Genomic DNA, 50,943 nt, shown 5'->3' on the forward strand with positions numbered 1-50,943 from the left:
TGTGGTGGGTGGGCTGGCGGCGTTTCACATATAGGTGTGGCAGGGCTGGCGAGCACGGCCCGCCGCCTTCCCGCCAGCAGCCGCGACCGCTATTACTCCTGCGGCTCCAACGCAACCGGCGGCTGGATCCCGTTCTTCTTCCGGGCCTGGAGCGCGAACGAAACCACCTGCCACACCACAAAGATCCCGATCAGGCCCAGCAGCGTGCCGCTGATCGGCCGCGAGACGAAGGTGCCGAAGCTCCCGCGGCTCAGCAGCATCGCCCGGCGGAAGTTCTCCTCCAGCATCGGGCCGAGGATGAAGCCGAGCATGAGCGGTGCGGCATCCAGCTCCAGCCGCATGAACATGTAGCCCATGAAGCCGAAGGCCGCCGTGATGAAGACGTCTTCCAGGTTGTTGTTGACGCTGTAGGTGCCGATGCAGCAGAAGAACAGGATCGACGGGAACAGCACGGCGTACGGGATCTTGAACACCGACAGCCAGTAGCGCACCAGCGGCACGTTCAGCACCAGCAGGAACACGTTGCCGATCCACATGCTGGCCACCAGGCCCCAGAACAGCTCGGGATGGCTGCCGATCATGTTCGGGCCGGGCTGGATGCCCTTGATGATGAAGGCCGCCAGCATCAGCGCCATGACGGCGTTTTCCGGAATGCCGATGCTCATCAGCGGAATGAAGCTCGTGCGCGCCGCCGCTTCGTCGGCCGCGGCCTGGCCGGCCACGCCCTCGATGCAGCCGGTGCCGATCTCGTGCTTGTACTTGCTGACCTTCTTGTCGATCGCGTATGCCGCAAACTGGGCAATGGTCGGGCCGCCGCCGGGAAGGATGCCCAGGAAGGAGCCGACCACGCTGCCGCGCAGGGCGCTCGGAATGATCCGCTTGAACTCCGCCCAGGTCGGGATCAGGTTGATCTTGCCGTTGAAGGGCGAGCGCTCCTCGCGCGAGTCGAGGTTCTTGGTGATCTCGGCGATGCCGAAGCAGCCCAGAGCGATGCTCACGATGCCCACACCGTCCACGAGGAAGGGCAGGTCGAGCGTGAAGCGCTGCGCGCCGCTGTTCACGTCGGTGCCGATGGTGCCGAGCAGCACGCCGATCATGCACATGGCCAGCCCGTTGAGCAGGCTGCCGGTGGTCACGAAGCTCACGCACACGAAGCCCACCAGCATCATGGCCACGTAGTCCGCGGGGCCGAAGAGGAATGCCACCTCGCCGAGCACGGGCGCCAGGAACGACAGCACGAGGATCGCCACCGTGCCGCCGATGAAGCTCGAGAAGCCGGCCGTGAACAGCGCCAGCCCGGTCTGGCCCTTGAGCGTCATTGCATAGCCGTCGATGCAGGCCACGATGCTGCTCGCATGCGGGATCTTCATCGTGATGGCGCTGACGCTGTCGCCGTACTGCGCGCCGTAGTAGATGCCGGCCAGCATGATGAGCGCGCCGGTCGTCGGAATGGAGTAGGTCAGCGGCAGCAGCAGGCTGATGGTGGCCAGCGGGCCGAGGCCGGGCAGCAGCCCGACCAGCGTGCCCACGGTACAGCCGATGGCGCAGAACAGGAGGTTCTGCATGGTCAGGGCGTGCGAGAAGCCGAACGCCAGGTTGTTGAGGACTTCCATGGTCTTTTTCTTTTTCTCAATAGAGCGGCAGGTTCAGGCCGAGCAGTTTCTGCAGCGCCAGCGCCATGACGATCAGGCCGGCGGAGACCTTGGCGTTGCGTACCCACGAGTAGGACGAGGCGGCAAAGCCGGAGCAGAAGACCATGAAGATGATGCCCGCGATCATGTTCAGGTACATCGAGATCACCGCGAAGCCGCAGAGGCTGGCCAGGATCAGCCCGATGTTCCTGAAGTTGAACTCCAGCGGCACGCCCTCCACGAGGAACGACCGGACCACGGTCGCCACGCCGATCACCAGCAGCATGCCGCTGATCATGGCGGGGAACAGGCCAGGCCCGGCGCGGCTGAAGTCTCCGATGGGGTAGCGAAGCGCGGTCAGGCCGAAGGCCAGCGCGATTGCCATGAGGAAGAGTCCCCTGACAAGATTTCTATTTTTCATACGCTCACGATGTAGTGGGATTGAATGCGCCCGGCTCCGCTCGAACCGGCCCGGGCCTGTCTCCATCCGGATGTGATTCCGGACGCCCCCGATGCTCTGGGGCCTGGCTGATCGGAATCTGACGCGTGCGTGAGGGGAACTACGTATGAAGGGGCGCGGAGCAACGGTGGCGCGCGACGTTGCCGTCAGGATGGCCGGGACAGGCACCGCGAGAGCGGCGCGAGCGCAATCCCGCCGCTCGCCGCAAGGACCAGCCCGCGCAGCACGGCGTACTCGCGCAGCCGGGCGCCGCCGTGCGGGTCGCCGGGCAGGATGCCGGCGGACGGGTGGCACATGAGCACGTCGCCGGTGCGGCAGGCCGCCAACCATTCGGACAGGCGCTGTTCGTGGCGCTGCATGTCGCCCGAGAAATCGTAGACGCCGAGCAGGCGGCTGCTCATGGGAATGCCGCGTTGCGCGGCCAGCGCGGCCAACTGCGCGCCGCCCAGTGCGTGGATGACCCGGGCCTTCAACCGGTCGGGGCCATGCTGCGCGCCCGGCGCCGTGTTGCGGATCCAGGGCGGCGACGCCGCATAGCGCCGCGCGATCTCCTCCACCAGCAGTTCGCGCACTACCGGGAACTGGTGCACGTGCCGGTGCCCGTCGACGAAGGCGGGCGCGCGGCCCACGGCGTCCTCGAAGCGCGTCAGCTGTTCGCGGATGTCGGCCTGCAGCCCCGGCGCGAACACCGTGCGTGTGTACGTCCGGGCGAGCAGCCCAAGCAGGCCGGGCTCGGGGCCGCCGGCGAGCGCGGGCCGCGTGAGGTCGAGGTGCAGGCCGACGTCGAGCCGTGCCGGGTCGATGAGCTTCAGCACCTTCGCGCCTTCCTCCCAGGCGTCGCGATGCACCATGCCGCTGGTGGCGGTGATCTTTCCCTGTTCGGCCAGGTCGAACACGGCGGAGTTGATGCCTGCGCTCATGCCGAAATCGTCGGCGCAGATGCAGAGGCGGCGCGTTGCCTCAGTCATCGCCGTTCGTTCCGGAAGCCGGGGCGGGCGCAACGTCCAGGCAGTGCGGATCGTGCGTGGCGCTGCCCGCGAAGCGCCAGGCTGCGGCGCTCTCGTTCACCGCCACCAGCTGCGCGCGAAAGAGCCACGGATTGGCGAGCTGTGCCGTGTTCGAGCCGACGACCCAGGTGACGCGCGGCGCGCACAGCGTGGCCGCGAGCTGCGTGCGGTCGAGCAGCGTGGCCGCGGCGCGCGCGGGCTCGAAGCGGCCGGCGTCCGAGATCTCCTTGCGCCAGTTGTCGCGGGTGTCCCGGGCCGCGGCCTGCCAGTCGTCCGAAATCAGCACGGGCTCGCGCAGGTTCCAGTAGAAGGGAATCTCGTAGTAGTAGCTGTCGAGCATCAGCACCTGGTCGCCGGGCGCCACCGCCTGCCCGGCGGGCAGCCGCAGCCGCGCGCCCGGCGGTGACGCCAGGACCGTGACGGCGCCCACGCAGGCAATGCACACGGCGGCGGCGGCCAGCGTCATCGCGCGCACCTTCGGCAGCAGCGTTTCCGGCACACGGCCCGCGAGCACGCGCTGCGCGATCAGGAAGGCCAGCGGCGGCAGCGCCGGCAGCACGTAGCCGACGAGCTTGGAGCGCGGCAGCGAGAAGAACACCACGATGACCGCGAGCCAGATCCACATCAGCCAGTCGACATCCGAGCGTCCGGGCCGTGCGGCGTCGTCCTTGCCCCGCGGCACGAACACCCACGCGAACCACGGCAGCGTGAGCCCCGCCAGCACCGGCAGGTAGAACCAGAAGCCGTGCTCGTTGTTGAAGCCCGAGGACGCAAAGCGCCGGAAGTGCTGCGTGACAACGAAGTAGTCGAAGAACTCCGGGTACTTCATCTGCATTGCGACGAACCACGGGCCGGCCACGGCCAGCAGCACCGCCCAGCCGGGCAGCCACAGTGCGAGCCGCAGCGCCGCGAACCTGCGCGTCGCCGCGCACCAGATCGCGATCACCGCCACGGGCAGCACGAGGCCGATCAGCCCCTTGGCCAGCAGCCCGGCTGCCGCGAACAGGTAGGCGCCCGCGAGTAGCGCCCGCCAGGGTTCCTCGCGCTCCTTCGCCAATGCGGCGCCGGCCGCCAGCAGGATCGTGGCCGAGATGCAGCCGGCCACCAGCATGTCGAGGTTCGCGAACTGGGCGCCCAGGAAGAAGAAGGGCGTGGTCACCAGCACCACGGTCGACAGCAGCGCCAGCCGCACCGTCGACCACCGGCGCAGGAACAGGAACAGCGCCGCCGCCGCGGTGCCCGCGCCCAGCACGGAGGGCAGCCGCGCCGCCCATTCCACCGGCCCCGTCACCGCCATCGCGGCCGCGCCGATCCAGTAGAACAGCGGCGGCTTGTGGAAGAAGGGCAGGCCGTCGAGCCGCGGCACCAGCCAGTCGCCCGAGCGCAGCATCGCAAGCGCGACGCCGCCGTAGCGGCCCTCGTCGGGCGCCATCAGCGGGCGCACCCAGGCCGTGGCCAGCAGCCATGCGAAGAGGGCGGCAATGAGCCACAGTGGCTGCGGCGCAGTCCACCATGCCGGGGCAGGTCGCTTCATGGTTTTTCGGCCTCGAGCCCCGTGCCGCTCTCGCGGCGCACCACGTACAGCGGGCGACCCTTGACCTCCTCGTAGATGCGCGCGATGTACTCGCCCACGATGCCGGTGGAGATCATCTGGATGCCGATGAAGAACATCAGGCTCACGACGATGGTGGTCCAGCCCGAGACCGCGTTGCCGAACAGCAGGTAATCGATCGCCACGAAGGTGCCATAGGCAAAGGCCGGCAGCGCCAGCAGCAGCCCCGCCACGCTGACGATGCGCAGCGGCCAGGTGGTGAAGGCCGTCAGCCCGTCGATGGCCAGGCGTACCAGCCGCCGGGCGTTGAAGGAGCTGCTGCCCGCCGCGCGCGGCGCGGGCGTATAGGGCAGCGCCACGGCGCGAAAGCCCACCCAGGCGTACAGGCCCTTCATGAAGCGGCTGCGTTCCGGCAGGTTCATGAGGGCATCGACCACCTTGCGGTCCATCAGGCGGAAGTCGCCCGCGTCTCGGGGCACGTCGAAGCGGTCCGAGGAATTGACGAGGCTGTAGAAGAGCTTGCTGCCGATCTGCTTGAAGCGGCTTTCGTCGCTGCGTTGCTCGCGCACCGCGTACACCACTTCCGCGCCGGCCACCCATTGCGCGACCATCGTGTGGATGAGCTCGGGCGAGTGCTGCAGGTCGCCGTCGAGCAGCACCACCGCGTCGCCGGTGGCCGCGGCGAGGCCTGCGGTGAGCGCGGCCTCCTTGCCGAAATTGCGCGACAGCGAGATGCAGCGAAAGCCGGAGAGCTCGCACCACGCTTCAGCCACGGCGGCGGTGTCGTCGGTGCTGCCGTCGTCCACCACGATGATCTCCCAGCGCATGTGCGTGGCCCAGAGGATGTCTTCGAGCAGCGGCAGCAGGTGGCGCAGGTTGGCCGCTTCGTTGAAGCACGGGATCACGCAGGAAATGCTGCGCGCGCCGGCCTCTGGTGCGAGCGGCGTGGCCGTGTGCGGCGCGGGAGCCTCGGCCTGGGGGAGAGCGGCCGGTGCGCGTGAATGCCTGGCGGTGTGGGTCGAGGAGATCATGGATGCCTCCAGAAAGAAGCGGCCGTCGTCTTGTCGTCGCGCGTGCGGCCCCCGTGCGACGCCTGAAAAGAGAGGAAATGGCGCACGAACCATTGCGCGGCGGCGAGCACCCCCGCGATCGCGCACGCGAGCAGCAGGCCTGCGGCGATGTCGAGCGGGAAATGAACGCCCACGTACACGCGCGCCCACCCGGTGAGGGTCGCCAGCGCCAGCAGCGGTGCCCCAAGCCTGCGCAGGCTGGGACGCAGCAGGAAGGCCAGCGCCACCAGGAACATCACTGTTGCGTGCGTGCTGGGCAGAGACCCGCGGCTCGCATGCTCGATGTACGACGGCGCCACCCCCAGCACGAAGGGGCGCGGCATGTTGAGCGACAGCGAGATCGCGTGCGAGGCCATGGAGGCGAGGCCCGCGAGCGCCGCGACGATGCACAGGTAGGGCCGGTCGGCGCGATGCCGCCACAGTGCCACGGCGACCACACCGGCACTCAGCCAGCTGCCCCAGAGCGCGAGGGCCGAGGCCACGGACAGCACCCACGGCGTCGGCTGGCTGCCGGCTGCGAGCCATTGGAAGAGCGTGAGGTTGAGCGCGTTCATGGCGCCACCCTCGATGGACGGGAGAAAACAATGGGCGTGCAGCAGCAGCCGGTGAGGGGTGCGCAACAGCGAGAACCGGACATGGTCAAACCTTTCGACGGGACGAGAGAGCCCGCTGCGCGACGCAGCGGACGGTCCGACGCGCGAGGCGTCGCGTCTCAGATCCCGGAAGGTGGTGCGGCAGTGGGCGGCAGGCGCCGCCAGGGTTGCGCGGGGGGTGGCGCACCGCCGTGCGGCGGCACGTATTCGATCGCTTTGCGCACGATGGGCACTGCCAGCCGCGCGACTGCAATGGCAAGCGGCAGCAGCGCCAGCACCATCGCCATCAGCGTGTCCAGCGCGGAGCCGAAGGCGTCGGGGTGGTCGATGCTTGCTGGCGCCTGGGCGAACACGGTGGTCTCGCGGTCGGACGGATGGTCCGCGCGGTCGTCGGCTTCGAATTGGGTGGTGTCGCTGGCGCTGCGCACCCGCAGCATCGGCTCGTCTTCCAGGCCGTCGCAGCGGAAATGGACCGCGATGAAGGGCTGCAGGAAGATCAGCAGAACGCCTGCGACGCACCACGCCCTGTGGTGCGTTTCGGCGAAACGGCGGATGCGTGCGAACAGCATGCGCGAATGCTAGGCCGCTCTTGTGAACGGAACCTGAGCACGCGGGTCAGCATCCCGCAAGGTAGTGCATGACGCGCGTGTGAACGGACCCTAGGGTCTGTCATCAATCAAACGCCCTCGCGAACCCCTGCAGCAGGGGTTCCCTCCCGGCTGGCCCCGCCATACGGCGTCTGCTTTGTCGGCCGGCTTGCCCATGGGTGACCATGGGCAGCGCCGCCCTCCGCACATCCACCGCATGGCGGGGCCAGCGCGAGGGCGTTTGATCGATGACAGACCCTAGAGCACGAACGGAATGAAGCGCCGCGTGCCGCGCATGTAAGCGCGGTAGGCGTCGCCGAAATGCGCGATGCATTCCTTCTCGTCGCGCAGGGCAGTCAGGAACAGCAGCACCGTGGCCGCGAGCACCAGTGCCAGCGTGAGCCAGGTGAACTGCTTGAGGAAGGCGCCCCAGGCCAGCAGCATCAGTGCCGTGTACATCGGATGTCGTATGTACCGGAAGGCGCCGGTGGTGACGATGGACGAGGTTTTCTCGAAACCATACAGAGCGGGGTCGTCGCTGCGCGCCTCGGTCGGCTTGCCCTGCGCCTTCAGCAGCCGCACCGCGTGGATCGGCAGCCAGATCGACAGCACGAAGAAGAGCGAGGAGACGATCTGCCTCGCCGAAAACGGATCGTCATGCCACACGGGCAGGTTCACCACGACCAGCACCAGCATGCATTCCCACGCGAAGAAGCGGTAGAAGCCGTGCGAGCCGGGCCGGCTCAGCGGGCCGCGCGACACGTACAGCAGCGCCGCGGTGCCGGCGACGAATAGGAAGAGCTGGAGCCAGAAGAGCATGGCGGGCGAATTTACACGGCCTTGGGCGCTTTCCGGTGCGTCAGGAGGCCGCCGCTTCGGGTTTCTTGGAAACCAGCGTCAGGATGTCGTAGCTGGCGACCAGCTCGCCGTCCTGGTTGGTCACCTCCACGTCCCATGCGACCACGCCCTGGCCCTGGCCGCTCGCGTCCTTCCTGTTGCGGTCGATCTTGCGCTTGCAGGTCAGGCGCGCCTGGATGGTGTCGCCGATGCCCACGGGCTTGGTGAAGCGCAGCGTGTCCAGGCCGTAGTTGGCGAGCACCGGGCCCGGCGACGGCGACACGAACAGGCCTGCCGCGGCCGACAGCACGAAGTAGCCGTGCGCGATGCGCTTGCCGAAGGGCGATTCCTTGGCCGCCACCTCGTCGAAGTGCATGTAGAAGTAGTCGCCCGAGATGCCGCCGAAGGCGACGATATCGGCCTCGCCCACGGTGCGGCGGTGCGTGAGCAGCGAGTCGCCGATGCGCAGGTCCTCGAAGTAGCGGCGGAAGGGGTGCACCTCGCTCTCGCGCACGGCCGCGCCGCGCACGTGTTCGCCGGTGATGGCGGCGAGCATGGTGGGCGAGCCTTGCACCGCGGCGCGCTGCAGGTAGTGCTTCACCGCGCGCAGGCCGCCGAGCTCTTCGCCGCCGCCCGCGCGGCCCGGGCCGCCGTGTTTGAGCTGTGGCAGCGGCGAGCCGTGGCCGGTCGATTCGGCGGCGGCCTCGCGGTCGAGCACGAGCAGGCGGCCATGCCACGCGGCAGCCACCGGAATGGCCTTGGCCGCGATGGCGGGGTCGCGCGTGACCAGCGTGCCGACGAGGCTGCCGCGGCCGCGCGCAGCCAGCGCCAGTGCTTCGTCGATGCCCTCGTAGGGCATCAGCGTGCTGACGGGGCCGAAGGCCTCCACATCGTGTGCAGCGTCGTGCTCGAGCGGCTTGCGGCTCAGCAGCAGCGTAGGCGCGAAAAACGCGCCATCGGCCACGCCCTCGCCAATCGGCGAGAAGCCGTCGCGCTCGCCGTAGACCAGCTCGGCGCCTTGCAGCAGCGTGGCGACACGCGCGGCCACGTCGGCCTGCTGGTCGCGCGAGGCGAGCGCGCCCATGCGCACCTCTTCGCGCGAGGGATCGCCGACCACTGTCTTCGCGAGCCGCGCGCGCAGCCGCTCGGCCACCGCATCGAGGTGCCGGCGCGGCACGATCGCGCGGCGGATGGCCGTGCACTTCTGGCCGGCCTTGGTCGTCATCTCGCGCGCCACTTCCTTCACGAAGAGATCGAACTCCTCGTCGTCCGGCGTCACGTCGGGCGCGAGGATCGCGCAGTTGAGCGAGTCGGCCTCGGCATTGAACGGGATCGACTGGCGCACGATGTTCGGGTGCACGCGCAGCTTGGCCGCTGTGTCGGCCGAACCGGTGAAGGTGACCACGTCGGGCCCTTCGAGCCGGTCGAGCAGGTCGCCCGTGCCGCCGATGACGAGCTGCAGCGCGCCCGCCGGCAGGATGCCCGACTGCACGATGAGCCGCACCAGCGCCTCGGTGAGGTAGCTGGTGGCCGTGGCCGGCTTGCCGATGCAGGGCATGCCCGCGAGGAAGCTGGGCGCGAACTTCTCGAGCAGGCCCCACACCGGGAAATTGAACGCATCGATATGCACCGCCACGCCGCCGCGCGGCACCAGGATGTGCGTGCCCGCGAAGCCGCCCTTCTTGCCGAGCGGGAAGGCCGGGCCCTCGTGCACGAGGTTGCCGGAGGGCAGCTCGTTGGTGCCGATGCCGGCATAGGCGCTCAGCGTGCCGGCGCCGCCTTCGATGTCGATCCAGCTGTCGGCGCGCGTGGCGCCCGTGTGGGCCGAGATGGCGTAGAGCGTTTCCTTGTTCGCGGCGATGTACTTGGCCAGCGCCTTCAGGCGCTCGGCGCGCTGCTGGAAGTCGAGCGCCATCAGCGCGGGAATGCCGGTGCGGCGCGCGTACTGCAGCGCTTCGGCGAAGTCGATGGCCTCGGCGTGCGTGGCTGCCACGGGCTGGCCGTTGACGGCGCTGCGCAGTTGCTGGGCGGCCTGCTGGCCGATCCAGCGGCCGGCGATGTAGCTTTGGAGGGTGGTGGTCATGGGCAATGTCCTTTCCGTGTTGCTCCTTCCCCCTCTGGGGGAAGGCTGGGATGGGGGCCTGTCCCCCGATTCAGGCGGCGTGGAGGTGGAGGCCGCATGCCCCCACCCCGGCCCTCCCCCAGAGGGGGAGGGAGGAATTCAGGTCACTCTTTCTTGCCGATACCCAGGTAGGTATCGATGATCCGCTGGTCGTGCAGCAGGTCGCGCGCCTTGCCTTCGAGCGCCACGGCGCCCATCTCCAGCACGTAGGCGCGGTCGGCCACCTGCAGCGCGGCGCGGGCGTTCTGCTCGACCAGCAGCACCGACACGCCATGGCTGCGCAGCTGCGACACCACGCGCAGCACCTCGCGCACCACCAGCGGGGCGAGGCCCAGCGAGGGTTCGTCGAGCATCAGCAAACGCGGCCGCGCCATCAGCGCGCGGCCAATGGCCAGCATCTGGCGTTCGCCGCCCGAAAGCGTGGAAGCCAGCTGTGGGCGGCGCTCGCGCAGGCGCGGGAAGATCCCGAAGATCTCGTCCATGCGCGCGCGCTGGTCGCGCTTGCCTTTGCGCCACTGGTAGAAGCCGCCGAGCAGCAGGTTGTCTTCCACCGACATCTCGCCGAACAGCTCGCGCCGCTCGGGCACCAGTGCGACGCCGCGCGCCACCATGGTCTCGACGCTGGGGCGCGCGACGCGCTCGCCGTCCAGCATCAGCTGGCCGGTGGAAGGCAGCAGGCCCATGGCGGCGCACAGCAGCGTGGTCTTGCCGGCGCCATTGGGGCCGATCACGGTGACGATCTCGCCCTCGTTCACCTGCAGGCGCACGCTGTGCACCGCTTCCACGGTGCGGTAGGCGACGCAGAAGCCGTCGAGTTGAAGCAAAGGATGGCTCATCGGGCGTCTTCCAGCAGTTCGTCGTCCGCGCCGCCGAGGTAGGCTTCAAGCACGCGCGGGTTGGCCTGCACTTCGGCCGGCGTGCCGGTGGCGATGACGGTGCCGAATTCGAGCACCGTGATGCGGTCGGCGAGGTTCATTACGAACTCCATGTCGTGTTCCACCACGAGGATGCCGAGGCCCTCGGCGCGCAACTGGCTCAGCAGCACCGAGAGCGCGCGCTTTTCAAGATGGCGCAGGCCGGCCGCCGGTTCGTCGAGCAGCAGCACCGAGGGCTGGCCGGCGAGCGCGCGGGCGATTTCGACCACGCGCTGCTGGCCGAGCGAGAGCGATGCCGCGGGCGTGTCGGCATGCGCGCCGAGGCCGCAGCGTTCGATCTGCCTGCGGGCCTCGGCCATCAGCGCGGCTTCTTCGGCACGGTCCAGCCGCAGCATCGCGGCGAGCCAGCCACGCTTCGCACGCAGGTGCGCGCCGAGCGCGACGTTCTCGGCCACGCTGCGCTGTCCGAGCAGGCGCACGTGCTGGAAGGTGCGGCCCAGGCCCAGCGCGGCGAAGGCGCGCGAAGGCTTGGCCGCCATCGGCTGGCCGGCGAGCTTCACCTCGCCCGAGGTCGGATCGTCCACGCCCGAGATCATGTTGAAGAAGGTGCTCTTGCCGGCGCCGTTCGGGCCGATCAGCGCATGGATCTCGCCGGCCTTCAGCGTCATCGAAATCGCGTTGTTGGCCACGAGCCCGCCGAATCGCTTGCTCACGTCGCTGGCTTGCAGCAGCAGTTCGCCACTCGCGGGCAGCGTGCGCTGCGCGAGCTGCACGGTCGGCGCCTTCGATGCGAGAGCTGGCGCCTTGCGCGCCGCATCGTTGCGCACCCAGCGGCGCGTGATGCGCGCCAGCGTGGGCCACAGGCCGTCGGAAAAACGCTGCAGCACGAAGAGCATCAGCAGCCCGAACACGATCACCTCGAAGTTGCCGCTGCTGCCGAGCAGCGAGGGCAGCACGTCCTGCAGCTTTTCCTTCAGCAGCGTGATCAGCGCCGCACCCAGCACCGCACCCCACAGGTGGCCCGCGCCGCCGACCACTGCCATGAACAGCAGCTCGATGCCGATGTTCAGGTTGAAGGGCGTTGGGTTCACGAATCGCTGCAGGTGCGCATAGAGCCAGCCCGACACCGCCGCGAGCAGCGCGGCCAGCACGAACAGCTTGATGCGGTGGCGCGCCGTGTCGACGCCCATCGACTCGGCCATCAGCCGCCCGCCCTTGAGTGCGCGGATGGCGCGGCCTTCGCGGGAATCGAGCAGGTTGTGCAGCGCCCAGAGCGCCAGCAGCAGCACCGCCCAGATCACGACGCCGAGCGCGCGCGGCGTGGCCAGCGATAGCCCCGCCACCACCAGCGGCGGCACGCCCGTGATGCCGGTCTGCCCGCCGAGGAAGTCCATGTTGCCCAGCAGGTAGTACAGGCTCAGGCCCCAGGCGATGGTGCACAGCGGCAGGTAGTGGCCCGACAGCTTGAGCGTGACCGCGCCGAGCATCCAGGCCAGCGCGAAGGTGAACGCCAGGCCCAGCAGCAGGCCGGCCCACGGCAGCAGCGCAGGGCCGACCGCGCCACCCAGCCAGGCGGCAGCAGTGGGCGACGTGCAGATCCATGCGGTGGCGTAGGCGCCCATGCCGACGAACGCGGCCTGCCCGAAAGAGGTCATGCCACCCACACCGGTGAGCATGACCAGCCCGGCCGCGACCAGCGCATACAGGCCGATGTTGCTGAGCACCGAGACCGTGAATTCGGGCAGGAAGCCCCAGGCCAGCGCCAGCAGCACCACGCACGCCAGCGTGAGCTGGCGCGGCGTGACCAGCGGCTTGCCTTCGGGCGGGGTGTTCAGTGTCGCGGGATTCGAAGACGCGCTCATTCTTCGTCCTCCACGTGGCGGCTGTGGAGCGAACGCCACCACAGCACCGGAATGATCAGCGTGAAGACCAGCACCTCCTTGAACGGGCTGGCCCAGAACGAGGCGAATGCTTCGAGCTGTCCCACCAGCAGCGCGCCGGCCAGCGCCAGCGGATAGCTCGCGAGCCCGCCGACGATGGCGGCGACGAAGCCCTTCAGGCCGATGAGAAAGCCGGTGTCGTAATACACCGTGGTGATCGGTGCGATCAGCAGTCCCGAGACGGCGCCGATGAGCGCTGCGAGCGCGAAGCTCAGGTCGCCCGAGAGCTCGGTCGGAATGCCCGACAGCCGCGCGCCCACCCGGTTGATGGCGGTGGCACGCAGCGCCTTGCCGATCATCGAGCGGCCGAAGAACAGGAACATGGCAATCACCAGCAGCAGCGTGACGCCGACCACCACCAGCGACTGTCCGCCGACTGGAATGCCGCCGATGTCGAGGCGCGCTTCGGAGAACGCCGCGGTGCGCGAGCCTTCGGCGCCGAAGAACAGCAGGCCCAGCCCGACCAGCACACCGTGCAGCGCGACCGAGACGATCAGGAGCATCAGCACGTTGGCGTCCGCCAGCGGCCGGTAGGCCAGGCGGTAGAGCAGGGGGCCGAGCGGCATGATGAGAAGCAGCGTGGTGAGCGTTTGGCCCGTCATCGACGTGGGTTTGAGCAGCAGCACCAGCGCGGCGGCCGCCGCCGGCAACACCACGCACCATGCGAGCGCGGAGGCCCAGTCGACCACCGCGCCGCGCTTCCAGCGCCAGATTTCCACCAGCAGCACCGCGACTGCCAGCACCAGCAGCAGCCACAGCGTGGCCGGCACACGGCCAGCCTGCAGCATCGCCATAGAGAGCGCCCCGAAGGCGACGAACTCACCTTGGGGAATGAAGATGACGCGCGTGACTGAAAACACCAGCACCAGTGCGAGCGCCATCAAACCGTAGACGGCACCGTTGACGATGCCGTCCTGCCCCAAGAGCAGGGCGATCTGCAAATCCATAAAAGAAACCTTCGGGTTTGGCCCGTGTATCGAATCAGGGTCAGGCACAAGCGCCGTCAGTTGCGCTGCCTTGTGTTGCTCCATCCCCCTTTTGGGGGAGGGAGCGAAGACATCAGGGCTGGTATTTCCAGGCGCCGTTCTCGATCTTCACCATCACGCGGGCGCGTTGGTCGAGACCCAGGTGGTCCTTCTCGGTCATGCTGAACACGCCGTGCGCGCCCGACACTTCCTTGACCTGCTCCAGCGCATCGCGCAGCGCGGCGCGGAATTCCGGCGTGCCGGGCTGCGCCTTCTTCAGTGCGACGGGCACGGCCGAGGTCATCAGCAGGCCGGCGTCCCAGGCGTGTGCGCCGAAGGTCGACACGGTGCCCTTGCCGTAGGCGGCCTCGTAGGCGCCGACGTAAGCCAGCGCAGATTTCTTCACCGGGTTGCTGGCGGGCAGCTGCTCGGCCACCAGCACGGGGCCGGCGGGCAGGAAGGTGCCTTCCACGTCCTTGCCGCCCACGCGCAGGAAGTCGGCGTTCGCCACGCCGTGCGTCTGGTACATCTTGCCGGCGTAGCCGCGTTCCTTGAGCGTCTTCTGCGGCAGCGCGGCCGGTGTGCCCGAGCCCGCGACCAGCACCGCGTCGGCCTTGCTGGCCATGATCTTCAGCGCCTGGCCCGTCACCGAGGTGTCGGTGCGGGAGTAGCGCTCGTTGGCCACGATAGTGATCTTCTTCAGCGCAGCGGCCTTGGCGAATTCTTCCGACCAGCCTTCGCCGTATGCGTCGGAGAAGCCGATGAAGGCCACGGTCTTCACGCCGTTGGCGGCCATGTGCTCGGCGATGGCGAGCGACATCATGATGTCGTTCTGCGGCGTCTTGAACACCCACTTCTTCTTGGCGTCCATCGGTTCGATGATGCGGGCCGAAGCGGCGATGGAGATCATCGGCACCTTGGCTTCGCTCGCCACGTCGATCATGGCCAGCGAGTTGGGCGTGGTGGTGGAGCCCAGCACGACGTCGACCTTGTTCTCGGCGATGAGCTTGCGCGTGTTGGCCACGGCCGCGGTGGTGTCCGAAGCGTCGTCGAGCACGATGTAGTTGATCTTCTGGCCGCCGATGGTCTTGGGCATCAGCGCGATGGTGTTCTTCTCCGGAATGCCGAGCGAGGCGGCCGGGCCGGTGGCCGAGAGCGTCACGCCGACATTGACGTCGGCCCACGCCGCGGCGGCGGTGGCGCACAGCGCGGCGATCAGCAGGGGCTTGAAGAAGAGTTTCATTGGTCTTGTCTCCGGTTGAAAAATATTTGAAGTTCTAGCGCTCGTCGAATGAGAGCGTGACGCGTTCGGTCAGGGGGTGTGCCTGGCAGGTCAGCACGAAACCTGCTGCCACTTCATTCTTGTCGAGCGCAAAGTTTCTTTCCATGCGGACTTCCCCGTCCACGCATTTGGCGCGGCAGGTGCCGCACACGCCGGAGGTGCACGAGAACGGTACTTCGAGCCCAGCGGCCGAAGCCGCATCGAGGATGCTCGGCTGGCCTTCGGTGTAGGTGATCTCGCGCTGCAGCCCGTCGCGCACGATGACGATGCGCGCCTGCCTGGCGTCGCCGGGCTGCGCCTCGTGCACCACCGCGCCGACCTGCGTGGCCGAAGGCAGCGCCACGCCGAAGCGTTCGATGTGGATGCGTTCCTCGGGCACGCCGGCGGCCAGCAGCGCGGCCTCGGCTTCGTCGTTCATCTGGAACGGGCCGCAGACATAGACATGGTCGATCGTCTTCGCAGGCACCACCGACGCCAGGAACTCGCCGATCTTCTCGCGGTTCATCACGCCGAAGCCCAGCGGCGAATCGGTGTGCTCGTCGGAGAACACGTGCTGCAGCACAAGCCGCGTCATGTAGCGGTTCTTCAGGTCCTCGATTTCTTCCTTGAACATCGTGGACTGCAGCTGGCGGTTGCCGTAGATCAGCGTGAAGCGGCTTCGCGGCTCGCGCGCCAGCACCGTCTTCATGATCGACAGGATCGGCGTGATGCCGCTGCCGCCCGCGATGCCGACGTGGTGGCGTGCCGAAGCCGGCTCGATGGGCACGAAGAAGCGGCCCTGCGGCGCCATCACCTGCAGGGTGTCGCCCGGCTGCAGATGGGCGTTGATCCAGTTGGAGAACACGCCGCCGCGCACCTTGCGCACGCCGACGCGCAGCTCGCCATCGTCGAGGCCGGCGCAGATCGAATAGGAGCGGCGCAGGTCCTGGCCGTCGATGTCGTGGCGCAGCGTGAGGTACTGGCCCTGCGTGAAGCCGAAGACCTGCTGCAGGTCGATGGGCACTTCGAACGAGACGACGACGGCCTCGGCCGTGTCGGGCTCGATGGCCTTCACGCGCAGGGGATGGAAGAGGGTGCTCATCGCGGGGGAGTCTCAGAAGGGTTTGAAGTGTTCGAAAGGCTCCTTGCACGCCATGCAGCGGTACAGGGCCTTGCAGGCGGTGGAGCCGAATGCGGAAAGCCGCTCGGTGCGCTCGCTCGCGCAGCGCGGGCAGGCGATGCGCTCGCCGGCGATGCGGCCGAAGAGCTTGATGGGCATGGCGGTGCTGGCGGCCTGCTCGGCGTTCAGGTGCGCGGGCGGCGCGATGCCGTAGGCCTTGAGCTTGGCGCGGCCCTCGTCGCTGATCCAGTCGCTGGTCCAGGCGGGCGCACGGCGCAGGGTTGCGCGCGCACGGCCCAGGCCGGCCTGCTCGATGGCGGCCAGCACGTCGTGCTCGATGGCCTCGGTGGCGGGGCAGCCGGAGTAGGTCGGCGTGAGCACGATCTCCAACCCGTCGTCATGCTCGATCACGTCGCGCACGATGCCGAGGTCGCACACCGACACGGCCGGCACCTCGGGGTCGGGCACCGTGTGCAGCACGGCCCATGCCGCGTCGACGCGGGAGGCGAGGGCGTTCACCACACCCCCCCGGGAAAGCTGCGTTGCAGGTGCTGCATCTCCGCGAGGATGTAGCCCATGTGCTCGCTGTGCACGCCGTGCTTGCCGGTGCTGCGGAAGGCGGCTTCCTTCGGCATGGCGAGGCCGGCGGCGTCGAGCACCTGTTGCATTTCGGCGAGCCAGGGGTCGCGCAGTTCGCTCCACGCCGGACCGAGGCCGCTGGCGCCGGCTTCGGCATCGACCGCGTCGCTGAAGAAGAGCTCGGGCATGTAGAGCCATAGCTGCTTGAGCGCCTTTTCGGTGCGGCGGCGCGATTCGTCGGTGCCGTCGCCCAGCCGCACCACCCAGTCGCCCGAATGCTGCTGGTGGTAGCGCGCTTCCTTCACGGCCTTGCCGGCGATGGCAGCCACTTCGGGGTCGTTCGATGCGGCCAGGCGCTGCCACAGCAGCTTGAGCAGTGTCGACACCATGGTGTTGCGCACCACGGCGAAGGCGAAGTCGCCGCGCGGCAGTTCGGCGATGGTGAGGTTGAAGTAGTCGCGCTCGTCGCGCAGGTAGGCGAGTTGGTCTTCGTCGTGCTCGCGGCCTTCGATGCGGCCTGCGTGTGTCAGCAGCGCGCGCGCCTGGCCGACGAGGTCGAGCGCAATGTTGGCCATCGCGATGTCTTCCTCCAGCACGGGCGCATGGCCGCACCATTCGCCCAGGCGCTGCGCGAGCACGAGGCAGGTGTCGCCGATGCGCAGCAGGTATTGCACGGCGGGCGTGCGGTTCAGTTCGATCGATGCTTGCATGGTCCTGGCCTTGCTCACATGTGGTCGACCGACTTGGGCAGCGCGTAGAAGGTCGGGTGGCGATACACCTTGTCTTCCGCCGGGTCGAAGAACATGTCCTTGTCGCCCGGGTCGCTCGCCACGATCTGGTCGGAGCGCACCACCCAGATGCTGCTGCCTTCCTGGCGGCGCGTGTACACGTCGCGCGCCATCTGGATCGCCATCTTCGGATCGGCCGCGTGCAGGCTGCCGCAGTGCTTGTGATCGAGCCCGGCCTTGCTGCGCACGAACACTTCCCACAGGGGCCACTCTTGCTTGCTGGTATCGGTGCTCATGCTGCTTCCTTCATCGGTTGCTTGTTGGCGTGGGCCATGGCGGCTTCACGCACCCACGCGCCTTCTTCCCAGGCGTCGACACGGGCCTGAAGGCGCTCGCGGTTGCAGGGGCCGTCGCCGCCGATCACGCGCCAGAACTCGCTCCAGTCGATCGCGCCGAAGTCGTGCGCCTGGCGCTCTTCGTTCCACTTCAGGTCGGGGTCGGGCAGGGTCACGCCGAGGATGCGCGCCTGCTCCACGGTGGCGTCGACGAACTTCTGACGCAGCTCGTCGTTGCTGAAGCGCTTGATGCCCCAGCGCATCGACTGCGCGCTGTTGGGCGACTGGTCGTCGGGCGGGCCGAACATCATGATCGACGGCCACCACCAGCGGTTGACCGCGTCCTGCACCATCGCCTTCTGCGCCTCGGTGCCGTGGGTCATCATGGTCAGCAGGGCTTCGTAGCCCTGGCGCTGGTGGAAGCTCTCCTCGCGGCAGATGCGGATCATGGCGCGCGCATACGGCGCGTACGAGCAGCGGCAGATCGGCACCTGGTTCATGATGGCCGCGCCGTCCACCAGCCAGCCGATGGTGCCCATGTCGGCCCAGGTCAGCGTGGGGTAGTTGAAGATCGAGCTGTACTTGGCCTTGCCGCTGTGCAGCGCCTCGAACATCTGGTCGCGCGAGGTGCCCAGCGTTTCGGCCGCGGCATACAGGTAGAGGCCGTGGCCGCCCTCGTCCTGCACCTTGGCCAGCAGGATGGCCTTGCGCTTGAGCGTGGGCGCGCGGCTGATCCAGTTGCCTTCGGGCAGCATGCCGACGATTTCCGAGTGCGCGTGCTGGCTGATCTGCCGCACCAGCGTCTTGCGGTAGTGCTCGGGCATCCAGTCCTTCGCCTCGATGAAGTCGCCGGCGTCGATGTGCGCGTCGAAGCGTTCCTCGAGCCGCATTTCCTCGGCGGAGCGCACGGCCTTCTGTTTGCCGTCGCCTGCGTCCTTGCCCATGGTGTCCATGGCTTGTGTGTACATCGCGGTTCTCCTTGAGGGTGAGTGGGATGGTGCGCCGGATTGGCGCTCAATAGCTCAACTGTTTCGTCGACTCGGCCCGACGGTCCACCTCGGTCGGCGTCAATGCCTCGGCCTTGCATCCGAAGTCCTTGAACAGCACCATCTGGTCTGCGTAGTGCGCCGACTTGCGGCCATCGGGCGCAACGAAGCCGCTCTGGCCGGGCGGCGCTGCGGTGCACAGCGTGACGCCTTTGGCGCCCAGCACCACCTTGTCGTTCTGGGAGCCACGGTTCATGAAGCTCGGCAGCGTGAGCAGCTCGTCGGCGCCGGCCTGGGGCGCGCCGATGAAATTGCTGGTGAGAAAGGCATGCTTGACCACCGGCGTGCGCCATTTCGAGGTGTCGCTGCCAAGGCGCTGCTGCAGCTCGGCCATGGCCTGGGCCAGCGTGGCGCGCAGCACCGCGTTCTTGTCTTCGCCGTTGAAGAAGTCGAAGGTCTGCGGCACGCCGGCCCTGGGGCCGAGCAGGGCGTTGTAGACCAGCTTCAGGCCGTTGCCCGGGCGGATGCTCGCAACCTGGGTTTCGCCGGCATAGCCGTTGCCCGCGTAGGCAGCGAAGACTGCGGGCGGCAGGTCGTCGGCCAGCACCTTCTTGTAGAGGATGGGCAGCCAATGCATCATCAGCGTGGTGGCCGGGCTGTCGTATACGCCGCGCTCGGCGGGGTCTTCGTTGAGCATGTTCCAGCCGGCCAGCATCTGCGCTGCGCGCCGTGCCGGATCGTTGGCCGGCAGGTTGCGGGTTGCCTCGACGGCGAAGGGCACGATGTAGCGCGCGTTGGTGTCGGAGTAGGCGGTGGCGCGGTTCAGGGCCCACAGTTCGTCGGCCGTGAACTTCGGCTTGGCCTCGAGCCGCGCGGTGAATTCGCGCACGCGGTCGACCACCGAGTAGTTGCCGCCGTCGCTCACCGCGCCGGGTGCCGACTGGTTGTTCCAGTTGGCGACATAGCCCTGAGCCGGGTTGAAGACCTTCGGGTCTTCGCTGAAGGGCCGGATGCCGAGCCATTCCATCGAGCCGTCGCCGACTGCGGGCAGGCGGATGTCCTGCGTGGCCGGCCGGATCGGCAGGCGGCCGGGCGAGACATAGCCGATGTTGCCGCTGGTATCGGCGTAGTACCAGTTGATGGTGATGGCCACGCGCGAGGCTTGCGCAAGCCATTGATCCCAGTTCGTCGCCTGCATCGAGTGGATCCAGCCGAGCAGGGATTCGAGCTCGTAGCCATCCCAGCTGCGCTTCATCGAATAGGCGGTGCCGTTGGGAATGTCGAAGTTGGTGACGACGCCATGCACCGTCGAGTAGATGTCCAGGCTCTGGTCGGGCTGGCCCTTGACCTTGATGACCTCGGTGCGCTTCGTCATCGGGCGCATTGCGCCGTTGAAGCGGTACTCGTACGGGTTGGCCGGGTTGAGCTTCTCCTGGTACATGTCGTTCACGTCCAGCGGCCCGGCGGTTGCGCCCCAGGCGATCTTGCCGTTGGTGCCGAAGAGCACGACCGGATGCGCGAACGGCGTGTTGCCGGTCACGTCGAAGCCCGCGCCATGCAGGCCGATGCCGAACACGTACGAGGGGTTGAACCAGTTGAACTGCGGGCCGTTGATGAGGACGGCGCTGCCGTCGGTGGTCTTCGACGGGCCGGCGATCCAGAGATTGCTGGCGATCGGGCGTGTCCAGGGTTCGGCGACGCCTCGACGGGCAGCATCGATCTCGCTGCTCGCAACCAGCAGTTCGGGCGAGACGGGTGAGAGGCGCGCAACGGCGTCATCGCCGGCCGGCTGCGTCAGGGTCTGGCCGCGCGCTCCGGTGCGTGGCACGGTCGTCGGCGCCAGCGGGTCCTCGACCCAGCGGATCTGGTCGAACAACTGGCGGCCGGCGACATCGCCGCGTGCCTTGCGCAGTTGCTCCAGCAGCCGCAGGTTGGCGACTTCGCTGCTCACGTTGGAATAGCGGTTGGCCATGGTGCCGACCCAGATCATGGCCACGTCGTAACCCGTCCAGTCGGCCTTGGGCTTGAAGCCAGCGTCGTTGAACTGCTTGGGCAGCAGGGTCGCCTGCGCCGCCAGCACCTCGTTGACGCGGGCGTTGAAGCCGGCGGCATAGCCGTCGAAGATTGCCTTGTCGTCGCTCGACAGTTTGTCCATCTGCGCGCGGATCGAGGCCGGGGTGAAGCCCGCGCGGCTGCCCTTGTCGAGCGCCACGTAGGCCGGGCCCATCACTTCCGACACGGTGCCGAGCACCGCGCGGCGCGCCATTTCCATCTGGTACAGCCGGTCTTCGGCCACGGCATAGCCGAAGCCGTGGAACAGGCCGCGCACGTCGTTGGCGTACACGTGCGGAACGCCGTAGCTGTCGCGCTTGATAGTGACCTTGCCGGTGGGCGCAGGCGTCGTGGCGGCGCAGCCGGCCAGCGCCAGGGCGATGCAGGCGAGGGCGATCGGTCGGAAATTCAATGTCATCTGTGGTGTTCTTGCAGGGAAGCGATGCGTTCAGCGCGGGCGCGTGTCGATCACGCGGCGGGCCTTGCCGGTCTGGGTGCGTTCCATCTCGTTGGGCGCATGGACCACCACGCGGGTGGAAATGCCGATGAGCGTCTTCACGCGGTGCTGCACCCATTCGCCGATGGCGGTGCGGTCCGCCGATGCTGCGTCGGCTTGGTTGAGTTCGCAGTGCACCTCGACCTGGTCGAGCTTGTCGGCGCGGCTCACGTGCACTTGGTAGAGGCCCGACAGCGCCTTGTGCGCGAGCACGATCTCTTCCACCTGCGTGGGGAAGACGTTGACGCCGCGGATGATCATCATGTCGTCGCTGCGCCCGACGATCTTGCCCATGCGGCGGAACGAACGCGAGGTGGGCGGCAGCAGGCGCGTGAGGTCGCGCGTGCGGTAGCGCACGATGGGCATGGCCTCCTTGCTCAGCGAGGTGAAGACCAGTTCGCCTTCCTCGCCGTCGGCCTTCAGCTCGCCGGTGTCGGGATCGATGATCTCGGGGTAGAAGTGGTCTTCCCAGATGACGGGGCCGTCCTTGCTCTCGACGCATTCGCTGGCTACGCCGGGGCCCATCACTTCGCTCAGGCCGTAGATGTCGACGGCGTCGATGCCTGCCTTGGCCTCGATGTCGCGGCGCATGGCCTCGGTCCACGGCTCGGCGCCGAAGATGCCGACCTTGAGCGAGCTGTCTTTCGCGTCGAGGCCCTGGCGCTCGAACTGCTCGATGATCACCTGCATGTAGCTGGGCGTGACCATGATGATGTCGGGCCTGAAGTCCTGGATCAGCTGCACCTGCTTCTCGGTCTGGCCGCCCGACATCGGGATGACGGTGCAGCCCGCGCGCTCGGCGCCGTAGTGCGCGCCCAGGCCGCCGGTGAACAGGCCGTAGCCGTACGACACGTGCACCATGTCGCCGGGCCGCCCACCCGCGGCGCGGATGGAGCGGGCGACGAGGTCGGCCCAGGTGTCGATGTCCTTCAGCGTGTAGCCGACCACGGTCGGCTTGCCGGTGGTGCCCGACGAGGCGTGGATGCGCGCCACCTTCTCGCGCGGTACGGCGAACATGCCGAAGGGGTAGTTGTCGCGCAGGTCGCCCTTCACCGTGAACGGGAACTTCGACAGGTCGGCGAGCGACTTCAGGTCGTCGGGGTGCACGCCCTTGGCGTCGAAGGCCTTGCGGTAGTGGGGCACGTTGTCGTAGGCGCGCTGCAGCGTGGTGCGCAGGCGCTGGATCTGCAGCGCGGTGATTTCGTCGCGGCTCGCGGTTTCGATCGGCTCGAGGTCGCCGGGGGTGGGGCGTTTGACTGTCATGTGTCTTGTCTCCTCAGGCGGCAACGGCGGGGCGGCCCTTGGCGGTGTAGGAGCGGCCGCGGAACATCGCGATGCGCTCGCCGCGCTGGTTGGTGATCTCGGTGTCGTACACGCCGGTGCGGCCGGCCTTCGAGACTTCGTGGCAGCGCGCGGTGAGCACGTCGCCCTCGCGCGCCGGGGCGATGAAGTCGATCGAGAAGCCCGAGGCCACGGTCAGTTCGTTGTACGAGTTGCAGGCAAAGGCGAAGGTCGAGTCGGCCAGCACGGCCATGAAGCCGCCGTGGCAGGTGGCGTGGCCGTTGAGCATGTCGGGGCGCACCTTCATCTCTATGGTGGCTTGGCCGGGGCCGACCTCGACGATGCGCATGCCGAGGCCCTGCGTGGCGTTGTCGTTCGCGAGCATGCCGTCGCGGACGTACTCGGCTGTTTGTTGAGGAGTGCGGGTGGATTCGGTCATCTTTTTTCAGCTGGCTCGAAGCTGCGTGTTCGGGTTCGGGGTGCGTGCACAGGCCACCCCGCCGGCGTGAGCGCGCCCCGAAGCACCCGTCTCACGCACAACGCGAAAGATCAAGAAGCAATGCTTCATCTCAGCGATCCTTGAACATCGGCGCACGCTTCGCGCGGAAGGCTTCGACGCCTTCGCGGTAGTCGTCGGCATTGCCCATGACGCGCTGCAGTCGGGCTTCTTCGTCGAGCGCCGTCCGCAGGTCCATGCCTTGCGCATCGGCCATGGCCTGGCGCGTGGCGACGAGGGCGCGGGTCGGCATGGCCGCCAGCTTCGATGCGAGGGCCGCCGCGGTTTCGGCCAGCGCCGCGTCGTCCACGCACTGCCAGATCAGGCCGATGCGCGCAGCCTCTTCGGCCGGCAGCTTGTCGCCCAGCATCGCGATGCCGAGCGCGCGCGCCGAACCCACGAGGCGCGGCAGCAGCCATGTGCCGCCGGTGTCGGGCACGAGGCCGATCTTGGTGAAGGCCTGGATGAAGCTGGCCGAGCGTCCCGCCACCACGAGGTCGCAGCACAGCGCGAGGTTGGCACCCGCACCGGCCGCCACGCCGTTCACCGCGGCGATCACCGGCACCGGCATCGAGCGCAGGCGCGCGACGAGCGGGGCGTAATAAGTGGAGATGACGTGGCCCAGGTCCTTGGGCGCGGCGCCCGGAGTCGGGTCGGGCGCGACCGAGGGATCGGCGAGATCCTGGCCGGCACAGAAGGCGCGGCCGGCGCCCGTGAGCACCACGCAGCGCACGCTCTCGTCCTGCGCTGCGGCCTCCAGCGCCGCCATCAACTCCGCATGCAGTTCGGTCGTGAAGCTGTTGAGCGCCGCAGGGCGGTTGAGGCTCAACGTGCGGACGGTGCCGGCGTTGCCGGTGAGTACCAAAGGCTCAGGCATGGCGTGTCTTTTTCATCCTCTGTGGGGGTGGATCGGTGTGCAAACACTATTGACCGACCGTTCGGTTGATTTTAGGATCGACCTCCATCCCGGCACAAGCGGGGTTGGTTCAGGGCAAACCCTGAGTCACGGAAAAAAGGAGTCCGACCCAATGCCCAGCTATTCCATCGACGGCGTGATTCCCGTCGTCGACCCGAGCGCGTACGTGCACCCCACGGCCGTGCTGATCGGTGACGTGATCGTCGGCCCGAACTGCTATGTGGGTCCCTGCGCCAGCCTGCGCGGCGACTTCGGCCGCATCGTGCTGGAAGAGGGCTCGAACGTGCAGGACCACTGCTGCGTGCACGGCTTTCCCGACAACGACACGGTGATCGAGGTCAACGGCCACATCGGCCACGGTGCGATCCTGCACAGCTGCATCGTGCGGCGCGACGCGCTGGTGGGGATGAACGCGGTGGTAATGGACGAGGCCGAGATCGGCGAGAAGGCCATCGTCGCGGCCTGCGCCTTCGTGCCGGCCGGCATGAAGGTGCCGGCACGCTCGCTGGTCGCGGGCATTCCGGCGAAGGTGAAGCGCGAATTGAGCGAGGACGAGATCGCCTGGAAACTCGAGGGCACGCAGACCTACCAGGCGCTCACGGTGCGCAGCCTCGCGAGCCTGCATGAAGTGGCGCCGCTCGCGCAGGTGGAACCGCACCGCCCGCGCCTGCCGGCCACCGAGGTGCGCTCGCTCATCGCCACGAAGCGGGGCTGATCCGGTTCGCGCTTCGTGCAAGATCGCCCGTTGCCCTCAACACAACCGTCCAACCCAGGAACAAGAACCGATGCCGCGTGGAAGATCCGCCACCTACGACGACCAGCGTGAACTGATCCTCGCGCAGGCCGCCCAGCTGTTCGCACGCAGCGGCTATCCCGCCACCTCGATGAACCAGGTGGCCGAGGCCTGCGGGCTCTCGAAGGCGACGCTCTATCACTACTACAAGGACAAGAGCAGCCTGCTGATCAGCATCGCGGAGACGCACGTCTCCAAGCTGGCGGCGCTGGTGGCCGAGGAAGAGGCGTCGACGCACACCGACGAGCAGCGCCTGCGCCGCTTCATCTACCGCATCGTCGAGGAATATGCCGGCGCGCAGGACGCGCACCGCGTGCTGACCGACGACGTGCGCTTTCTCGAAGAGGCCGACCGCGAGCGCGTGCTCGACAAGGAGCGCGAGGTGGTCGCGGGCTTTGCGCGCGCCGTGTCTGCGCTGCGCCCCGGCGCACCGAGCGACGACCTCGCCAAGCCGCTGACCATGCTGCTGTTCGGCATGATCAACTGGATGTTCACCTGGATGAAACCCGATGGCCGGCTCGACCACGCGGCCATCGCGCCGATCGTGGCCGACCTGTTCCTGGGAGGTATCGGCGCGGTCAAGTCGCCCGATGCGCCGGCGGCCATGCCGCGCGGGCCTAGAGAATCCGGTTGAACCAGAGCAGCGACAGCCCCGCAGACAGCAGCGTGAGCACCGCGGCGCCCAGCGCGAACAGTGCCGAGATCTCGGTTTCCTTCTTCTCCACGGTGAGCTTGGAGCTCAGCGTCTCGTAGACCTTCTTCAGGTCGTTCGCCGTGCCGGCGTAGAAGTACTCGGCGTTCGTCTTGTTGGCGATGGCCTTGAGCGTCTCCTCGTCGAGCCGCACGCGCATCGACCAGCCCTCGAAGCCGATGGTCTCGCCGTCGACCGTGCCCACGCCCACCGTGTAGATGCGCACGCCGCGGTCGGCCGCGGCCTTGGCCGCGTCGAGCGGGTCGACGCCGGTGGTGCGCTGCCCGTCGGTCAGCATGATGATCGCGGCCGAGGTGAAAGAGCCCGGCGCCACGGGCGTGAAGTCCTTGAGCTTCTTCTCCGACTGGTCGATGGCCGCACCGCGCTGGCGGCTCGGCGCGCTGAACTGCTCGACGTCGATGCCCGCGTCGGGGAACAGCGTGGCCAGCGACACCACGATGGCATTGCCCGTGGCGGTGGCGCGCTGCAGCTGGAAGCTGTCGATGGCGGTCACCAAGTCCTCGTGGTTGGTGGTGGGCAGCTGTGCCACCTGCGCGCTGCCCGCGAAGGCGACGATGCCCACCTTCACACTGCGCGGCAGGTCCTTGATGAAGCTCTTGGCCGCCTCCTGCGCCGCCACGAGCCGGTTGGGCTGCACGTCGGCCGCGCGCATGCTGCCCGACACGTCCATCGCCAGGATGATCGTCTGCTGGTTCGACGGCAGCACCACCACGGCCATGGGACGCGCCGCGGCCACCAGCATCGCGGCCATGGCCAGCAGGAACAGCGCGGGCGGCAGATGCCGCCGCATGCTCTGCCCGGCGCCAATGGCCTCGCGCACGATCGACAGGCTCGCATAGCGCACCGCCAGCTTCTTCTTGCGGCGCAGCAGCCAGAGGTAGAGCAGGATCAGCAGCGGCAGGGCCGCCAGCAGCCAGAGGAATTGAGGCCAGAGAAAAGTCATGCTGCCACCGCCTTCATGCCTGCCGGGCCGATGCGCGCGCGGCGCTTGCGCAGATCGGCGAAACGAACGATGGCTTCCACCAGGTCGTCATTGGTCGAGAGTTCGAGTGCGTCGACGCCGGCCCTGGCCAGTGCCTCGCGCAGTGCGGTTTCACGTTCCGACGCCAGGCGCGCGAAGCGCTTGCGAAAGCCCGCGTCGTGGGTGTCGACCCACAGCTGCTCGCCGGTCTCGGCGTCGCGCAGCGGCACCAGGCCGAGGTCGGGCAGTTCGAGTTCGAGCGGGTCGAACAGGCGCACTGCGATCACCTCGTGGCGCTGCACCAGCTGGCCGAGCGGGCGCTCCCAGCCGGGCTCGCTCAGGAAGTCGGACACCACGAACACGGTGGAGCGGCGCGGCATCAGCGTGGCGGCCGACTTGAGCAGGTCGGCCAGGCGCGTCATGCCTTTCTGCGTGGGCACGGCCTCGGCCTTTTCAGCGCGCTTCTCCATCGCGTGCAGCAGGTGCAGCACGTGGCGCCGTCCGGTGCGCGGCGGAATCACCGCTTCGAGATCGCTGCCGTAGACCAGCGCGCCCACCCGGTTGCCGTGCCGCGTGAGCAGCCGCGCCAGCACGCCGACGAAACCCGCCGAGACCTCGCGCTTGGCCTTCAGGCCCGAGCCGAAATCGACCGAGCGGCTCAGGTCGAGCACGAACCACGCAGCCATCTCGCGGTCTTCGGTGAACACGCGCACATGCGGCGTCTGCAGCCGCGCCGTGACGTTCCAGTCGATGTGGCGCACGTCGTCGTGGTGCTGGTACTCGCGCAGGTCGGCCAGGTCGAGGCCGGTGCCGCGCATCAGCGTGCGGTAGTCGCCCTGCAGCAGGCCGTCGAGGCGGCGAATGACAGTCCATTCGAGCCGGCGCAGCGCGCGCTCGGCCCCACCGGCTTCTGCGGCGAGCCGTTCGTCGTTCGCGGCCGCGGGGGCCTTACGCCACCAGCTTTTCATGTTCGAGCGGCTTGGGAGGAGCGGGGACTGCGCGCATGATCTTCTCGACCAAGCCGTCGGGCGTCAGGCCCTCGGACAGGCCTTCGTAGGAAAGCGTCACGCGGTGGCGCAGCACGTCGGGCACCAGCGCCGTCATGTCTTCCGGCAGCGCATAGCTGCGGCCGCGCAGCAGCGCCAGGGCGCGCGCGCCCTCGGTCAGGCTGATGCTGGCGCGCGGGCTGGCACCGAAGGTGATGAAGCGGCGCAGGTCCTTCAGGCCATGCTTCTCGGGCGTGCGCGTGGCCGACACCAGCTTCACTGCGTACTGGATCAGCGAGGGGTCGACATACACGCGCCGCGCCTCGGCCTGCAGCGCCGCGAGCTGCTCGGTGGTGGCGACCGGCGTGGCGTTGACAGGCGGGCCGATCACGCGCTGGACGATGACGAACTCTTCCTCGTCGCTCGGGTAGTCGACCAGCACCTTCATCATGAAGCGGTCGACCTGCGCCTCGGGCAGCGGGTAGGTGCCCTCGGTCTCGATGGGGTTCTGCGTGGCCATCACGAGGAAGGGGCGCGGCACCTTGTGCGTCTCGCCGGCGATGGTGACCTGGCGTTCCTGCATCACCTCGAGCAGCGCGCTCTGCACCTTGGCCGGCGCGCGGTTGATTTCGTCGGCCAGCAGCAGGTTGGCGAACACCGGGCCCAGCGAGGTGCTGAACTCGCCCGTCTTCTGGTTGTAGATGCGCGTGCCCACGAGGTCGGCGGGCACGAGGTCGGGCGTGAACTGGATGCGCTTGAACTGGCCGCGCACGGTGTCGGCCAGCGTCTTGACGGTGAGCGTCTTCGCCAGGCCCGGCACGCCCTCGACCAGCAGATGCCCGCCCGCGAGCATGGCGACCATCACGCGCTCGAGAAAGCGGTCCTGGCCCACGACCACGCGCTTCACCTCGTAGAGGATCTGCTCCATCAGTTCGGCGGTGCCGGCGGGCGTGGGATTGACGGTCTCTGTGCTCATGCGAAGGACTTTCGAAAAAGAATCGTCAGAACGGCGGCGAACCCGCGGCGGACGCGGCGTTCTCGATGGGCACCGCGAAGCCGATGCCGATGAAGGTGCGCTGCTGTGTCGGGTTGAGGATGGCGGTGACGATGCCGAGCACCTCGCCGTCCATGTTGATCAGCGGCCCGCCCGAATTGCCGGGGTTGGCGGCCGCGTCGAACTGGATCAGGTTGCCCAGCTCCTGCTTGCCCTCGGGCGAGCGGAACGAGCGCTTCAGGCCCGACACCACGCCGGCCGACACGGAGGGCCCGATGCCGAACGGAAAGCCCACGGCCGCCACCTGGTCGCCGGGCCGCAGGTCGGCGGTCGAGCGCATGGTGGCGGGGATCAGGTCGTCGGGAATCTTCTGCGCCTGCAGCACGGCAAGGTCGTTCTCGGGCTGCACGCCGGTGATGGTGGCCACAGCCTCCAGGCCGTCGAAGAAGGTGACCTTGATCTTGTCGGCGCCCGCGACCACGTGCAGGTTGGTCAGGATCACGCCCTTGTCGACGATCACCACGCCCGTGCCCACGCCGCGCTCGACCTCGCCGGGCGTGCCGCCATCGCTGGGGGCTTCGGGCGGCTTGCCCTTGGCGAGGTTGCGCCCGCGCTTCTGGATCTTGGCTTCGGGCGTGTTCTTTTCTTCGCCGTAGCTCACGACCCGCACCACCGAGGGCCGGATGATGTCCGCGGCCTTGGCGGCCGGCGAGGGCAGGGTGTTGGTCTGCAGCGTGCGCAGCACGGCCGCGTCGATGTCTTTCTGCGTGAGAGCCTTGGCGCCCGGGCGCGGGACCCACAGCGCAGCGCCGGTGACCAGCGCGGCCGACAGCACGACCAGCATCGCGAAGCTGCGGCGGCCGGGTTGCCAGCCGGTCTTCTTTGCGGGGGCGGCTTGCAGCGCAGGGCCCGCGCCGACCGCTTCGGGCGAGGCTGGCGCCCCTGCCCGTTCGGCCGCCTCGTCTGCGGCCGGTGGCAGCGTGCGGGGCGAATGGCTGTAGACACCTGGCCTGCGCATCGGAGCACCTCCGGCAAAAAGTCGCGTGAAGGAGTTCACAGTAGCACGCTTTCCACGCCTGCGCATCCCATCGGGCATCATCGCGCGATGGCTACCTTCGTCGATACCCACTGCCACCTGGATGCGCCTGAATTCGGTGCCGAGATGCCCGTCCTGCGCGCCCGCGCCTCCGCGCGGGGCGTGGCGATGTGCGTGATCCCGGCGGTGGCCGCCTTCAACTTCGCAGCTGTGCGTGAACTGGCCCATGCGCAGGGCGATGCCTACGCGCTGGGCATTCACCCGCTGTGCACCGGGGAGGCGAAGGACGAAGACCTCGAAACCCTCGATGCCGAGCTGGCCGCGCAGCGCGGCGACCCGCGGCTGGTGGCGGTCGGCGAGGTCGGGCTCGACTACTTCGTCGAGGGGCTCGACGGCGAGAAGCAGGAGCGGTTTTTTCACACTCAGTTGCAACTGGCACGCAGGCACGGGTTACCCGTGCTGATCCATGTTCGGCGCTCGGTCGACAAGGTGCTCAAGCACCTGCGGCAGACGGCAGCCGGCAAGCCGTGGCAGGGCATTGCGCATGCCTTCAACGGCAGCGAGCAGCAGGCGCATGCGTGCATCGAGCTCGGGTTGAAGCTCGGCTTCGGCGGCGCGGTGACCTTCGAACGCGCGCTGCAGCTGCGGCGGCTGGCCACCACTTTGCCGCTTGGATCCATCGTGATGGAAACCGATGCGCCCGACATCCAGCCGCACTGGCTGTACCGCACACAGGCCCAGCGAGATGCCGGCGAGCCGCAGGGCCGCAACGAGCCGGCCGAGCTGCCGCGCATCGCCGAAGTGGTGGCCGGCCTGCGCGGCATCGGCCTTGACGAGCTGGCCGCAGCCACCACCCGGAATGCGCTCGAAGCGCTGCCGCGTCTGGAAAATCTCATGGCCATGTCGGCGCGCCCGCCGCACCCGGCGTAGGCCAATGCCCCGTCCTGCCTGCATGCGGGCAGATGCCGCGGATTTGCTGTCATCCTCGAGCGCCACCAGTTCGTTGCTGGTTCAGTGGCAAGTCAGTCACTCAAAACTTCATCCAACAAGGAGCTTTACATGAGCACGTCTTTCGTTCGCACCATGCCCGTCGTCCTCGCACTGGCACTCGCCTCCATCGGTGTGTCGGCCGTGGCCCAGACCACCGCGCCTGCAGCCGCGCCGGCCCCCGCTGTGGCCCCGGCCGAGCCCACCACCACCGAGAAGATGAAGGAAACCGGCAAGGAAGCCGTCGACGCCACCAAGCGCACGACCAAGAAGGCTGTCGCGGCCACCGAGAGCGGCACCAAGAAGGCCTGGAAGGCCACCAAGCGCACGACCAAGAAGGCCACCAACGCCACCAAGAAGGCAGCCGCCAAGACCGGCGAAGCCGTCGAGAACGCCGGCCACAAGGCGGCCGACGGCATGCGCAGCACCGGCAAGGCCATCGGCGAGAAGATCCCCGGCACGGCAGAGAACGAAGCCGCCAAGAAGTAAGCCTGCTTCGGCCTTCGCGAAAAAACCCGCTTCGGCGGGTTTTTTCATGGGCGGTGCAAGTGCGCGCGGGACGGTGGCACGATTGCCGCCCATGAATCCACACGCCGCATCCGCTACCGCCGCGAGCACGTTGCTCACGGGACTCGCGCCCATCGTGTCGCCCGCCACCGTCGTGCTGATCCTCGGCAGCTTCCCCGGGGTCAAGTCGCTCGAGCGGCAGCAGTACTATGCACACCCCCAAAACCAGTTCTGGAAGATCTTGCAAGCCGTCTGGCCCGAAGTCCCTTTGCCGTCGGACATAGACAGCTACGCGCAGCGCTGCCGGTGGCTGCTCGACCGCGGCCTGGGCGTGTGGGACGTGTACGGCGCCTGCGAGCGCGAGGGCAGCCTCGATTCGGCCATCCGCGCGCCCGTGGCGAACGACATCGCCGGGCTGCACCTGCCAAAGCTCGCGGCCATCGCGCACAACGGCGGCGAGAGCTTCAAGCACGCACGGCACACGCGCACCCTCGGCGTGCCGGTCTATCCGCTGCCTTCCACCAGTCCCGCCAACGCGTCGTGGAGCTTCGAGCGCAAGCTCGCGGCCTGGCGCGAGGTCTTCGCCGCCCACCAACTCGTCTGATGGCATCCAGCAAAATTCCCGCCGTTCTTCCCGAAGTCAATTTCTCCGACTGGGGCGACATCCGCTACCTGCACCTGGGCACCGAATGGGTCCAGGGCTCGATGAAGCTGGACGCGCCCTTCGAGATCGAACTCGAATACGTGCAGCGCATGATGGCCTGGCTGCTGTTCGCCGACAGCAAGACCGTGGCCAGCCGCCACGCGATGCAGCTCGGCCTGGGCGCGGCCACGCTCACCAAGTTCAGCCGCAAGATCCTGCGCATGCGCACCACCGCGATCGAGCTCAATCCGCAGGTGGTGTCGGCCTGCCGCGGCTGGTTCAAGCTGCCGCCGGACGACCCGAAGCTGCGCGTGGTGATCGCCGATGCGGCCGCCGAGATCCGCAAGCCCGAATGGCACGGCACGGTCGATGCGCTGCAAGTCGACCTGTACGACCACGAGGCCGCTGCACCCGTGCTCGACAGCGAAGACTTCTATGCCGACTGCCGCGCGCTGCTCACCGAGGACGGCTGCATGACGGTCAACCTCTTCGGCCGCTCGTCGAGCTATGAGCGCAGCCTCGAAAAAATCGCCGGGGCCTTCGGTGCCGATGCCGTCTGGGCGTTCAGGCCGACGCGCGAAGGCAACACGGTGGTGCTCGCGCAGCGCACGCCGAGCCGCCCGAAGCGCGAGGCGCTTGCCGAGCGCGCCCAAACGATCCAGACTCGCTGGAGCTTGCCCGCGCCGAAATGGCTGCGGGTCTTCAAGCCCCTGAATATTTCACTTACCCGACCTGCCGGCTCATGAGCGTTGTTCCCGCTGTTTCTGCTCCCGCCCCACTGGCCGCCCGCCACGAAGGCCCGCTCGACCTGCGCCGCCTGATCGAATGGCTGGCTGCCGACGGCGTGATCTCGCCCATGGAGGCCAAGCGAACCATCGCGCGCTGCGCCCAGGCCGAAAGCCGGCAGGCGCCGCTGGTGCGGCTGGCCAACGTGGCCATGACGCGCGAGGGCGACGGCAAGCCGCTCGATCTAGAAATGCTCACGCAATGGCTCGCGGGCCGCGCCGGGCTCACGTACCTGCGCATCGATCCGCTCAAGGTCGACGTAGGCAAGGTGGCCGACACCATGAGCGCTGCGTATGCCGAGCGCCACAAGGTGCTGCCGGTGCAGGTGCTGCCCAGCGAGGTGGTGGTGGCCACGGCCGAGCCCTTTCTCACCGACTGGATCGCCGAGGTCGAGCGCCAGTCGCGCCGCGCGGTGCGCCGCGTGGTCGCCAACCCGGCCGACATCCAGCGCTACACGGCCGAGTTCTTCGCGCTCGCGAAGTCGGTGCGCGCCGCGCAGAAGGCCGGCGGCAACACCGGCGGCGCGAGCTTCGAGCAACTGGTGGAGCTCGGCAAGAGCAACAAGCAGCTCGACGCCAACGACCAGAGCGTGGTGCAGGTGGTCGACTGGCTGTGGCAGTACGCCTTCGATCAGCGCGCGAGCGACATCCACCTGGAGCCGCGCCGCGAGCAGGGCGTGATCCGCTTTCGCATCGACGGCATCCTGCATCCGGCCTACCAGATGCCGATGGGCGTGATGAACGCGATGGTCGCGCGCATCAAGCTGCTGGGCCGCATGGACGTGGTGGAAAAGCGCCGCCCGCTCGATGGCCGCATCAAGACCCGCAACATGCGCGGCGACGAAATCGAAATGCGCCTGTCGACCCTGCCGACGGCCTTCGGCGAGAAGATGGTGATGCGGATCTTCGACCCCGACACCGCCGTGAAGGACCTCGACGCACTGGGCTTCGCGCAGCACGACGCCCAGCGCTGGGAGCAGCTCGTCACGCGGCCCAACGGCATCATCCTGGTGACCGGGCCCACGGGCTCGGGCAAGACCACCACGCTGTACTCCACGTTGAAGCGCGTGGCGACCGAAGAGGTCAACGTGAGCACGGTGGAAGACCCGATCGAAATGATCGAGCCCTCGTTCAACCAGACGCAGGTGCAGCCGCAGCTCGACTTCGGCTTCACCGAAGGCCTGCGCGCGCTGATGCGGCAGGACCCGGACATCATCATGGTCGGCGAAATCCGCGACCTCGCCACCGCCGAGATGGCGGTGCAGGCCGCGCTCACCGGCCACCTCGTGTTCAGCACGCTGCACACCAACGATGCGCCGAGCGCCATCACGCGGCTGATGGAGCTGGGCGTGCCCTCGTACCTCATCAACGCGGTAATGCTGGGCGTGCTCGCGCAGCGGCTGGTGCGCACGCTGTGCCCCAACTGCAAGCAGCCCGACGACAGCGTCACGCGCGAGAAGCTCGAAGCCATCGTCAAGCCGTGGCAGATCACGGGCTCGGTGCGCGCGTACAAGCCCGTGGGCTGCGTCGATTGCCGCATGACCGGGTACATGGGGCGCATGGGCCTCTACGAACTGCTGAGCATCAGCGAGGCGTTCAAGGGCAACGTGACCAAGGAGCCCAACCTCGCCGGGCTGCGCCGCCAGGCCGTGATCGACGGCATGCGCCCGCTGCGGCTGGCCGGCGCGCTGCGCGTGGCCGAGGGCGTGACCACCATCGAGGAAGTGCTGAGCGCCACGCCGCCACTGGAATAGTCTTCCGCCCCAGGACCCTGAGTCCTTTCGGGTTATCCCTAGGCCTTTTGTTAGTGGAATCCACATCAGGCTGACCGGAAGCTGACTCGACAATCCCGCATCGAAATTTGTTCGAGGAGACTGTTCGTGAAGATCAAGAGTCAGAAAGACTTTTTCTCGGGCCTGATGTTCACGGTGGTGGGTGTGGCGTTCGCATGGGGCGCCACCACCTACACCGTGGGCAGCGGAGCCCGCATGGGTCCGGGTTATTTCCCGTTGATGCTCGGCATCCTGATGGCCCTCATCGGCCTCGGGATCATGTTCAGCGGGCTCACCGTTGAAACCACCGACGGCGAGAAGATCGGCAAGTGGGCCTGGAAGCAGGTGGTGTTCATCCTGGGCGCCAACCTCGCGTTCGGCATCCTGCTCGGCGGCCTGCCGAGCATCGGCGTCCCCGCCATGGGCATGATCATCGCCATCTACGCGCTGGTGATCATCTCCAGCCTTGCGGGCCATGAGTTCAAGCTGCCCAGCGTGCTGATCCTGGCCACCGTGCTGGCCATTGGCAGCTATGTCGCATTCATCTGGGCGCTGAAGCTCCAGATCCAGGTCTGGCCGACCTTCATCACCGGCTGAGAAGAAAGCTGCTCACATCATGGAATTGGTTGAACACCTCTCGATGGGTTTTGGCGTTGCCTTTACCTTCACCAACCTGCTGTACTGCCTGATCGGCTGCATCCTGGGCACGCTGATCGGCGTGCTCCCGGGTATCGGCCCGGTCGCGACCATCGCGATGCTGCTGCCCGCCACGTACGCGCTGCCGCCCGTGTCGGCGCTGATCATGCTGGCCGGCATCTACTACGGCGCGCAATACGGCGGCTCCACCACTGCGATCCTGGTCAACCTGCCGGGTGAATCCTCGTCGGTGGTGACCGTGATCGACGGCTACCAGATGGCGCGCAAGGGCCGTGCGGGCCCGGCGCTCGCCGCGGCGGGCCTGGGTTCGTTCTTCGCGGGTTGCGTCGGCACGCTGATCCTGGCCGCCTTCGCACCGCCGCTGACCGAGCTGGCCTTCAAGTTCGGCCCGGCCGAATACTTCTCGCTGATGATCCTGGGCCTGATCGGCGCGGTGGTGCTGGCTTCGGGCTCGCTGCTCAAGGCCATCGCGATGATCGTGCTGGGCCTGCTGCTCGGCCTGGTCGGCACCGACGTGAACTCGGGCGTGGCGCGCTACAGCTTCGACATCCCGGAGCTCACCGACGGCATCGGCTTCGTGGCCATCGCCATGGGCGTGTTCGGCTACGGCGAAATCATTGCCAACCTCTCGCGCCCCGACGACGAGCGTGAAGTGTTCACCGCCAAGGTCTCGGGCCTGTTCCCGACCAAGGAAGACTTCAAGCGCATGCTGCCCGCAGTGCTTCGCGGCACGGCGCTGGGCGCGGCACTGGGCATCCTGCCCGGCGGCGGCGCGCTGCTGGCAGCCTTCGCGGCCTACACGATCGAGAAGAAGACCAAGCTGAAGCCGGGCGAAGTGCCCTTCGGCAAGGGCAACATCCGCGGCGTGGCGGCTCCCGAGTCGGCCAACAACGCCGGCGCGCAGACCTCCTTCATCCCGCTGCTGACGCTGGGCATTCCGCCCAACGCGGTGATGGCGCTGATGGTGGGTGCGATGACGATCCACAACATCCAGCCCGGCCCGCAGGTGATGACCAGCAACCCCGAGCTGTTCTGGGGCCTGATCGCCTCGATGTGGATCGGCAACGCGATGCTGATCATCCTGAACCTGCCGCTGATCGGCATGTGGATCAAGCTCCTGTCGGTGCCCTACAAGTTCCTGTTCCCGGCGATCGTGCTGTTCTGCGCGATCGGCGTGTACTCGACCAACAACAACACCTTCGACATCTGGATGGTGGGCATCTTCGGCCTGGTGGGCTACAGCTTCTTCAAGCTGGGCTGCGAGCCTGCGCCGCTGCTGCTGGGCTTCATCCTGGGGCCGATGATGGAAGAGAACCTGCGCCGTTCGCTGCTGCTGTCGCGTGGCGACTGGAGCGTGTTCGTGACGCGCCCGATCTCGGCGAGCCTGTTGGCTGCGGCTGCATTGCTGCTTGTCATCGTGCTGCTGCCTGCAGTCAAGTCCAAGCGCGAGGAAGCTTTCGTCGAGGAGTGACGGACAGAGTTCCCTCGCGGGACTTCAGAAAGAACGGCGCTTCGAGCGCCGTTTTTCATTTCTGTGTGCATCGCTTCGGGGCGCCTGCGCAGGGCTCGCTGCTGGTGCTCGCCGATCAAAAACTCAGGTCATGTCCTACGGTCTGCTCGCCCGTGGCGGCTTCATGTGCTGTCGCGCCATCGCGAGGAAGGCCATCCCCGCCGGGCTCAGCGGATGCTTGGCCAACCGCACGGCGACCACCGGGTACTCCAGCGCAGGCCGCGTCACGCCCACGGCGCGCAGGTTGCCCGGCATCAGCACCTCCACGTAGCGCGGCAGCAGCGCCACCCCCGCGCCTGACTGGATGAGGCCGAACGCCGTCGACAGCATCGACACGTGATGCACCACGCGCGGGTACACGTTGGCCATGCTTGCGAGCTGGCGGCTCACGGCGCGCCACACGTTGGCGTCGGGGTTGACGTGGATGAACGGCAGTCCCTCCAGGTGCTTGGCATCGACCACCGCGTGCTGCGCCAGCGGATGGTCTTCGCGCACGAACAGGGCCATGCGGTCCGAGAACAGCGGCTCGGTCGCCAGCTCCGAATGCTTCTGGCCGATGTCCGAGCCGAAGCCCAGGTCGGCCTCCTGCGAGAGGATGCGCGAGATCATTTGCTCTGCCGTGCTGTCGAGCAGCGTGGTCGCGAGCGTCGGGTGCTTCTGCGAAAAGCGCCCGAGCAGCGGCGGCAGCAGGGCGCCGGCCGTGAGATGGCCCACCGCGAGCACGATGCGGCCTTCGCGCAGCTGCGACTGCGAGCGGCAGGCGCCCACGGATTCATCGATCAGCCGAAGCGCCCGCACCGCCGTGTCGACCATCATCTGGCCCGCGTTGGTCATGCGGATGCGGCGCCCGCGCACCACCAGCGGCTGCGCCAGCTCTTCTTCCAGCCGCTTGATCAGGTGGCTGATGGCGGGCTGCGTGAGCTGCAATGCCTCGGCCGCGAGCGTGAAGCTGCCCGTCTCGGCCACCGCCGCCAGCGCCCGCAGCTGCTGCAGCGAGATCTCTTCCGCGGTGCTTCTTGTCATAAGCAGTGTTCATAGTTGAATAAGCGGAATTATCTGGCTTGATGCGCCACTGCTGCATAGCATCCACTTCTCGTTCACAGGCACAAATTCCGCACATGAAACGCCTCCAGTTCCTCCAGGCGCTTGCCGTTGCGCTCGGCGTGGCCACCTCGTCCGCCAGCCTCGCGCAGGGCTACCCGAACAAGCCGATCCGCCTGATCGTGCCGTTCCCGGCGGCCGGCGCCACCGACCTCTTCGCCCGCACGCTGGGTCAGAAGATGGGCGACAAGCTCGGCACCACGCTGGTGGTCGACAACAAGCCCGGCGCGGGCGGCGCCATCGGCTCCGACCAGGCCGCCAAGGCCGCGCCCGACGGCTACACGATCCTGCTGGCCACCACCAGCACGCACTCGATCGGCCCGGCCGTCAGCAAGCTGCCCTACGACACGGTGCGAGACTTCACGCCCATCGCGCACGTGGGCGATGCCGCCAGCATCATGCTGGTGCCGGTCAATTCGCCCGCGAAGACGGTGCGCGAGTGGATCGATTACGCGAAGAAGAACCCCGGCAAGCTCAACTACGCGTCGAGCGGCAACGGCACCATCGTGCAGCTCACGGCGGAGCTGTTCAAGGCGCAGGCCGGCGTGTTCGTCACGCACATTCCCTACAAGGGCACGGCGCTGGCGATCCCCGACCTGATCAGCGGCAAGGTCGACGTGCTGTTCGATTCGCTGCCCACCGGCATGCCGCACGTGCGCGACGGCCGCCTGCGCGCGCTGGGCGTCACCTCGCTCAAGCGCAGCCCGCTGGCGCCCGAGCTGCCACCCATCGCCGATACGCTGCCCGGCTACGAGTCGAACACGTGGTTCGGCTTCTATGGTCCGAAGAACCTGCCGGTGGACATCGTCGCGAAAATCAACAAGGCCGCCAACGAGGCGCTGGCCGACCCCGAGGTGAAGGAAAAGCTCGCACGCCTGGGCATCGAGTCCGCGACGCCGGGCACGCCCGAGCAATTCGCGAAGATGGTGGCAGCAGACGCCGCCAAGTGGAAAAAGATCGTGGTCGACCGCAAGATCACCAACGAATAAGGCAAGGCACACCGACATGAACTTCGACTTCAACAATCCGTACCTCTCCACCCGCATCCCGATCTTTGCGCGCAACGTGGTATCGACATCGCACCCGCTGGCCTCGCAGGCTGGGCTGCGCATCCTGCAGCAGGGCGGCAACGCGGTCGATGCGGCTATTGCCACCGCCGCCGTGATGACGCTGGTCGAGCCGGTGAGCAACGGCCTGGGCAGCGATGCCTTCTGCATCCTGTGGGACGGCAAGGAACTGCACGGCCTGAACGCCTCGGGCCCCGCGCCCAAAGCCTGGACGCCCGAATACTTCAAGGCCAAGTACGGCGCCGACGCCACGACGCCGCCGATGCGCGGCATCGACTCGGTCACGGTGCCGGGCGCGGTGCGCGGCTGGGTCGCGCTGAGCGATCGCTTCGGCAAGCTGCCGTTCGCCGACCTGCTGGCCCCGGCCATCGACATCGCCGAGCGCGGCTACCTCGTGCCGCCAGTGGTGCAGGGCAAGTGGGCCGCGGCCACGCCGCTGCTGGGTTCGCAGCCGGGCTTTGCACAGACCTTCCTGCCATGGGGCCGGGCGCCCGCGATCGGCGAGCTGTTCCGCTTCACGGCCGCTGCGCGGGCGCTGAAGGCCATTGCCCGCACCAAGGGCGAGGCCTACTACAACGGCGAGATCGCCGAGGCGCTCGCGAAGTTCTCGAAGGAGCAGGGCGGCGCGCTCACCGTGGCCGATCTCGCGGCCTACCAGCCCGAGTGGGTCAAGCCGATCTCGCGCGACTACCGCGGCCACACGCTGCACGAGATTCCGCCCAACGGCCAGGGCATTGCCGCGTTGATTGCGCTGGGCATCCTCGAGAAGTTCGACATCGCCTCGCTGCCGGTCGATTCGGTCGCCTCGCAGCATCTGCAGATCGAGGCCATGAAGCTGGCCTTCGCCGACGTGTATCGCTACGTGTCGGAGCCATCGTCGATGACGGTGACCCCCGCGCAAATGCTCGATGACGCCTACCTCGCATCGCGTGCGAGACTCATCGACGTGAAAAAGGCGCAGGACTTCAAGGCCGGCAACCCCGTGAAGGGCGGCACCATCTACCTCACCGCAGCGGACGAGCGCGGCATGATGGTGAGCTTCATCCAGAGCAATTACATGGGCTTCGGCTCGGGCTGCGTGGAGCCCGGGTACGGCATCAGCCTGCAGAACCGCGGCCACGGCTTCAGCCTGAAGGCCGAGAGCCCGAACGTGGTGGCACCGGGCAAGCGGCCGTTCCACACCATCATCCCGGCCTTCCTCACGAAGGACGGCCAGCCGGTGATGAGCTTCGGCGTGATGGGCGGCAACATGCAGCCGCAGGGCCACATGCAGACGCTGGTGCGCATGCTCGACTACGGGCAGAACCCGCAGGCCGCGTGCGATGCGCCGCGCTGGCGCTTCAACGCGGGGCTCGAGATCAACGTCGAGGCCGCGATGAACCCGGCCACGGTGCAGGGCCTGCGCGACCTGGGCCACCACCTCGACGTCATCGACGATTCGTACCAGGACTTCGGCGCCGGCCAGTTCATCTGGCGCGCGGGCGAGCCGTCGGTCGAAGGCTACGTGGCCGCCAGCGACCCGCGCCGCGACGGCCTCGCTGCAGGCTACTGAGGATCAAGGGATGATCGGGGAATGAACAAGACAGCCGCATCGATCGGCATTCCCCCTCACCAGGGCGCAAGGAAAGGCGTTGCGTCCGGCCTGATCCTCGCCACACTGGGCGCCATCGCATTCAGCGGCAAGGCCATCATCGTCAAGCTCGCGTACCGCTACGGCGTGGACGCCGTGACGCTCATCATGCTGCGCATGCTGTTCGCGCTGCCGCTGTTCGCGCTCATGGCGTGGTGGGCGGGGCGTGGCAAGCCGGCGCTCACCGGCCGCGACTGGATCGGCGTGATCGGGCTCGGTTTCTCGGGCTACTACCTCGCGAGCTTTCTCGACTTTGCCGGGCTGGCCTACATCTCGGCCGGCTTCGAGCGGCTGATCCTGTATCTCAACCCCACGCTGGTGCTGTTCTTCGGCTGGCTGCTGTACCGGCGCCATCCGACGCGACAGCAGGTGCTGGGCATGCTCGTGAGCTATGCCGGCGTGCTGCTGGTGTTCGGCCACGAACTCTGGACCGGCGGTGGCGGCAAGGGCGGCGGCGCGGCGGCCTGGGGCGCATTCCTGGTCTTCCTGAGCGCGGTGAGCTATGCGGGCTATCTGATCTACAGCGGCGAGTTCGTCAAGCGCCTCGGGTCGCTCAGGCTCGTGGGCCTGGCGACCACCGTGGCTTGCCTGCTGTGCATCCTGCAGTTCGTGCTGACGCGGCCGATGAGCGCGGCGATGCAGGTGGCGCCCGAGGTGATCTGGCTGTCGGTGCTCAACGCCACGCTGTGCACGGCGGTGCCCGTCCTCATGGTGATGATGGCCATCGAGCGCATCGGCCCTGCGGTGGCCGCGCAAACCGGCATGATCGGGCCGCTGTCGACCATCATCATGGGGGTGGTCATACTCGGCGAGCCGTTCACCGCGTGGATCGCGGCCGGCACGGTGCTCGTGATCGCGGGCATCTTCGTTTTCACACGCAAGGGGCGCGAAGCCCCTGCACGATAGGAGCGACAACATGGATCTGGGTATCGCAGGCAAGACCGCGCTGGTATGCGGCGCGAGCAAGGGCCTCGGCTACGGCTGCGCCGAAGCGCTGGTGCGCGAAGGCGTCAACGTGGTGATCGTGGCACGCGGTGCCGAGGCACTGGAAGCGGCGGCGAAGAAGCTGGCCGAAGCGGCGGGTGCATCGGGCGCTGCGTTCGTCAAGCACGTGGCGGCCGACATCACGACCGAAGCCGGCCGCGCGGCGGTGTTCGCACTCGGCCACGACTTCGACATCGTCGTCACCAACGCGGGCGGCCCGCCGCCGGGCGACTTTCGCAACTGGGACCGCGAGGCCTGGATCAAGGCGGTCGACGCGAACATGCTGACGCCGATCGAGCTCATCAAGGCCACGGTCGATGGCATGGCCAAGCGCGGCTTTGGGCGCATCGTCAACATCACGTCGAGCTCGGTGAAGTCGCCCATCGACATCCTCGGCCTGTCGAACGGCGCGCGCAGCGGCCTCACCGGCTTCGTGGCCGGCGTGGCGCGCACGCCCATCGCGGCGCAGGGCGTGACCATCAACAACCTGCTGCCGGGCTCGTTCGACACCGACCGCCTCAAGGGCACGATGGCCGGCGCCGCGCAGAAGTCGGGCCAGGACTTCGACACCGTGTGGGAAGCCCGCAAGAAGAACATCCCGGCCAGGCGCTTCGGCACGCCGGCCGAGTTCGGCGCCATCTGTGCCTTTCTCTGCAGCATGCAGGCCGGCTACATGACCGGCCAGAACGTGCTGGCCGACGGTGGGGCCTACCCGGGCACGTATTGAGCTCGCCCCCAGGCTTCGCGCACTTCGTGTCGCTACTCCCACCCCCTACCGGGGGCAACACCAGCGGCCCGGCAAAGCCGGTTCCGCGGTGTTCGCTTGAAGAGGGCGTTGTTGAATCAGCGCCGTGACGACACCGCGATCCCGGCCACGATCAGCAGGAACGCCGCGCCGTGGTACCAGTGCGGCGGCTCGCGCAGGAAGGCTGCCGAAAGCACTGCCGCGAACAGCGGCGTGAGGTTCAGGAAGATGCTCGCCGCCTGCGGACCCGCGCGCTGCACGCCGGTGCCCCAGCAACGGTAGGCCACCACCGCGGGGCCGATGCCGATGAACAGCATCGCGGCAGCGAGCGGCCAGCCCAGGTCGATGTGGGCGGGCGTCATCGTCCATTCGCCGGCGGCCAGCGCGCCCGACCACGCGAGGCCGAACACCAGCTGTGCCATCAGGAACGCGGCCCAGTCCTGCCGCAGGGCCCTGGGCTCGTTCGTGCGTGCCAGCAGCCAGCTGTAGAAGGCCCAGGCGATGGTGCCCAGGATCATGTAGAGGTCGCCCGGCACCAGCCGCAGACCGAGCAGCTGCCGCCACTCGCCGCGGCTGAGCACCAGCAGCACGCCCGCCATCGACAGCAGCGCGCCGAAGATCTCGCGGGTGCTGACGCGTGCGCCGAAGAACAGCGTGCCCACCGCGAGCATCCACAGCGGCAGGCTGGAGCCGACCAGCGTGACGTTGATGGGCGTGGAGGTCTGCAGAGCGAGGTACTGGAAGGCGTTGTACAGGCCGATGCCGAGCAGCCCGAGCACGGCGTAGCGCTTCCAGTGCGCCCACACCGGGCTGCCGCGACGCAGCACCGGTGTGGCCAGCGGCAGCAGGAGCGCGAACGCGACGACCCAGCGCACGAAGTTCAGCGTGAGCGGCGAAACCAGTTCTCGCACCAGCCGGCCGACCACGGCATTGCCGGCCCAGAGCAGCGGAGGAACGACAAGCAGGAGGACGGTGGAGGGGGCAAGGCGCCGGTGCTGTGTCTGCATGGCGGCCGACTCTACCCGGGCATTGATGTCCCGCGCCGCCACGGGAAACCCAAACATGGCAGGATTCCCCTCCCTCTTCTTTTCCTGTGCGTGGAGACTGCAACGATGATGAGCAAAGCCGTCCGTATCGACCGCCATGGCGGCCCCGAAGAACTGAAGATCGTCGACGTGGAAGTCGGCGAACCCGGCCCCGGCGAGATCCGCATCCGCCACAAGGCCGTGGGCCTGAACTTCATCGACACCTACCAGCGCAGCGGGCTCTACCCGTTCCAGATGCCGCTGCAGCTGGGCATGGAAGCCTCGGGCATCGTCGAGGCGGTGGGCGAGGGCGTGACGCACCTGAAGCCTGGCGACCGCGCAGCCTATGCCAGCCCGCCGCCCGGCGCCTACTGCGAGTTGCGCGTGATGCCCGCCAAGTGCGTGTGCAAGCTGCCCGACGACATCTCCTTCGAGACCGGTGCGGCCATGATGCTCAAGGGCCTGACCACGCAGTACCTGCTGAAGAAGACGCTGCCGGCCGAAGGCCTGCAGGCCGGTGATTTCATCCTGTTCCACGCGGCGGCCGGCGGCGTCGGGCTGATCGCCTGCCAGTGGGCCAGGGCGCTGGGCCTGCAGCTCATCGGCACGGCCGGCAGCGACGCCAAGTGCAAGCTCGCGCTCGAACATGGCGCGGCGCATGCCATCAACTACAGCACCGAAAACTTCGCGGCGCGCGTGAAGGAGATCACGGGCGGCAAGGGCGTGAAGGTGGCATACGACTCGGTGGGCAAGGACACCTACGAAGGCTCGATCGACAGCCTGCGCCCCTTCGGCCTGCTGGCGGTGTTCGGCAACGGCTCGGGCCCGGTGCCTCCGATCAACCTCGGCACGCTGGCGTCCAAGGGCTCGCTCTACGTGACGCGGCCGACGCTGTTCACGCACATGGCCACGCGCGAAAGCACGCAGGCGATGGCCGACGACCTGTTCGCGGTGGTGCGCAGCGGCGCGGTGAAGATTCCGATCGGACAGCGCTATGCACTGGCCGACGTGCAGCAGGCGCACCGCGACCTGGAAGCGCGCAAGACCACCGGCTGCACGATCCTGACGCTCTGAATCCGCGGGCGCGGGGGGCGCCGGCCTTGTCCTACCCGGCGTGCGGTGTCATGCCTTCGACTTGTGCCGGGTGCAGTTTGTAGGCTGTGAGCACAGCGCAGAGGCAAGCCTTCATGACCACCGTTCGCACTTTCATCGTGGAAGACAACCCCACCATCCGCAAGAACCTCATGGGCGCGCTGCGCGAGGTCGCCCGGGTCGATCCGGTGGGCGAAGTAGAGTCGGAAGAGGAGGGCTCGCGCTGGCTTTCATGCAACCTGTCGGAATGGGACCTGGCCATCGTCGACCTGTTCCTGAAGGACGGCACAGGCTTTCGCGTGCTCGAGGCGTGCCGTCACCGTGGGCCGGCGCAGAAGATCGTGGTGCTCAGCAACTTCGCCACGCCCGATATGCGGCGCAGATGCGCCCTGCTCGGTGCCGATGCCGTTTTCGACAAGGTCACCGAGATCGAGGACCTGATGGACTATTGCCTGCGCCGCCGTCAGGCGCAGTTCAGTTCACCGGCCGCACACTGAGGCAGGGGCATTCTTTCGCCGGCCGGCAGCGATGCCGGGCTTCGTCGAAAATTGCGCCCAGGGCGCGAGGAGCACGCGCCGGGCTCCGCGAAGTGGCGACGAGATTCATGCGCGGAAATCACACATTCCCTTGCTGAGTCGGCCTGCGCGCTTGCGGCGTGCGGCGCCCAGGTTCCATCCATGTCCCGCTCCCGCTTCCTTCCCGACAACTTCACCTTCGCGCTGCTCTCGGTGGTGACCCTTGCCAGCCTGCTGCCCGCGAGCGGGAAGCTGGGGCATCTCTTCGAGCTGCTCACGAGCGCTGCCATCGGCCTGCTGTTCTTCCTGCACGGTGCCAAGCTGTCGCGCGAGGCGATCATGAATGGCCTCATGCACTGGCGGCTGCACCTGCTGGTGTTCGGCAGCACCTTCGTGCTGTTTCCCGTGCTCGGGCTGGCGCTCAAGCCGCTGCTGTCGCCACTGGTGACGCCAGGGCTCTACACCGGCGTGCTCTATCTCTGCGTGCTGCCCGCCACGGTGCAATCGGCGATTGCCTTCACGGCCATGGCGCGGGGCAACATGCCCGCCGCCATCTGCAGCGCATCGGCGTCCACCCTGCTGGGCGTGTTCATCACGCCGGTGCTGGTCAACCTCGTGGTGTTGCCGAATGGTGGCCATGCGAGCTCGTCGCTGGATTCGATCGGCCGCATCCTGCTGCAGCTGATGGCCCCGTTCGTGCTGGGGCACCTGCTGCGGCCGTGGATCGGCAAGTGGATACAGCGCCGTGCCGCAGTGCTGAAATTCGTCGACCAGGGCTCGATCCTGCTGGTCGTCTACACGGCGTTCAGCGCGGCCGTGATCGAGGGCCTGTGGAAGCAGATGCCTGCCCATGCGCTGGTCGGGCTGCTGGTGGTGTGCGCGGTGGTGCTGGGGCTGGCGCTGAGCCTCACGACCCTGCTGGCGCGCAAGCTGGGTTTCGACACGGAAGACGAGATCACGATCGTGTTCTGCGGCTCCAAGAAGAGCCTGGCCAGCGGGATACCCATGGCCAAGGTGCTGTTCGCCTCTCACGCGGTGGGCGCGATCGTGCTGCCGCTGATGCTGTTCCACCAGATGCAGCTCATGGTGTGCGCCGTGCTGGCGCAGCGGTACGCGCGGCGCGGGCGCGAGGCGGCCCTGTTGAAGACCGCCGAGTAAGAGGCGCTACCCCTCGATCTTCCCGAGCCGCGATTCCCTGAGCCGGCTGGGCGCCAGCGCCCCGGCCGATTCCAGGATCGGATACGCGATCGAGCAGATGTGCGAGTTGATGCGCTTCAGGTCGCTGATCAGGTCGATGTGCAGCGAGCTCGTCTCGATGCTCAGCGTGGTGCGGTCCGACAGCCGGTCGAGGTGGGTCGTCGCATAGGCCCGCTCCAGGTCGCGAAAGCGCACCTTCTCTTCCAGGAGCTTCTGCGCGTCCCGCACGTTGCCGTTCAGGAACACGCTCATGCTCAGCCGCAGGTTGGCTACCAGCCGCCCGTGCAGCTCGACGATCTCCGCCATGCCGGCCTGCGAGAAGTTGCGCTGCGGTTTGATCTTCTTGTCTTCCACATCGATGATTACGCGCTCGATGATGTCGCCGATCTGTTCCATGTTGATCGTGAAGCTGATGATGTCGGTCCAGCGCCGGCTTTCCTCCTCGCCCAGCGCCTCGCGCGAGATGCGGGTCATGTAGTACTTGATGGCCGAGTACAGCTGGTCCACCGTGTCGTCGAGCTGCCGCAGCTCCTGGGCCAGCCGCAGGTCGTTGTGGCGGATCACGTCGAGCGTGCCGATCAGCATGGTCTCCACGATGTCGGCCTGGTGCAGGGCTTCGCGCGCCGCATTGGAGATGGCGAGCGACGGCGTCGACAGCGCCGAAGGATCGAGGTGGTGCGGCCGCGTGGTGCCGGCCGGCTGTTGCGGTACCGGCAGGATGCGCGTCACCAGCCTGGCGACCCATTGCGTGAGGCCGATGAACCCCACGCTGATCACCACGTTGAACGCCAGGTGGAACAGCACCACGCCATGCGTCTGGTTCGGCAGCTCCGGCTGCACGTAGCGGATCCACAGTCCGATGAAGGGGGCGACGATGGCCACGCCCAGCGCCTTGAACAGCAGGTTGCCCACCGTCACCTGCCGTACCGACACGGCCGACTTGGCCGTGGTCAGCACCGCCAGCAGGCCGCTGCCGAGGTTGGCGCCGAGCACCAGGCCGAGCGCTACGTCCAGCGGCACCACGTTCGACGTGGCCATGGCCGCGACCAGCAGCACCACCGCGAGGCTCGAATAGGCCACGATGGCCAGCACCGCGCCGACGGTGATCTCGAGCAGCACGTCGCTGCTGATCGACGCGAGCAGTGCGCGCACGGCCGGCGAGGAGAACAGCGGCTCGGTAGCCTCCACCACCAGCTGCAGCGCCAGCAGCATCAGCCCGAGCCCGATCAGCACGCGGCCGATGCGCCCCGCCATGGAGGCCGAGCGGCTGATGAACAGCACCACGCCCACGAAGATGAACATCGGCGAGAGCCAGGACAGGTCCGCCGAGAACAGCACCGAGATCAGCGCCGTGCCCACGTCTGCGCCCCGCATCACCGCCAGCGCCGCCGGCAGCGTGACCAGGCCCTGCCCGACGAAGGACGAGGTCATGAGCGAGGTGGCGGTGCTTGATTGCACCAGCGCCGTCACGCCGATGCCCGAGAGGGCGGCCGTGAAGCGGTTGCGCATGCTCTGGACGAGGATCTTGCGCAGGTTGGCGCCAAACACACGCAGCACACCGGTGCGGACCAGGTGCGTACCCCACACCAGCAGGGCCACGGCCGCCAGCAGATTCAGGAGATGCTTCATGGGGGGCGGGTTCTGTCCTTTTCGTTTTGGTTCGTTTCGCCCCCATTTTCCACAAGCGGGCGCTTCAGTCGATCAGGGCTCCGTTGTCGTGGAAAGGATATGGCCCTTCGAAGCTGCCGGAGGCCGCCAGGTGGGTGACCAGCCGGCGTCCGCGAGCGGACCAGGCGTGCACCCTGAAAGAAGGCGGCTCCAGTGTCCAGGCCGATTCGGCGTCGGGTGCGAGGTCGAGACAGACCTGATGGGCCGGAGCCGGAGAGGTCGAGGCAATGGTGCCGCCGAAGCGCACGTCGATGGCCCGGTGCAGGTGGCCGCAGATCACGCGTTCGACGTTCGGGTGGCGTGAGAGCAGTGCCTCGAGCGCGTCGGCGCCCTGCAGCAGGCCGATCTCGTCCATGTGGCCGATCAGCGTTTCGAAGGGCGGGTGGTGCATGGCGACCACCACGGGCTCGCCGCGGCAGGCGTCCAGCTGCGCTTCGAGCCAACCCAGGCGCTTCTCGCACAGCGAGCCATGGCTGGCGCCGGGCACGCAGGTGTCGAGCGTGAGCAAGCGAAGGTCGCCGACGCGCACCGAATACTGGATGAAGCCGTCGGTGTCGGCACCCGTGCCGAGATAGGCGTGGCCGGGAAAGCTGCGGCGCAACTGGTCGCGGTCGTCGTGGTTGCCTGGCATCAGGTAGACCGGCATGGTCAGCGGGGCCAGCAGCCGCGCCAGATGTTCGTATTCGGCGGCGCGGCCGAAGTCGGTCAGGTCGCCGGTGATGACCACGGCATCGGGCTGCTGGCGCAGCGCCAGCACCGACTGCACGGCGCGCTCGAGGTACGGCGCGGTGTCGATGCGGCCATAGGCCAGCCGGCCCGGCTCGCGGATGTGCAGGTCGGTCAGCTGGACCAGGAAGGTGTTCTCTGCTGTTGTCGTCATGCGCTGGTCTCCTGCGACGTCATCAGGCGGTCGGGGTGGATGCGCAGGCCCACCGCGTCGCCCGGTCCGAACGGATTGTCGCGCCCTACGTCGGCCATCAGCACGGGCTGGTCTTGAACACGCAGGTGCAGCTGCACGCGGTCGCCGAGGAAGGTACGGCGTTCGACGGTGGCGGCGCCCCAGCCTGGCAGGGGCGCACCGACCTCGATGTCTTCGGGCCGTACGAGCAGCGTCGCATGGCCCCGCCACGCCGACGGGCAGGGCAGGGCTGACCCTCCGAGTCGGACAACGCCTTGTGCGATGGCGTCGGCCTCGCGTTCCAGCCGGTTGACCCGGCCGAGGAACTCGGCGACGAAGGGGTGCGCGGGCGCACGGTAGAGGTCTTCGCCGCGACCCACCTGCACGATGCGTCCGGCGCGCATCACGGCGAGGCGGTCGGCAATGGCCAGCGCCTCCTGCTGGTCGTGCGTGACGTGGATGGCCGTGATGTGCAGGCGGCGCAGCAGCTCGGCCAGTTCGTCGCGCAGCGACTCCTTGAGCTTGGCGTCGAGCGCTGCCAGCGGCTCGTCGAGCAGCAGCACGCGCGGGCGCACGGCCACCGCGCGCGCCAGGGCCACGCGCTGGCGCTGGCCGCCGGAAAGCTCGGCGGGGCGCTTGTTCTCCAGTCCGCCGAGGCGCACGAGGTCGACCAGCTCGCCGACGCTGCGCTTTTCTTCATCGGGCGCCACGCCGCGAATGCGCAGCCCGTAGCCGATGTTGGCCGCGACCGTCATCTGCGGAAAGAGCGCATAGCTCTGGAACACCATGCCAACACCGCGGTGCTCGACCGGGCGCTGCGTGACGTCCTGCCCGCCGAACACGATGCGGCTGCCCGCGTCGGGCGATTCCAGGCCGGCGATCAGCCGCAGCAGCGTGGTCTTGCCGCAGCCCGAGGGGCCGAGCAGCGCCAGCACTTCGCCGGCTTCCACTTGCAAGTCGGTGGGCTGCAGGCCGCGCGTGCCGTCGGCGTAGGTCTTCGCACAGTTGGCGATGTCGATGGGAATGCGTTCAAGTTCCATGGCGTTTCTGCATCAGGTTGGCAAGGTACTGCAGAGCCCACAGCACCGGAAGAATGACGGCGAAGAAGACCAGCGTGTAGGCCGATCCGATCTCGATGCGCATCGAGGCATAGCTGTCGGCCAGGCCCACGGGCAGCGTGCGCGTGAGCGGCGTGTGCAGCATCCACGTGAGGTTGAACTCGCCCACCGACAGCGTGAACACCATCAGGCTGCCGGCCACGATGGCCGGGAACACCGCGGGCACGAGGATGCCCATGAATCGCTGGCGGAAGTTTGCACCCAGCGAGCGCGCGGCCTCCTCGAGCGCGAGCAGGTCGTCGCGCTGGAAGGCCGAGCTCACGGTGCGCACCATGAACGGCAGCGTGAACACCATGTGGCCCACGAGGATGAAGGCGAAGCTCTGGCGGAAGGCAGTGAGCTGGCCATAGGCAAGGATCAACGCGAGCGCCGTCGCAAGGCCCGGCACCGCGACCGGCAGCGTCAGCAGCTCCTCGAAGATGCGCGCCACGCGCGAGCGGCTGCGTGCCAGCGCATAGGCACAGGGCACGCCCAGCAGCACGGTGCCGATGACGCAGGCCACGGCCAGCGCGAGCGACCAGCCGACGGTGCCGCCGTAGTTCTCCCACACCTCGCCGAGCCAGCGCAGCGTGAGGCCGCTCTTGAGGCCCATGCTGTAGTTGTTGACGAGGCCCGCCATCACCGACAGCAGCATCGGCGCGATCATGAAAAGGCTCACGATGACCGTGACGGCAAGCAGGAAGGGCGCCTTGGCCTGGGTGTTGGTTCGCATGGTGCGTGGGCCCTCAGCGTGCGACGGGATTCGCGCCAAAGCGGCGCGCCACGAACAGCACCAGCCAGGTCACGATGCCCAGCGAGATCGACAGCGACGCGGCAAGCGCGAAGTTGGCATAGTTGGTGAACTCGTTGTAGATGGTGATCGGGATCACCTCGAACTTGCTGGCCAGCGTGAAGGCCGTGCCGAAGGCGCCCATCGAGGTGGCGAAGAGGATGGCGCCGCAGGCCAGCGTGGTGGGTGCAAGCTCGGGCATCCACACGTCGCGCGCGACGCGAAGCCGCGAGGCGCCGAGTGAACGCGCGGCTTCTTCGAGCTGCGTGTTCATCGATTCGGCAGCTGCCGCGTAGGTCGCGATGGCGCGCGGCAGCGAGAAGTACAGGTACGCGAGGAACAGCCCGAGCAGGCCGTAGGCGAAGGTAATGCGTTCGCCGAACAGGCTGTCGCTGAGGTCGGCCACCACGCCTTGGCGCCCGCCGAGCAGGATCACGAAGAAGCCGATGATCACGCCCGGGAACGAAAGCGGCAGCGTGAGCAGCGAAAGCAGCACGCGCTTGCCGACGAAGGCATGGCGCGCGAGGTAGATGCCCACGGCCGCGCCCAGCACCAGCGTGGCCAGCGTCACGGCCACCGAGAGCGCAACGGTGTTGGCCATGCTCGTGAGGTAGCGCGCGTCGGTCAGCACCGCGAAGTAGGTGGACCAGCCCTTGTCGGCGGGCAGCGTGAGAAGACGCACGACCGGCAGCAGCCAGAAGGCCGCGAAGAAGGCGGCCGCGGGTGCCACGCAGGCCAGCAGGCGCCAGCGTGGGGTCCAGGAGGTGTCGGACTTCATCTCAGTTCTTCATCGTGGGTTGTTTGGGTTGCGGGACAGAACGTTCAGGGCGCGTGCACAGGCCACCGGGTACTCCCCTCCGCGAATGTCCCCCGCCTTCGGCTCCTCCTTTATTTCGCTGCGG

General features: G+C 67.9%; 49 protein-coding genes. 16 read left to right on the forward strand and 33 right to left on the reverse strand.

Annotated elements, in window-relative coordinates; translation table 11 throughout:
• Positions 1–92: 92 nt before the first annotated feature.
• The 22 genes from ACCD11_RS22630 to ACCD11_RS22735 form a co-directional block, all read right to left on the reverse strand.
• Positions 93–1,613, reverse strand: a complete 1,521-nt coding sequence (locus ACCD11_RS22630; protein WP_007837457.1) for a tripartite tricarboxylate transporter permease — start codon at positions 1,611–1,613, stop codon at positions 93–95.
• Positions 1,614–1,629: 16 nt separating this feature from the next.
• Entirely contained in the window at positions 1,630–2,052 is a 423-nt protein-coding gene (locus ACCD11_RS22635) for a tripartite tricarboxylate transporter TctB family protein (RefSeq protein WP_413315521.1), read from the reverse strand.
• 185 nt (positions 2,053–2,237) lie between these two features.
• The gene (locus tag ACCD11_RS22640; RefSeq protein WP_413315522.1) at positions 2,238–3,059 is read right to left on the reverse strand and encodes a ChbG/HpnK family deacetylase; all 822 of its coding nucleotides are present in this window, start codon (positions 3,057–3,059) and stop codon (positions 2,238–2,240) included.
• Positions 3,052–4,632 carry an ArnT family glycosyltransferase gene (locus tag ACCD11_RS22645; RefSeq protein WP_413315523.1) on the reverse strand — a complete coding sequence of 527 codons (1,581 nt, stop codon included), beginning with the start codon at positions 4,630–4,632 and terminating at the stop codon, positions 3,052–3,054. Before ACCD11_RS22645 ends, ACCD11_RS22640 begins: the two co-directional genes overlap by 8 nt.
• On the reverse strand, positions 4,629–5,681 hold the full coding sequence (locus ACCD11_RS22650; RefSeq protein ID WP_413315524.1) for a glycosyltransferase family 2 protein: 1,053 nt from the start codon (positions 5,679–5,681) through the stop codon (positions 4,629–4,631). Before ACCD11_RS22650 ends, ACCD11_RS22645 begins: the two co-directional genes overlap by 4 nt.
• A complete protein-coding gene (locus ACCD11_RS22655; protein ID WP_413315525.1) occupies positions 5,678–6,274 on the reverse strand; it encodes a phosphatase PAP2 family protein in 597 nt (198 codons plus the stop codon). Before ACCD11_RS22655 ends, ACCD11_RS22650 begins: the two co-directional genes overlap by 4 nt.
• A gap of 158 nt (positions 6,275–6,432) precedes the next feature.
• Positions 6,433–6,882: a hypothetical protein gene (locus ACCD11_RS22660; RefSeq protein ID WP_007837447.1), complete on the reverse strand. Its 450-nt coding sequence runs from the start codon at positions 6,880–6,882 to the stop codon at positions 6,433–6,435.
• 276 nt (positions 6,883–7,158) lie between these two features.
• Positions 7,159–7,719: a methyltransferase family protein gene (locus tag ACCD11_RS22665; RefSeq protein WP_413315526.1), complete on the reverse strand. Its 561-nt coding sequence runs from the start codon at positions 7,717–7,719 to the stop codon at positions 7,159–7,161.
• A gap of 40 nt (positions 7,720–7,759) precedes the next feature.
• On the reverse strand, positions 7,760–9,820 hold the full coding sequence (gene paaZ / locus ACCD11_RS22670) for a phenylacetic acid degradation bifunctional protein PaaZ (RefSeq protein WP_007837444.1): 2,061 nt from the start codon (positions 9,818–9,820) through the stop codon (positions 7,760–7,762).
• Positions 9,821–9,963: 143 nt separating this feature from the next.
• Positions 9,964–10,695: an ABC transporter ATP-binding protein gene (locus tag ACCD11_RS22675; protein WP_413315527.1), complete on the reverse strand. Its 732-nt coding sequence runs from the start codon at positions 10,693–10,695 to the stop codon at positions 9,964–9,966.
• The gene (locus tag ACCD11_RS22680; protein WP_007837442.1) at positions 10,692–12,596 is read right to left on the reverse strand and encodes an ABC transporter permease subunit; all 1,905 of its coding nucleotides are present in this window, start codon (positions 12,594–12,596) and stop codon (positions 10,692–10,694) included. Before ACCD11_RS22680 ends, ACCD11_RS22675 begins: the two co-directional genes overlap by 4 nt.
• Positions 12,593–13,621, reverse strand: a complete 1,029-nt coding sequence (locus ACCD11_RS22685; RefSeq protein WP_413315528.1) for a branched-chain amino acid ABC transporter permease — start codon at positions 13,619–13,621, stop codon at positions 12,593–12,595. Before ACCD11_RS22685 ends, ACCD11_RS22680 begins: the two co-directional genes overlap by 4 nt.
• Positions 13,622–13,733: 112 nt before the next feature.
• A complete protein-coding gene (locus tag ACCD11_RS22690; protein WP_413315529.1) occupies positions 13,734–14,882 on the reverse strand; it encodes an ABC transporter substrate-binding protein in 1,149 nt (382 codons plus the stop codon).
• 34 nt (positions 14,883–14,916) lie between these two features.
• Complete coding sequence (gene paaE, locus ACCD11_RS22695; protein WP_007837435.1) at positions 14,917–16,002, reverse strand: 1,2-phenylacetyl-CoA epoxidase subunit PaaE; 1,086 nt, start codon at positions 16,000–16,002, stop codon at positions 14,917–14,919.
• A gap of 12 nt (positions 16,003–16,014) precedes the next feature.
• Positions 16,015–16,539: a 1,2-phenylacetyl-CoA epoxidase subunit PaaD gene (gene paaD, locus ACCD11_RS22700; protein WP_007837434.1), complete on the reverse strand. Its 525-nt coding sequence runs from the start codon at positions 16,537–16,539 to the stop codon at positions 16,015–16,017.
• Positions 16,536–17,309: a 1,2-phenylacetyl-CoA epoxidase subunit PaaC gene (paaC, locus tag ACCD11_RS22705; RefSeq protein ID WP_413315530.1), complete on the reverse strand. Its 774-nt coding sequence runs from the start codon at positions 17,307–17,309 to the stop codon at positions 16,536–16,538. Before paaC ends, paaD begins: the two co-directional genes overlap by 4 nt.
• Before the next feature lie 14 nt (positions 17,310–17,323).
• Positions 17,324–17,623, reverse strand: coding sequence for a 1,2-phenylacetyl-CoA epoxidase subunit PaaB (paaB, locus tag ACCD11_RS22710; protein WP_007837429.1), 300 nt, complete (start codon positions 17,621–17,623; stop codon positions 17,324–17,326).
• The gene (gene paaA, locus ACCD11_RS22715) at positions 17,620–18,630 is read right to left on the reverse strand and encodes a 1,2-phenylacetyl-CoA epoxidase subunit PaaA (protein ID WP_413315531.1); all 1,011 of its coding nucleotides are present in this window, start codon (positions 18,628–18,630) and stop codon (positions 17,620–17,622) included. The genes paaB and paaA overlap by 4 nt, the downstream gene beginning before the upstream one ends.
• Before the next feature lie 46 nt (positions 18,631–18,676).
• The gene (locus ACCD11_RS22720) at positions 18,677–21,118 is read right to left on the reverse strand and encodes a penicillin acylase family protein (RefSeq protein ID WP_413315532.1); all 2,442 of its coding nucleotides are present in this window, start codon (positions 21,116–21,118) and stop codon (positions 18,677–18,679) included.
• A 30-nt stretch (positions 21,119–21,148) separates the two neighbouring features.
• Complete coding sequence (paaK, locus tag ACCD11_RS22725) at positions 21,149–22,459, reverse strand: phenylacetate--CoA ligase PaaK (protein WP_413315533.1); 1,311 nt, start codon at positions 22,457–22,459, stop codon at positions 21,149–21,151.
• 13 nt (positions 22,460–22,472) lie between these two features.
• Entirely contained in the window at positions 22,473–22,916 is a 444-nt protein-coding gene (gene paaI, locus ACCD11_RS22730) for a hydroxyphenylacetyl-CoA thioesterase PaaI (RefSeq protein WP_413315535.1), read from the reverse strand.
• A gap of 130 nt (positions 22,917–23,046) precedes the next feature.
• Positions 23,047–23,850, reverse strand: coding sequence for an enoyl-CoA hydratase-related protein (locus ACCD11_RS22735; RefSeq protein WP_007837425.1), 804 nt, complete (start codon positions 23,848–23,850; stop codon positions 23,047–23,049).
• 151 nt (positions 23,851–24,001) lie between these two features.
• Between ACCD11_RS22735 and ACCD11_RS22740 the strand changes: the two genes are divergently transcribed.
• Both ACCD11_RS22740 and ACCD11_RS22745 read left to right on the forward strand, forming a co-directional pair.
• Positions 24,002–24,604 carry a phenylacetic acid degradation protein PaaY gene (locus ACCD11_RS22740; RefSeq protein ID WP_413315536.1) on the forward strand — a complete coding sequence of 201 codons (603 nt, stop codon included), beginning with the start codon at positions 24,002–24,004 and terminating at the stop codon, positions 24,602–24,604.
• Between the two features lie 70 nt (positions 24,605–24,674).
• Positions 24,675–25,316 (forward strand): TetR/AcrR family transcriptional regulator, encoded by a 642-nt coding sequence (locus ACCD11_RS22745; RefSeq protein ID WP_007837421.1) that lies wholly within the window; start codon positions 24,675–24,677, stop codon positions 25,314–25,316.
• On the opposite strand, the gene ACCD11_RS22750 is transcribed toward ACCD11_RS22745, so the two are convergent.
• From ACCD11_RS22750 to ACCD11_RS22765, 4 genes are read right to left on the reverse strand one after another with little or no spacing between them, the layout of a single operon-like run.
• Positions 25,300–26,337, reverse strand: coding sequence for a VWA domain-containing protein (locus ACCD11_RS22750; protein WP_413315537.1), 1,038 nt, complete (start codon positions 26,335–26,337; stop codon positions 25,300–25,302). The two genes, ACCD11_RS22745 and ACCD11_RS22750, sit on opposite strands and share 17 nt — an antisense overlap.
• On the reverse strand, positions 26,334–27,323 hold the full coding sequence (locus ACCD11_RS22755; RefSeq protein ID WP_413315538.1) for a DUF58 domain-containing protein: 990 nt from the start codon (positions 27,321–27,323) through the stop codon (positions 26,334–26,336). Before ACCD11_RS22755 ends, ACCD11_RS22750 begins: the two co-directional genes overlap by 4 nt.
• Positions 27,304–28,317: an AAA family ATPase gene (locus ACCD11_RS22760; protein ID WP_413315539.1), complete on the reverse strand. Its 1,014-nt coding sequence runs from the start codon at positions 28,315–28,317 to the stop codon at positions 27,304–27,306. The genes ACCD11_RS22755 and ACCD11_RS22760 overlap by 20 nt, the downstream gene beginning before the upstream one ends.
• 25 nt (positions 28,318–28,342) lie before the next feature.
• Entirely contained in the window at positions 28,343–29,353 is a 1,011-nt protein-coding gene (locus tag ACCD11_RS22765; RefSeq protein WP_413315540.1) for a S1C family serine protease, read from the reverse strand.
• 87 nt (positions 29,354–29,440) lie between these two features.
• Here ACCD11_RS22765 and ACCD11_RS22770 point away from each other — a divergent pair, with 87 nt between their 5' ends.
• The 7 genes from ACCD11_RS22770 to ACCD11_RS22800 all read left to right on the forward strand — a co-directional run bounded on the left by ACCD11_RS22770 (position 29,441) and on the right by ACCD11_RS22800 (position 36,193).
• The gene (locus ACCD11_RS22770) at positions 29,441–30,301 is read left to right on the forward strand and encodes a TatD family hydrolase (protein ID WP_413315541.1); all 861 of its coding nucleotides are present in this window, start codon (positions 29,441–29,443) and stop codon (positions 30,299–30,301) included.
• 129 nt (positions 30,302–30,430) lie between these two features.
• Positions 30,431–30,847 (forward strand): hypothetical protein, encoded by a 417-nt coding sequence (locus ACCD11_RS22775; protein WP_007837412.1) that lies wholly within the window; start codon positions 30,431–30,433, stop codon positions 30,845–30,847.
• 91 nt (positions 30,848–30,938) lie between these two features.
• Positions 30,939–31,469, forward strand: a complete 531-nt coding sequence (locus ACCD11_RS22780; protein WP_413315542.1) for a DNA-deoxyinosine glycosylase — start codon at positions 30,939–30,941, stop codon at positions 31,467–31,469.
• The gene (locus ACCD11_RS22785; protein ID WP_056586306.1) at positions 31,469–32,254 is read left to right on the forward strand and encodes a hypothetical protein; all 786 of its coding nucleotides are present in this window, start codon (positions 31,469–31,471) and stop codon (positions 32,252–32,254) included. Before ACCD11_RS22780 ends, ACCD11_RS22785 begins: the two co-directional genes overlap by 1 nt.
• The gene (locus ACCD11_RS22790) at positions 32,251–34,047 is read left to right on the forward strand and encodes a GspE/PulE family protein (protein WP_413315543.1); all 1,797 of its coding nucleotides are present in this window, start codon (positions 32,251–32,253) and stop codon (positions 34,045–34,047) included. The genes ACCD11_RS22785 and ACCD11_RS22790 overlap by 4 nt, the downstream gene beginning before the upstream one ends.
• 126 nt (positions 34,048–34,173) lie before the next feature.
• Entirely contained in the window at positions 34,174–34,662 is a 489-nt protein-coding gene (locus tag ACCD11_RS22795) for a tripartite tricarboxylate transporter TctB family protein (RefSeq protein ID WP_007837406.1), read from the forward strand.
• Positions 34,663–34,681: 19 nt separating this feature from the next.
• Positions 34,682–36,193, forward strand: coding sequence for a tripartite tricarboxylate transporter permease (locus ACCD11_RS22800; RefSeq protein WP_413315544.1), 1,512 nt, complete (start codon positions 34,682–34,684; stop codon positions 36,191–36,193).
• A 135-nt stretch (positions 36,194–36,328) separates the two neighbouring features.
• Here ACCD11_RS22800 and ACCD11_RS22805 read toward each other — a convergent pair whose 3' ends face one another.
• Positions 36,329–37,255, reverse strand: a complete 927-nt coding sequence (locus ACCD11_RS22805; RefSeq protein ID WP_007835458.1) for a LysR family transcriptional regulator — start codon at positions 37,253–37,255, stop codon at positions 36,329–36,331.
• A 95-nt stretch (positions 37,256–37,350) separates the two neighbouring features.
• Here ACCD11_RS22805 and ACCD11_RS22810 point away from each other — a divergent pair, with 95 nt between their 5' ends.
• The 4 genes from ACCD11_RS22810 to ACCD11_RS22825 are packed head-to-tail and all read left to right on the forward strand — an operon-like array spanning position 37,351 to position 41,741.
• Positions 37,351–38,322, forward strand: a complete 972-nt coding sequence (locus ACCD11_RS22810; RefSeq protein WP_007835460.1) for a Bug family tripartite tricarboxylate transporter substrate binding protein — start codon at positions 37,351–37,353, stop codon at positions 38,320–38,322.
• A 16-nt stretch (positions 38,323–38,338) separates the two neighbouring features.
• Positions 38,339–39,952: a gamma-glutamyltransferase family protein gene (locus ACCD11_RS22815; protein WP_413315545.1), complete on the forward strand. Its 1,614-nt coding sequence runs from the start codon at positions 38,339–38,341 to the stop codon at positions 39,950–39,952.
• Positions 39,953–39,973: 21 nt separating this feature from the next.
• Entirely contained in the window at positions 39,974–40,936 is a 963-nt protein-coding gene (locus ACCD11_RS22820) for a DMT family transporter (protein WP_413315546.1), read from the forward strand.
• 10 nt (positions 40,937–40,946) lie between these two features.
• The gene (locus ACCD11_RS22825) at positions 40,947–41,741 is read left to right on the forward strand and encodes an SDR family oxidoreductase (protein WP_007835469.1); all 795 of its coding nucleotides are present in this window, start codon (positions 40,947–40,949) and stop codon (positions 41,739–41,741) included.
• 116 nt (positions 41,742–41,857) lie between these two features.
• Here the strand turns inward: ACCD11_RS22825 and ACCD11_RS22830 are convergent, their stop codons facing one another.
• Complete coding sequence (locus tag ACCD11_RS22830; protein WP_413315551.1) at positions 41,858–42,766, reverse strand: DMT family transporter; 909 nt, start codon at positions 42,764–42,766, stop codon at positions 41,858–41,860.
• A gap of 108 nt (positions 42,767–42,874) precedes the next feature.
• Here ACCD11_RS22830 and ACCD11_RS22835 point away from each other — a divergent pair, with 108 nt between their 5' ends.
• The 3 genes from ACCD11_RS22835 (at position 42,875) to ACCD11_RS22845 (ending at position 45,549) form a co-directional block, all read left to right on the forward strand.
• Complete coding sequence (locus tag ACCD11_RS22835; RefSeq protein ID WP_042674383.1) at positions 42,875–43,858, forward strand: quinone oxidoreductase family protein; 984 nt, start codon at positions 42,875–42,877, stop codon at positions 43,856–43,858.
• A 113-nt stretch (positions 43,859–43,971) separates the two neighbouring features.
• A complete protein-coding gene (locus ACCD11_RS22840) occupies positions 43,972–44,373 on the forward strand; it encodes a response regulator (RefSeq protein WP_413315547.1) in 402 nt (133 codons plus the stop codon).
• A 180-nt stretch (positions 44,374–44,553) separates the two neighbouring features.
• A complete protein-coding gene (locus ACCD11_RS22845; protein ID WP_413315548.1) occupies positions 44,554–45,549 on the forward strand; it encodes a bile acid:sodium symporter family protein in 996 nt (331 codons plus the stop codon).
• A gap of 6 nt (positions 45,550–45,555) precedes the next feature.
• On the opposite strand, the gene ACCD11_RS22850 is transcribed toward ACCD11_RS22845, so the two are convergent.
• The 5 genes from ACCD11_RS22850 to ACCD11_RS22870 all read right to left on the reverse strand — a co-directional run bounded on the left by ACCD11_RS22850 (position 45,556) and on the right by ACCD11_RS22870 (position 50,819).
• The gene (locus ACCD11_RS22850) at positions 45,556–47,217 is read right to left on the reverse strand and encodes a Na/Pi cotransporter family protein (protein ID WP_007838452.1); all 1,662 of its coding nucleotides are present in this window, start codon (positions 47,215–47,217) and stop codon (positions 45,556–45,558) included.
• Positions 47,218–47,281: 64 nt separating this feature from the next.
• A complete protein-coding gene (locus ACCD11_RS22855; RefSeq protein ID WP_007838454.1) occupies positions 47,282–48,136 on the reverse strand; it encodes a phosphodiesterase in 855 nt (284 codons plus the stop codon).
• Positions 48,133–49,194 (reverse strand): ABC transporter ATP-binding protein, encoded by a 1,062-nt coding sequence (locus tag ACCD11_RS22860; RefSeq protein WP_007838455.1) that lies wholly within the window; start codon positions 49,192–49,194, stop codon positions 48,133–48,135. The genes ACCD11_RS22855 and ACCD11_RS22860 overlap by 4 nt, the downstream gene beginning before the upstream one ends.
• On the reverse strand, positions 49,184–49,984 hold the full coding sequence (locus ACCD11_RS22865) for an ABC transporter permease (protein WP_413315549.1): 801 nt from the start codon (positions 49,982–49,984) through the stop codon (positions 49,184–49,186). The genes ACCD11_RS22860 and ACCD11_RS22865 overlap by 11 nt, the downstream gene beginning before the upstream one ends.
• A 13-nt stretch (positions 49,985–49,997) precedes the next feature.
• Positions 49,998–50,819, reverse strand: coding sequence for an ABC transporter permease (locus ACCD11_RS22870; RefSeq protein WP_413315550.1), 822 nt, complete (start codon positions 50,817–50,819; stop codon positions 49,998–50,000).
• Between the last annotated feature and the right edge of the window lie 124 nt (positions 50,820–50,943).

This window comes from Variovorax sp. Varisp36, from assembly GCF_047304235.1.
Classification (GTDB): domain Bacteria; phylum Pseudomonadota; class Gammaproteobacteria; order Burkholderiales; family Burkholderiaceae_C; genus Variovorax.

Coding starts and splice junctions, on each gene's coding strand:
- ACCD11_RS22630 (WP_007837457.1), bottom strand. CDS start 1,613: ATGGAAGTCCTCAACAACCTGGCGTTCGGCTTCTCGCACGCCCTGACC.
- ACCD11_RS22635 (WP_413315521.1), bottom strand. CDS start 2,052: ATGAAAAATAGAAATCTTGTCAGGGGACTCTTCCTCATGGCAATCGCG.
- ACCD11_RS22640 (WP_413315522.1), bottom strand. CDS start 3,059: ATGACTGAGGCAACGCGCCGCCTCTGCATCTGCGCCGACGATTTCGGC.
- ACCD11_RS22645 (WP_413315523.1), bottom strand. CDS start 4,632: ATGAAGCGACCTGCCCCGGCATGGTGGACTGCGCCGCAGCCACTGTGG.
- ACCD11_RS22650 (WP_413315524.1), bottom strand. CDS start 5,681: ATGATCTCCTCGACCCACACCGCCAGGCATTCACGCGCACCGGCCGCT.
- ACCD11_RS22655 (WP_413315525.1), bottom strand. CDS start 6,274: ATGAACGCGCTCAACCTCACGCTCTTCCAATGGCTCGCAGCCGGCAGC.
- ACCD11_RS22660 (WP_007837447.1), bottom strand. CDS start 6,882: ATGCTGTTCGCACGCATCCGCCGTTTCGCCGAAACGCACCACAGGGCG.
- ACCD11_RS22665 (WP_413315526.1), bottom strand. CDS start 7,719: ATGCTCTTCTGGCTCCAGCTCTTCCTATTCGTCGCCGGCACCGCGGCG.
- paaZ (WP_007837444.1), bottom strand. CDS start 9,820: ATGACCACCACCCTCCAAAGCTACATCGCCGGCCGCTGGATCGGCCAG.
- ACCD11_RS22675 (WP_413315527.1), bottom strand. CDS start 10,695: ATGAGCCATCCTTTGCTTCAACTCGACGGCTTCTGCGTCGCCTACCGC.
- ACCD11_RS22680 (WP_007837442.1), bottom strand. CDS start 12,596: ATGAGCGCGTCTTCGAATCCCGCGACACTGAACACCCCGCCCGAAGGC.
- ACCD11_RS22685 (WP_413315528.1), bottom strand. CDS start 13,621: ATGGATTTGCAGATCGCCCTGCTCTTGGGGCAGGACGGCATCGTCAAC.
- ACCD11_RS22690 (WP_413315529.1), bottom strand. CDS start 14,882: ATGAAACTCTTCTTCAAGCCCCTGCTGATCGCCGCGCTGTGCGCCACC.
- paaE (WP_007837435.1), bottom strand. CDS start 16,002: ATGAGCACCCTCTTCCATCCCCTGCGCGTGAAGGCCATCGAGCCCGAC.
- paaC (WP_413315530.1), bottom strand. CDS start 17,309: ATGCAAGCATCGATCGAACTGAACCGCACGCCCGCCGTGCAATACCTG.
- paaB (WP_007837429.1), bottom strand. CDS start 17,623: ATGAGCACCGATACCAGCAAGCAAGAGTGGCCCCTGTGGGAAGTGTTC.
- paaA (WP_413315531.1), bottom strand. CDS start 18,630: ATGTACACACAAGCCATGGACACCATGGGCAAGGACGCAGGCGACGGC.
- ACCD11_RS22720 (WP_413315532.1), bottom strand. CDS start 21,118: ATGACATTGAATTTCCGACCGATCGCCCTCGCCTGCATCGCCCTGGCG.
- paaK (WP_413315533.1), bottom strand. CDS start 22,459: ATGACAGTCAAACGCCCCACCCCCGGCGACCTCGAGCCGATCGAAACC.
- paaI (WP_413315535.1), bottom strand. CDS start 22,916: ATGACCGAATCCACCCGCACTCCTCAACAAACAGCCGAGTACGTCCGC.
- ACCD11_RS22735 (WP_007837425.1), bottom strand. CDS start 23,850: ATGCCTGAGCCTTTGGTACTCACCGGCAACGCCGGCACCGTCCGCACG.
- ACCD11_RS22740 (WP_413315536.1), top strand. CDS start 24,002: ATGCCCAGCTATTCCATCGACGGCGTGATTCCCGTCGTCGACCCGAGC.
- ACCD11_RS22745 (WP_007837421.1), top strand. CDS start 24,675: ATGCCGCGTGGAAGATCCGCCACCTACGACGACCAGCGTGAACTGATC.
- ACCD11_RS22750 (WP_413315537.1), bottom strand. CDS start 26,337: ATGACTTTTCTCTGGCCTCAATTCCTCTGGCTGCTGGCGGCCCTGCCG.
- ACCD11_RS22755 (WP_413315538.1), bottom strand. CDS start 27,323: ATGAAAAGCTGGTGGCGTAAGGCCCCCGCGGCCGCGAACGACGAACGG.
- ACCD11_RS22760 (WP_413315539.1), bottom strand. CDS start 28,317: ATGAGCACAGAGACCGTCAATCCCACGCCCGCCGGCACCGCCGAACTG.
- ACCD11_RS22765 (WP_413315540.1), bottom strand. CDS start 29,353: ATGCGCAGGCCAGGTGTCTACAGCCATTCGCCCCGCACGCTGCCACCG.
- ACCD11_RS22770 (WP_413315541.1), top strand. CDS start 29,441: ATGGCTACCTTCGTCGATACCCACTGCCACCTGGATGCGCCTGAATTC.
- ACCD11_RS22775 (WP_007837412.1), top strand. CDS start 30,431: ATGAGCACGTCTTTCGTTCGCACCATGCCCGTCGTCCTCGCACTGGCA.
- ACCD11_RS22780 (WP_413315542.1), top strand. CDS start 30,939: ATGAATCCACACGCCGCATCCGCTACCGCCGCGAGCACGTTGCTCACG.
- ACCD11_RS22785 (WP_056586306.1), top strand. CDS start 31,469: ATGGCATCCAGCAAAATTCCCGCCGTTCTTCCCGAAGTCAATTTCTCC.
- ACCD11_RS22790 (WP_413315543.1), top strand. CDS start 32,251: ATGAGCGTTGTTCCCGCTGTTTCTGCTCCCGCCCCACTGGCCGCCCGC.
- ACCD11_RS22800 (WP_413315544.1), top strand. CDS start 34,682: ATGGAATTGGTTGAACACCTCTCGATGGGTTTTGGCGTTGCCTTTACC.
- ACCD11_RS22805 (WP_007835458.1), bottom strand. CDS start 37,255: ATGACAAGAAGCACCGCGGAAGAGATCTCGCTGCAGCAGCTGCGGGCG.
- ACCD11_RS22810 (WP_007835460.1), top strand. CDS start 37,351: ATGAAACGCCTCCAGTTCCTCCAGGCGCTTGCCGTTGCGCTCGGCGTG.
- ACCD11_RS22815 (WP_413315545.1), top strand. CDS start 38,339: ATGAACTTCGACTTCAACAATCCGTACCTCTCCACCCGCATCCCGATC.
- ACCD11_RS22820 (WP_413315546.1), top strand. CDS start 39,974: ATGAACAAGACAGCCGCATCGATCGGCATTCCCCCTCACCAGGGCGCA.
- ACCD11_RS22825 (WP_007835469.1), top strand. CDS start 40,947: ATGGATCTGGGTATCGCAGGCAAGACCGCGCTGGTATGCGGCGCGAGC.
- ACCD11_RS22830 (WP_413315551.1), bottom strand. CDS start 42,766: ATGCAGACACAGCACCGGCGCCTTGCCCCCTCCACCGTCCTCCTGCTT.
- ACCD11_RS22835 (WP_042674383.1), top strand. CDS start 42,875: ATGAGCAAAGCCGTCCGTATCGACCGCCATGGCGGCCCCGAAGAACTG.
- ACCD11_RS22840 (WP_413315547.1), top strand. CDS start 43,972: ATGACCACCGTTCGCACTTTCATCGTGGAAGACAACCCCACCATCCGC.
- ACCD11_RS22845 (WP_413315548.1), top strand. CDS start 44,554: ATGTCCCGCTCCCGCTTCCTTCCCGACAACTTCACCTTCGCGCTGCTC.
- ACCD11_RS22850 (WP_007838452.1), bottom strand. CDS start 47,217: ATGAAGCATCTCCTGAATCTGCTGGCGGCCGTGGCCCTGCTGGTGTGG.
- ACCD11_RS22855 (WP_007838454.1), bottom strand. CDS start 48,136: ATGACGACAACAGCAGAGAACACCTTCCTGGTCCAGCTGACCGACCTG.
- ACCD11_RS22860 (WP_007838455.1), bottom strand. CDS start 49,194: ATGGAACTTGAACGCATTCCCATCGACATCGCCAACTGTGCGAAGACC.
- ACCD11_RS22865 (WP_413315549.1), bottom strand. CDS start 49,984: ATGCGAACCAACACCCAGGCCAAGGCGCCCTTCCTGCTTGCCGTCACG.
- ACCD11_RS22870 (WP_413315550.1), bottom strand. CDS start 50,819: ATGAAGTCCGACACCTCCTGGACCCCACGCTGGCGCCTGCTGGCCTGC.